This is a genomic window from Sphingobacterium sp. UBA1897, from assembly GCF_002337775.1.
Classification (GTDB): domain Bacteria; phylum Bacteroidota; class Bacteroidia; order Sphingobacteriales; family Sphingobacteriaceae; genus Sphingobacterium; species Sphingobacterium siyangense.
Genome location: NZ_DDGR01000001.1, coordinates 111,687 through 169,357 on the forward strand (window position 1 = coordinate 111,687; position 57,671 = coordinate 169,357).

Genomic DNA, 57,671 nt, shown 5'->3' on the forward strand with positions numbered 1-57,671 from the left:
CATTTCCATTGTTGACTGTGTCAACTTTGTAACCTTTGCTTTCTAAAAATAAAATGTGTGGTTTTAGAAAGTCAATTTCATCGTCAGCCCAAAGAATATGTGTTTTTTGCATCTTGTTATTATATGTCTATTAGTAGTAGAGGGGAGGATCGGATTTTCGATCTCATGCTAACATAAGCAAATATCGTGCTTCAGATTTTATTTTTAACATTTATTAACGATGAACTAACTATCTTTGTTTTAAGTTTATACTAGTGTTAACCAGGAGTTCATGATTAAAGGGCTCGGTTTCATAATTATAGTGTTGATGATCGTATTAATTTGTCTCCACATTGAACAAAAATAAAATTATTAATGATCCGGTATATGGATTTGTCGCTATTCCTACAGGATTGGTCTTTGACCTAGTGCAACATCCTTATTTCCAAAGGCTCCGCTATATTAAGCAGGTGAGCATGACACATCTCGTCTATCCCGGAGCTTTGCATACTCGTTTTCAGCACGCCATAGGAGCGATGCATTTGATGTCGATGGCATTGGAAACTTTGAGGAGTAAAGGTGTTATAATTTCAGCGGATGAAGAGGAGGCTGTTCTGTCGGCAATATTGCTGCATGATATTGGTCACGGCCCTTTTTCACATTCTTTGGAGCATAGTTTGATTGAAGGTGTTTCTCATGAGCTATTGTCTTCCCTTTTAATGGATCGAATCAACAATGATCTGGGTGGAAGACTAAGTCTTGCAATTACAATCTTTAATAATAAATACGAACGTAAATTTCTTCATCAATTGGTGTCGAGCCAATTGGATGTTGATCGAATGGACTACCTCAATAGAGATAGTTTTTTTACAGGCGTATCGGAAGGCGTCATCTCTTTTGACCGTATTATAAAAATGCTCAATGTGGTGGAGGACGAAATAGTGGTGGAGTATAAAGCGCTTTATTCTGTAGAGAAATTTCTGATTGCGCGGCGGTTGATGTATTGGCAAGTCTATTTACACAAGACCGTTATCGGTGCGGAACAGTTATTGATTAAAATTCTGCAGCGGGCAAAATATTTGACGGCTGCTGGCCATAAGCTCTTTTCTACTCCGGCGTTTCATTGGTTTTTAAGCCAGCAGGTCAACAAAACTAACTTTTTGGATGACCCGTTACATTTGGATTGGTTTACTCGTTTAGATGATACGGATATTATGTCTGCCATAAAAACATGGGAACGTCATGAGGATCCTATTTTAAGTACAATGTGCCAACGTGTTATGAAACGTAATCTATATCGATCTGTCATGAGTGATAAGCCATTCTTGCCAGAATATGTTGATTTAGTAAAGGCGAAAGTACAAGCTGAGATGGGGGTGGCTCAAGAGGATATTCATTATTATGTATTTATGCAAGAAATTCAAAACCGGGCCTATAATTCTTCCAGGGATCAAATTAAAATACTATTGAAATCGGGCGAGCTCGTCGATATAACGGAGGCTTCTGATCTAGGTAATTTGGAAGCACTGTCGAAAAATGTAGCTAAATACGCCTTATGTTATCCAAAAGAGGTGGGATATGTTGCAATTACTTCCATCAAGTAGTTATTTTTTAATAAAAAAACATAGATTTGTACCATGCAATTTACTGCTCAACAAATAGGGACATTATTAGAAGGACGGATTGAAGGAAATCCAGAAGTTACTGTAGGTAACCTTGCCAAAATTGAGGAAGGTAAAAAAGGCGATCTTTCTTTTTTGTCAAATCCAAAATATGAGCATTTTATTTATACTACTGATGCCTCGATTGTAATTGTTAATGAAGATTTACAATTGACGCAGGCAACTAAGCCAACATTGACGATCATAAGGGTTAAGAATGCATATGCTGCTTTCTCTACTATTTTGAATATGTATAATGAGTTTCGTCTTGACAAAAGCGGACGTGAGGAACCACATTTTATACATGCTGAAGCGGAGATCGGCCAAGGAGGTTATATTGGTGCATTCGTATATATTGGGCGTGGGGCTTCCATTGGAGATAACGTGAAAATCTACCCACAAGTCTATATTGGCGATAAAGTTACGATTGGCGATAATACAACACTCTACCCAGGCGTAAAGATTTATTATGATTGTAAGATTGGGAAAAATGTGGTAGTACATTCTGGTGTTGTGATTGGATCGGATGGATTTGGATTTGCTCCACAAGAAGACGGAACATATAAAAAAGTACCTCAGATTGGTTATGTGCAAGTGGAGGATAATGTCGAGATTGGCGCCAATACTGTAATTGATAGGGCAACAATGGGCGCTACAATAGTGCGTGATGGTGTTAAGTTGGATAATTTGATTCAAATTGCACATAATGTTGATATTGGAAAGAATACCGTAATCGCAGCGCAAACAGGTATTTCTGGTAGTTCAAAAATTGGAGAACATGTGGTTTTAGGAGGTCAGGTTGGTGTCGTTGGACATATTGTTGTTGCAAAGGGATCTCAAATCCAAGCCCAATCAGGAGTGAATAGATCGATTAAAGAAGAAGGTAAAAAGTGGGGCGGTACGCCAGTGATGCCTTACCAGCCGCAGTTGCGCTCCAATGTAATTTTTGCACGTCTTCCTGAGTTGGAAAAACGAATCCAAGAGTTAGAAAAGTTAGTAGAAAAAAAATTGAAATAATTATTTTTCATTGAAAATAAACTGTTCTTTAATTGTGATGAAATAATCATTCCTAGCAAGGCGATGGCGAACATCGATATAGCTTAAAGGATAAATGTTTTGTCAAAAGAAGTTTTGATTTAAAAATATGTTATTAGAAATGAATGTAAAACAGAGAACCATCAAAAACGAGGTTGAAATTTCGGGGGTAGGTCTTCATACAGGAAAAATTGTATCGATGACTATTAAACCCGCTCCGGAAAATCACTGGTTTAAGTTCAGACGTGTAGATTTAGAGGGGCAACCAGAAATTTTGGTTGATGCGGATAATGTTACGGATACCTCCAGGGGGACGACAATAACGCAGAATGGAGCAAGTGTGAGTACAATTGAACATTTGATGGCATCGTTAATTGGTTTACAAATTGATAATGTGCTGATTGATATTGATGGTCCTGAAATACCAATTCTAGACGGTAGTTCAGCTATTTTTGTGAAGTTGTTAGAGGAAGCGGGATTTGAAGAACAAGATGCTGATCGGGATTATTATGAGATTTCGAATAATATTCATTATGCAGAGCCAGATCGCAAAGTCGAAATACTGGGCATGCCAATGGATGGTTATCGTTTGACTTGTATGATCGATTTTAATTCGCCTGTGTTGGGAAGTCAACATGCAGCAATAACATCGATTGAGGATTTTAAATCTGAAATAGCCTCTTCGCGTACGTTTTGTTTTTTACACGAATTGGAAATGTTGGTTGATCATGGCCTTATTAAAGGTGGTGATTTAAGTAATGCAATCGTTATTGTGGATAAGGAGACTTCTCCTGAGGAATTGCAAAAATTAGCGCATCTTTTTCATAAAGAAACCGTTGCAGTTGCTAAGGAAGGAATATTAAACAATAATCAATTGCGTTACCAAAATGAACCTGCTCGACATAAATTGTTGGACATGGTTGGAGATTTAGCGCTAGTCGGAAGACCTTTGAAAGGGCATATTATGGCTGCAAGGCCAGGCCATGCAGCGAATGTGGCTTTTGCAAAAAAGATAAAGGAGCAGATCAAGAAAGATAAAACACGTAAAAAAATTAAAGTTTACGATCCCAATATGCCGGCATTATACGATACGGTTGAAATCATGAAGATTTTACCTCATCGTCAACCCATGCTTATGGTCGATAAAATTCTTGAGTTGACAGAAACACATGTTGTGGGTTTGAAGAATGTTACCATGAACGAAGATTTATTTATGGGACATTTTCCTGGTGCACCATTATTCCCTGGTGTTTTGCAAGTAGAGGCTATGGCACAAACAGGGGGAATTTTAGTACTGAAGACGGTTCCTGATCCAGAGAATTGGTTGACCTTATTCCTTAAAATTGAAAATGCACGTTTTAAAGCGCAGGTAACTCCAGGGGATTCTGTTATTTTTAGATGTGACTTGATGGAGCCGATCCGAAGAGGTATCGCAAAAATGAAAGGTGTGGCAATGGTAGGAGAGAAAATCGTGTGTGAAGCGGAGCTTATGGCACAGATCGTAAGAGTAAATAATAACTAAAGTAGTATAGATGATACAGCCATTAGCTTATATTCATCCGGAGGCAAAAATTGCTAAAAATGTGGTCATCGAGCCATTTGTAACCATTTATAAAGATGTCGTCATTGGTGAAGGCACTTGGATAGGATCAAATGTGACGATCATGGATGGAGCTCGAATTGGAAAAAACTGTAAAATATATCCCGGTGCAGTAATCTCTGGGGAACCTCAAGATTTAAAATTTGATGGTGAGATTACCACAGCTGAAATTGGAGACAATACAACCATTCGTGAGTGTGTAACAATCAATAGAGGAACCAAGGATAGGTATAAAACGGTCATTGGAAAAAACTGTTTGATCCAAGCTTATAGTCATGTTGCACATGATTGTGAAGTAGGTGATAATTGTGTTTTTTCGAACAACAGTACACTTGCTGGACATATTACAGTAGGTGATTATGTTGTACTTGCTGGAATGGTTGCTGTTCACCAATTTGTCAAAATTGGTTCGCATGCATTTGTTACCGGTGGTTCATTGGTGCGTAAGGATATTCCTCCTTTTGTTAAGGCCGCACGTGAACCGATTTCTTATGCTGGTATTAATTCTGTTGGATTGAGAAGAAGAGGATTTTCGGAAGAGCAAATTGCCGAGATTCAGAATCTTTATCGAATTCTTTTTGTCCAAAACAGAAACCTGGCTAAAGCAATAGAAATTATAGAAGCTGAATATCAGGCAACGGAAATCCGTGATGAAATTTTGGATTTTATTCGGAACTCCGGCCGGGGTATCATGAAAGGATTCAATAATAGAGCGATGTAGTCGCGTTGTCGATTCTAGTGAATTTGAAAATTACATTAAAAGATATTGGTAGGAGGTATAACAATGAATGGATTTTTAGGCATATAAACTATACCTTCGAGTCCGGCAAGAGTTATGCCATCCTTGGCCATAATGGTTCTGGGAAGTCCACTTTCCTAAAAGTGCTTTCAAGTAGTTTGACACCCTCATCGGGTGAATTGATCTACACGGATGGAGACCAAGTCCTAGGTGTGGAAACTATATATCAGCAGCTGTCTCTCGCAGCTCCTTATGTTGAACTGATCGAGGAGTTTACCTTAAACGAGCTGATTGATTTTCATTTTAAATTTAAAAATTATCTTCCTTCTTTTGATAAAGAAACTGTTGTAAACGTATTGGGATTGGAACATGCGCTTGACAGAGAGATCCGGTTTTTTTCATCAGGCATGCGTCAACGTGTAAAGCTAGCGCTAGCTTGTTGTTCTGCATCTGCCTTGGTTTTGTTGGATGAGCCTACAAGTAATTTGGATAGTGCGGGTGAACAATGGTATCTTCGTTTAATTGAGCGCACAAAAGTGGAATCTAGATTGTTTATCGTCTGTTCCAACCAAAAAAAAGAGTATGAATTCTGCGATGAAAGTATTTCTATCGTCGATTTCAAGTCTTAGGGGATCAACAATTGTTTCTGCCCTATTAAAAATAGGAGAAAAGTTTTTTGTCCTGTATCAAAAATGATTATTTCCCATAAACCATCAAGATTGTATAACCATTAACAGCTACGAAAGTGAACTGAAGGTTCTCTCCGGCCAATAAAAACAAACACTTTCAGAAAAAAAAGTAGCGAATGAAATTTTAATAACACAATTAGTTTTTGTACTTTTGACGACTCAATAATGAGATAACCGTTTAAAGTTCAATTCAAAGAATGGCTAAGGCATCAGAGGTAAAATCAGGAAATATCTTAAGATTTAATGGAGAATTAGTATCCGTAGAAGAATATATACACCGTACACCAGGCAATTTACGTGCGTTTTATCAAGCGAGAATGCGTAATGTTAAAACTGGTAAGTTAGTTGAATACCGTTTTAGAGTTGACGAATCTGTAGAAATTGCACGTGTAGAAACTAGCGATTATCAGTATTTGTATGAGGATGGAGATTTCTTCGTGGTAATGGATAACAATACATACGAGCAATTCAATATTCCTAAATTTTTGTTCGGTGATTCAGCTCGTTTCTTGAAAGAGGGAATGACTGTAATTATTGCTTTTGAAAGTGATGAGCCTATCATGGCAGAAGCTCCAAAAAGTGTTGAGTTAGAAATTACATATACTGAACCGGCTGTAAAAGGAGATACTTCTACAAATGCGTTGAAAAAAGCAACTGTAGAGACTGGTGTTGAAATTATGGTACCGTTGTTCATTAATCAAGGTGAGAAAGTAAGAGTCGATACGCAAACAGGTAATTATATCGAGCGCGTAAAATAATAGAAAGATTTTAGGTTTAGGTTGATTATTCGGTCTTGTTAGCGCTCGCTACAAGGCCGTTTTTTTTATGACTAGACTGCGTTTAACACCTGGTTTTTCTATTCTGAACGAGAATTTCTATTTGCTTTTGAAGCTTAAATAAAAATTGAATTGGAAGGAATGCTATTTTTGATTGATCTTGGCATAAGTGATGGAATTTAATGGGGATTTTGGTAAGAAAGGGAAATAAATTTTAGGAATAACTATTCTACAAATGAAATCGAAACAAGAATTACGACTTGAATATAAAACTAAACGATGTCAATTGTCTTTAGAGAGAGAAACTGCGCTCAATGAACGATTACTTTCGCAATTTACAAAGCTTGATCTCTCAGGGGTCGAATTTTTGCATATTTTCATTCCCATAGGGAAATACCACGAACCCAATACATATTTAATAATAAATTATATTCAAGCGTTTTTTCCGCAGATAAAGATCGTTGTTTCGCGATCTAATTTTGATGATTACTCGATGCAACATTTCATATTGGATGAACATACACGATTTGAGACGAACAACTGGGGTATTCCAGAGCCAACCTCTGGCATTAAGGTAGCTTCATCGCTTATTGATATGATTATAGTGCCGTTGTTAATTTTTGATCTTTTCGGCTATAGAGTAGGTTATGGAAAAGGGTTTTACGACCGTTTTTTCTCGTCTTGTAAAGTTGGTGTACAGCGTGTCGGACTATCTTTTTTTAATCCAATTGATGTTATTGCAGATAAAAATGAATATGATGTCCAATTAACGAAAGCTATTACACCAGATCATATTTATCATTTTTTTGATGACAAGTAATACTATTGGTCAGAAGAAGAATCGCACCGCTTTTTGTGAATAGTCACAAGGCTTTTTAAAAAGCGGCTTCTTTGTTTAATTAGCGAACAATAGTAGCGTATTATTTAATGTACTATTCTTATTTTTAATAAAAGAATGTAAGGTCTAATTACGATCTAAATCTTAACTGTGTTTGTAGTTGGTTGATTTTGTCTCATGATGATTTAATTAAAATTATTTTTTATTTTTATTGCGAAATTCAATGCCTGTGCCGATATGTTTCGATGTCTTCTATTTTTTCTTTTCCTAACAATCATACCTTGTCATGTTGTCTACGGGATGGATTTAATGGATTCCAATTCCTCGATTGAGGAGAAGAACTTTTACGAAACAATTATAAAAGAATCAGCGCAGTATCAATCCTCTAGTCTGTCGTTAAGCAAATATCTTGCACCATATTTTAGCCAAGCGGTACGAAAAAATGATAAGGCACTTTTGGCAATCTATTATTGTTTACTGGCGGATCAGTCGTTTAATGCCGAAGGCGCAAGAAATAACTTTAGTGATAAATACTATTTAAAAGCGCTGGACCTTGAAGAAGGCTATAGCTATCAAAATGTACGCATTTGGGTAAAGGTAATGTATGGCTTTTACCTATATCGATGCCTGAAAGCCTCTGAGGCATTACCTTTTATCTTGGAAGGAGAGAAAGGGCTTGAAGATATACCGAAAGAGCTTGTTTTAGACCTAACGCAAACTTACAAGAAGCTTGGCTATTTTTTTGGAACTTTAGGTGATTATACTTCTGGAATTAAATATCTGGATTTAGGGCAACGACAAGAACAAATTTCACCGAAATTGAAAGCTGAAATCTTGGACAATTTAGGTTTACTGACATTGAAAAGTGGTGGTGATACCTTGCAGGCAATGAAAATTTTTGAATTGGCTCAAACTTTAGCACTTTCAGAAAATGACTCATTACGCTACGCGAAGATCTTAGGTAATCAGGCGGCTGTGTTTGAAGGTATGAAGGATTACCATAAGGCTTTATCGCTCCTAGATAAAGATCTTGAGATTTCCAGATCTCTTGGGAATGACCGAAATACAATTTTCGCCTTAGTGATGCGTATTCGATTAAATATAGCGAATAAGGAAACGAAGGATGTTCGTCATATGATTGCGGAAGCTGAATCTCTTTTATTGGGCTCGGATGATAAGAAGACAATACTTGAACTTGAGATTCACAAGTTGAATTTGGCGATGCAAAGTAACGATATAGGTCGTGAGCTGAATGCACGAAGAAGAATAGAACGTCTCCAAGACTCATTACGTTTTTTAGATGGTGATCCAGTATTGTCCCAATTGAAGTTTATGGCCGACAAGCAAAAGTACGCCGATAAATTATCGCTGGCACAAGCTGTTATTAAGAAAAAGCAAGCTGAGAGGCGATTATGGCTAATATTAAGTTTATTGGTATTGGTATTATTCTTTTTTATTTATAATGCTATTCGATCCCGTGCTAGAAAACGGATACGTGACTATGAATATCAGCTTCTTAATTTAAAGTATACAAAAGCAGAATTAGACAGGGAACTGGTGAGTTCTAAAAGCCAAGTTGAAGAATACGTCGCTTATCTTAAGCGGAATAATGAACAGATAAATGTACTTTCTGCGATGCTTGAAGAAAAAGGGAATGTTGTTGAAAAAGATCGCGAGGAGCTAAAAATATTGTTGCAGTCACATCTCATCACTGAAGAGAAATGGCAGGAATTTAAATTATTGATTGTAAAAGAATTTCCCAATTTACTCCAGGATATACAATCTAGATTTCCCGATATAACGGAATCTAATCTGAGGGTAATTGTGCTTATGAAACTGGGGCTAAATAATAAGGAAGTAGCCAACGTATTGGGGGTTACTCCAGACGCGATAAAAAAATCTATGCAGCGCTTGAAAAAGAAGCTCGGAGATCAGGCCGGGATGCTCATGGAATATATTTCCGACAAGGAGTTTGTTTAATGTCGACCTTCAGTTGGCAGAAGGACCCTTTGGGAGCCAAGTTATGACCGTCTACGTTTTTAAGACGGTCATATAAAGTTAAGCTGGGTATAATGCTTTGCTGTAGCAGCAGAGGCTACTGTTTAATCCAATGGATTTTCCTTCAGATTTTTTTCCCATGCCCAGGCAGAAGCCATCATTTCATCAATACCAAGTGCTGCTTTCCAATGCAACTGATTGGCCGATTTAGTGACGTCCCCGTAAACTTTGATGATATCTCCGTCACGACGTGGACCAAATTCGTAATTTAATTTTTGTCCTGAAGCTTTCTCAAAAGCCTTGATCGCTTCAAGGACAGAATATCCATTTCCTGTTCCCACATTAAAGACATCGTATTTTCCGTTCGGGTTGCCTTTTTCCAATAATCTGATTGCTGCAACGTGAGCTTTTGCTAAATCAACAACGTGGATATAGTCGCGGATACAAGATCCGTCCGGTGTGTCGTAATCAGAGCCAAATACCGTCAATTTTTCTCTTTTTCCAATGGCTGTTTGTGTGATAAAAGGAAGCAGGTTCTGAGGAACACCGTTTGGTAATTCACCGATCAGTGCCGACTCATGTGCACCTACAGGGTTGAAATAACGGAGCGCAATAATATTGTAGTTGTCATATGCAGCAGCAGTTTCCTGTAGAATTTCTTCAGCAATTTGTTTTGTATTTCCATAAGGAGAGGTTGCCTTTTTCACGGGAGCACTCTCGTCTACAGGTAAGTAGTCTGGCTCACCATATACGGTACAGCTTGAAGAAAAGACAAAATTAATAGGCTTATTTTGATATGCCTCTAATAAGTTAATTAACGAGAAGAAATTGTTGTGGTAATATTTCAAAGGCTTCTGTACAGATTCACCTACAGCTTTAGAGGCCGCAAAATGGATAATTCCTGAGATATCGGTATTGTTTTTTACAAATTCATTCACGCGTTCTGTGTCACAAAGGTCAAATTGGTGAAATTCAGGTCTAACGCCGATGATCTTTTCAACCTGATCCAAAATTTTGATGTTTGAATTGGACAGATCATCCACGATGACAGGTACATATCCTGCTTGATGTAGTTCGACCACTGTGTGCGAACCGATATAACCTGTTCCTCCTGTGACTAGTATTTTTTTGTTCATTATTGTTGATTATAGTAAGTAAAGTCTTTATGTGATAAGGTATCCAAAGGGATCTTTTTGTAAAATGCTATGGTTTTTTTCAATCCTGTTTTTCGGTCTATTTGAGGTTCCCAGGCTAATTTTGATTTGGCCAAGCCAATATCGGGTTTCCGTTGTTTGGGATCATCAACCGGTAATGGTTCGTAGACGATTTTACTCGAGCTGTCTGTCAATTCGACAATTTCATGGGCCAATTGTAGCAAGCTGATTTCGTCTGGATTACCAATATTTATAGGTGTAGCACATGCCGAATGCAACAAGCGAAAGATGCCTTCGACCTGGTCGTCAATATAACAGAATGATCGTGTTTGTGAACCATCGCCAAAAATCGTGATGTCTTCGCCACGTATCGCTTGTGCGATAAAGGTGGGAATAGCTCTGCCGTCATTGAGACGCATTCTGGAACCAAAGGTGTTAAATATCCTGACAATACGGGTATCCAGACCATGTGCATTGTGATAGGCCATCGTTATTGCCTCTTGGAAGCGCTTCGCTTCATCGTATACACCACGAGGTCCCACGGGATTTACATTGCCCCAGTAGTCCTCGGATTGTGGTGAAACCAGTGGATCGCCATATACCTCAGAGGTGGAGGCTACCAAAATGCGTGCTTGTTTAGCACGCGCTAGGCCCAAGAGATTATGTGTGCCCAAAGATCCTACCTTCAATGTTTGTATGGGAATTTTAAGGTAATCAACGGGACTGGCTGGCGAAGCGAAATGCAGGATATAATCCAAGTGCCCGGGAACGTGCACAAATTTTGAGACATCGTGATGATAGAAGTCAAAATTTTCCAACTTAAATAGATGTGCTATATTCTGTAGATCTCCGGTAATCAGGTTGTCCATTCCAATTACATCGTAATCTTCCGCAATAAAGCGATCGCAAAGGTGAGAACCGAGGAAGCCAGCTGCTCCTGTTATCAAAATCCGTTTGCGATGTTTATTTTCCACTCAATGGTTCCGTTTAATGAAATGGGTTTAATATCTTTGACTAAGATAAACATTATTTTAAAAACATGCGTTTGCTTTATTCAATTGGAATCTTTCTTTATGGACTCTTACTGCGTATTTTGGCTCCTTTTCATGCCAAAGCCAAGCTCATGGTAGAGGGACGAAAAGACTGGTATTCGAGGATGAAACAAACGGTTGATTCTTCCCAAAAACATATTTGGTTTCACTTTGCTTCATTGGGGGAATTTGAGCAAGGAAGACCTGTCCTGGAAGCAGTGAAAAATAATTATTTGGATCATAAAATAATTGTAACATTTTATTCTCCCTCTGGCTATGAAATCAGAAAAAACACTGCTTTGGCCGATTATGTTTTTTATCTCCCCTACGATACTGCTCAGCACGCACGGCTTTTTCTCGACTTGATCAATCCAAGTTTCGCTGTGTTTACGAAATATGAATATTGGTATTATTTTTTTGAAGGCCTGCATAGACGGGGCATTCCCTTGTTTTTGATCTCAGCAATATTTAGACCCGATCAGATTTTCTTTCAGGCCTATGGTACTTTTTTTCTGAAAATTTTAAGTTATGTGACTTACTTCTTTGTGCAAAATGAAGAAAGTGTACGTCTTTTGAAAGAATTTGGGATACGGAATGCCGGGTTAGCCGGAGATACACGTTTTGATCGTGTGGTAGACATTCCTAAAAGCAGAAAAATGATTCCTGAGATCAGCCAATTTATTGGGGAAAATCCGGCGCTGGTTGCAGGAAGTACCTGGCCCGAGGATGAGCTGGCTCTACAGGAATTGCTTTTGGATTATTCAGACTATAAGCTGATCTTGGCTCCGCATGAAATCAATGAATCACATCTGGCGAGCATTTTTAACCTTTGGCCGAAGGCACTCCGCTTTTCGGACATGGCTACCTACGATGCCGCAACAATAGCCAATTCAAAGGTACTGGTTATCGATAACATTGGTATGCTTTCGTCTTTGTATGGGTATGGCCAACTGGCCTATATTGGTGGTGGTTTTGGCGTTGGAATACATAACACTCTAGAGGCAGCAACATATGGCATACCGGTTCTATTTGGACCAAATTTCAAGAAATTTCAGGAAGCGAAAGATCTCGTACAAAATGGATCGGGTTTCGCCATTGCCAGTGCTAAAGAATTAAAGAAAGTTTTTGCTGTTTTACAAGATCAGACTGTCCGTCAAGAGGCCGGAAAATTGGCCCGTGAATATGTTCTGCAGAAAGCAGGAGCAACACCGATAATTATGAAATACCTCAAAAGCAATCCTGTAAAAATATAAACGGTAATTGCACAACGAACTACCGCTTATATTTTTAAAGTTTGATGCTAATAATATGTATACCTTCTTACGCCAGTAATATGACGAGATAAGCGCATTACCTGATGAGAATATCCGTATTCATTGTCGTACCAGACATATAGGATGACATTCCTACCATCTGACGAGACTATCGTCGCTGGAGCATCTATGATCGCAGCAGCAGTGGAGCCGATGATATCTGAAGAAACGAGTTCACTGTCTTTAGAAAATTTAATCTGTTCGACAAGGTCACCCTGTAGTGATGCCTCTTTTAAAAGTGCATTGATTTCTTCGACGGTAGTTTTAGATTTAATTTCGAGATTTAAAATTGCCAATGATCCATTTGGCACGGGAACGCGAATTGCATTGGAGGTCAGTTTGCCCTTCAATGAAGGCAATACTTTTGAAACGGCAGTCCCCGCTCCAGTTTCTGTGATCACCATATTGAGCGCTGCGGCACGCCCTCTTCTGGACTTCTTGTGCATATTGTCGACAAGGTTCTGATCGTTGGTATAGGAATGTATGGTTTCGATATGCCCTTTTTCAATACCTATTCTATTTTCAAGGACCGCCAAAATAGGAGAGATTGCGTTGGTCGTACAGGAAGCGGCGGAAAATATCGCATGCTGTTCCACGTCAATATCATTTTCGTTGACAGCATATACGATATTTGGAACACCTTTTCCGGGTGCTGTCAATAAAACTTGGGCGGCACCTCTGGATTTCAGGTGGCGACTCAGTTCTTGCTCATCTCGAAAAGCACCCGTATTGTCGACGACTAAAGCATGCTGTATTCCATAATAAGTATAATCAATATCCTCTGGCTGTTTGGCAGAGATAAGGTGGACAGTGATGCCATTGATAATAAGAGCCTGATTTGGAATGTCGACCTGTACGTCGCCTTCGAACGCACCATGTATGGAATCTGTTTTTAATAGTGTCGCTCTTTTCAATATGGACTTGCTATCATTGGCGTCCCGTGTTACAATGGCACGAAGGCGAAGCTGCTGTCCAGCACCGGCTTTATGCATAAGCTCTCGGGCGAGTAAACGGCCGATACGGCCAAATCCATAAAGCACAACATCGCGTGGTTTTAATTCCGCTTGTTGATTGATATCTTTTAATTCATTTGTAATAAAACTAGGTAGATCGTTGTTTTCAATAGTCTGTTTCTTGACCTGTAAGGTAAGTTTTCCGATATCGATACGCGCAGGTGATAGGGTTAGTTTTTCCAATACCTGTGCCACGTGGAGGGTGTCAAAAATATTGAATGGCTCGTCGGTAAGGAGGACGCTTTCCTTGATCAGGTTGAGAATTGAACTCGATTTTACATCAATGAGTTGATTTCTAAAAAATACAAGTTCAATAGCGTGGTTATACCACAGGTTACTGACAATTTGAATTAAGCTTACGGCAGCGTTTTGTTGCTCTCTGTAACTTTTGATCTCTAAATCAAAAGATGGCTTGTGTGACATCATAATTTTATAATAGATTATGTTGCAAACATAGTACAAACCGCCTAAAAAATAGATTTATATTTTTATTTTCGTAATTTTTTAAATGTAAATACTTGTAATATTATTATTTTAATAAAATATTAGCGATTTATTTGTTAATCCTCTATTATAAATAATTCGGACATGATATGATCAGCCATTAATTTACCCGGATCTGTCAAGCGTAATTTGTTTTCTTCCAAAACGAGATTTTTCTCTCCTAGAAATGGTTCAGCATCCTTTAGGACTCGGTTTTTGACAGATTGCCCGAATTTGCTTTCCAGCGCAATCAAATCCAGTCCCCACATGGTTCTCAGCGAAGTCATGATACTTTCGTTGATCTGGTCCAGCGTAGAAAGCTCCTCAATTTCCAGGGGAAGTTGGTTTGAATTGATTGAGGTCATATATTTCGCGTTGTTGGAAACATTCCAGGATCTGGAAGTTCCATTGAACGAATGCGCTGAAGGGCCTATACCAAGATAATGTTTACCTTTCCAATAATTTGTGTTGTGACGTGCATAAAGGCCATTTTTTGCAAAATTGGAAATTTCATATTGTTCATATCCCGCGGCTTTCAATGTATGGATAAGAAGACTCATCTGATCCGCTGCCTGATCTGAATCTATAGCTGGACTTAAGCCTTTTTTAATAAAGTGATCCAATGCTGTCTTATTTTCTACGGTCATGGAATACGAAGAAATATGGGGAATTTCAAAGTCAATCAGCTGTTGCATATTGTGGCGCCATTTCTCATCAGTCAACAGTGGGTAGCCATAAATAAGATCACAGGTAATATTTTCAAAGCCCGCATCTTGCACCCGCATGATAGAAGCCAGTGCTTCCTGCTGATTATGTGCTCTGTTCATCCATTTAAGATCCTCTTCAAAGAAAGACTGTATGCCTATGCTGAATCGATTGATTGCTGTATTCCGCAGACTGTTTACTTTGGCCGCATTTAGATCGTCGGGGTTTGCTTCCAGCGTAATTTCAGCCTGATTTACGATGTCAAAATGCATTGCTATCGTATCGATGATCCGTGCGATCTCTTCAGCTTCCAATAAGGATGGCGTGCCACCACCAAAATAGATCGATTCGACCTTTTTGTCTTCCATATAGGCTGCTCTGAGCTCGATTTCCCGTCGTATGGCATTGATCATCTCACTTTTGTATTGTAGTGAAGTGCTAAAATGGAAGTCACAGTAATGACAAGCCTGTTTACAAAAGGGGATATGGACATAAATCATGGGGACAAATATACCAAGACCTGACCAACTTCGCTTCTTATTCGTATTATTTCTTCTTTCTCGACGATGTATCCAGAAATATTCGTCGGACTCTTCTGTCTGCACACGAAGTGATTTAAAAAGAAAGTGCAATAGGATGGAAGAATCATCTAAAAGATGGTTGACAGCAAGCTAGTTATTCTTTATCTTGTCGTCAATATTTGTTAGTAGAAAGCACCAATATAGCACCTAATGTCAGATGAAGGAGGAGTGAATTCAAAGGTTTCCTTCTAGAAATAAAAAAGCTATCGGTACCAGCCGCGTTTAAATTATTTCATGGGAGCCTATCAAATAGATTAAAGAACGAATTATTTTCTTCTAATAAATGTAAAACGTATGAAAACCTCTCGTCGAGACTTTCTAAAAAATGTAGCCGGTGTTTCTGGCTTCTTCCTATTTTCAAACCATGGATATGCTTTGGGGGACAGTCTTGAAGACTCCTTTATAGATAAGTTATTACCGGCGCCAAAAGGAGGAGGATTTGCGATGAAAGATTATTGGATTTGGGATCCATCGGTCATAAAAGGAGAAGATGGACGATATCATATGTTTGCTTCGCGTTGGAGCAAACAATATGGCTTTGGTAATTGGGTGACAAATTCCGAAGTCGTCAGGGCTATTTCAGATACCGCTGAAGGGCCATACGAATTTGTTGAAGTTGTACTGCCTGCTCGGGGGAAGCAATATTTTGATGGCTGTACGACACACAATCCTCGAATTGTAAAAAATGGTGACTATTATGTGCTTTATTACTTTGGCAATAACTATGACGAACCAAATCCCTCTTTTACAGAAAATGTATGGGAGTCGGGCTTAGGCCAGAAAGCCTGGATGCATAAACGTATTGGGATGGCCTATTCCAAGTCAATTGCAGGGCCATGGAAGAGAGTTGATCAACCGATTCTGAATCCCCGTAAAGGGGAATGGGATGCCTCCATTACATCAAATCCTTCGCCAGTTGTCTTACCGAACGGAAAGGTTTATTTAGTTTATAAATCTTCCCCAGTAAATTATAATCCACCACTTTTATTGGGAGCCGCGCAAGCGGATTCTTTCCTCGGACCTTATCGCCGTTTATCGGACAAGCCTATTTTTTCATTTCATACAGACCAAAACCATGAAAACGATGTAGAAGATCCATTTGTCTGGTATAACGGTCAGCAGTTTGAACTTATTATGAAGGACCGTTACGGAAAGATCTGCGGTGAAGAGGGGGGCGGGATACATGCTTATTCCAAAGATGGCATAGATTGGCATCTTTCGAAGTCTGTAAAAGCTTATTCTAAAACAATTCAATGGGATGATGGCACGACGAGTCATCAGGCCAATTTTGAACGACCGTTTTTACTATTTGAAAATGGGAAGCCTACTCATTTGTTTGCGGCAACCGGGGATGGTTCAGAGCCCTATCAATTTGAACGTACATGGAATATGGTTATTCCTCTTAAGAGTATATAAGCCACGGAATTAAAAAACAGCTTCCAAACCGCGTCGTATATATTGGGGTTGGAAGCTGTCTTGATTTTCCCATCTGTTCGGATAATGGGAAATATATTTAGTTACTTACTAAAACTGTTGTTTGCCGATTCTACATCCGCTAATCGCAATGAAGGATCAATTGTTACCGTTTTTGGTGTTTTCGATACATGGATAGTATAGTCGGGTTTGGTCCAGAACCAATCCTCAAGCACGGTTCTTTTAACACCTTTGTAAATGTCAAAATGCTCTTCCGGTTTTTCTCCACGCATTTCACGCAAAGGGATATAAAATAATTCTTTGCTTCCATCGGTGTATTCTACCAGAACATCCAGTGGCATGGCAAAATTGGACTTATTGGCCAATAGGATTTCTGTATCTGTTACTTTTTCAATGGCGTAATCGATTTGACGTGTTGTATTGATAAACAGATTGAAATACCATTTTAAGTTGATACCGGAAACATCTTCAGCAACGCGTTTGAAATCATTTGGTGTCGGATGTTTAAACTTCCAGATGTCATAGAATTTCAAGAAGGTTTTTTCTAAATTTTCCTGACCAATAATATAACCCAACTGTTCTGCAAGCACGGCACCTTTGTTGTACGCTTCGTTGCTGTAGCCATAGTTGGTGTTATAATAATCTGCCAGTAAACTCATCGGTTCTTCTTTCCCTGAAAGGGCCAATTTATAATATCCACGGTAGGCTGCAATTTGCGGGTTAGATGCTATGGCACCTCTTTTTTCAAAGATATGCTGCATAGCCAACTCCTCGACATAGGATGTGAAGCCTTCATCAAACCATTCATCGACGGTTTCGTTGATTCCAAACAATTGTTGGTACCAAGAGTGTGCCGATTCATGGAATATTACACCGACAAGGCTTTTTAGATTGCGGCCACCTGTGATAAGCGTAGCTGTACCATATTCCATTCCGCCATCTCCACCTTGAATGATGGTATAAGTTGGCCATGGATATTTACCAAACTTCGTACTACAGAAATCAAAGAATTCGGTAGAAAGGCCTATTGCTGTTTTCCAATTCGAGATCACTTCTTTGTCTGTTGGCAAGAACACGGTATACACTCTTATGCCATTTTTACTTGAAGCGGAATCAACGACAAACTTGGGGTCTGCAGCCCATACAAAATCGTGGATATTTTGGGCCTTATAGTGCCATGTTGCTTTATTGTCGACGGCTTTTACTTTCGCTTTCTGTTGATAACCTTTGACATCTGATGGATTTTGAAGAACACCTGAGGCACCAACGACATAATTTTTATTGAGGTGTATGGTAACGTCAAAGTTGCCAAAAGGGGCAATAAATTCACGGCCCGTATATTCATCCAAATGCCAGCCGAATTCATCGAATTGAGCCATCTTCGGATACCATTGCGCCATAGATAGTGCTACACCTTCGGCTGAATTTCGGCCAGTTCTTCTGATTTGTTCCGGAACTTGTGCAGTCCATTCCATATCAAAACGTGCTGTTTCCCCATCTTGGATTGCAACTGGTAAAGTTACCTCCAAAATAGTTCCATCAATTTTAAATGTTGTGTTGGTACCATTGACTGTTAGGGTTTTAATTTTCTGATAACCAGTTTGATTGGCTTTCAGTTCTCCAATACGGCTTTGATATACCGGTTTTTCTTTTGTACCCAAGTTAGTGACCATTCGCTTGTCGGGGTCACTTATGTTTTTTAATCGATAGTCCATCATCGATCCTGGTTGAAACGCATTGAAATATAAATGGAAATATACCTTTTTTAGTGACTGCCCTGAATTATTACTGTACTTCAAGGTCATTTTTCCATCGTACTGATATGCTTTTTCATCCACGTTGACATCCATGTTGTAGTCAACCTTCTGTTGCCAGAATCCTTTTCTTTGGGCCTTCGCTACTGCCCCCCAAATATTTAATACACATGCAAGTGTAAAAAAGGATATTATTTTGATTTTCATGCCCCAAACTTACAAAATTGTCTCAATAAATGGCACTTAAACGAATGTAACGAAGTTAATGTCATCAAATCTTGACGAAAATTGACTGGTCTTTGGAGAATTGGCTTGGTTTTGGTTAGGGGATTTATCTGTTAAGTTAAAAATCAATTTTACTGTTTTTATGGAAAATCTATATTATAAGCCCTCGGGAAAGGCTCCTGCTTTGGCATTTATTGGATCTCTTGTGCTAGGTACGGTGGGTGCCGTTGTCCTGGCAATTGTTTACATCGCTTTGCAGTGGTTTATTCCTATTATTTATTTTAATGTATTTATTACATTGGGATTTGGTGCTGGAATATTCTATGTTCTCAACTTCTGTTTCAAACAATGGAAATTAAGAAATAAGGGCATTGCAATATTGATTACTTTGCTGATTGCAATTTTAGGCTTTTATGCTCAATGGGCTCTTTTTGTGTCGCTGATGTACAATGCGGAGGGGACAATGGGCGGAGATACCTGGGTAAAATCGTCTTTTAATCTGGAGGGATTCAAGGCATTTTTCTTACACCCTTCATTTATTTGGGAAGCGATGCAGGGTTTAAATGAAGTCGGCACTTTTACCTTGAAAAAGAGTCCGGTTTCGGGCGGTATGTTGTGGGCCGTGTGGGCGATTGAAATGGGTATTATTTTGATTACCCCAATTATTATGGCATTCAGGGGTATTACTATTTATCCTTTTTCTGAAAAAGACGAAGCATGGATGAATAAGCGGATATTGCCGGGAAGGTTAAAATTCGTGGCGGATAAAGATGCTGTAGTAAGCTCCTTGGGTAATCATGATTTTGCCTATGTGTATGACCATCTTTCGGATGAAGAAGAGCATTTCTCTTTTGCCACTGCCGAATTATATGAATCTGAAACGGACGACCATCAGTACCTGACCATCTATAATCACCAATTTACGGAAAAGAAAGGCAAGATGGAAGAGAAGAAGGACGAGGTTATCGAATTCTTGCGGATCAATAGAAATAGTCTATAAACGAAATATACTGACGAGTTGAATTGCTCTTTATTATATGCAATGGCAGCTCAAATTCGATCGTATAGCTTGGTTTTTTACAAAGAGATCCCAGGAATATTTCCCCTGGGATCTCTTTGTATATGTTATTGTACCAATGTTCCACCTTTTAATTTCCATTCATTGATGGAAGGACTATAAATTTTGACGTCCTTAATACCATTTTTCGCCAATATGGATGCCGCTATGGTTGCTCGGTCTCCGGACTGACAATGCAGGTATAGCTGTTTATTTCGGTCAATTTGGTTAAGATTGTCTGCAATTGTACCAACAAAGATATGAGTCGCATGCGGTAGATGGCCCTCTGAAAACTCACTGGCATTGCGCACATCAAGTATTTGGATATCGGATTTGCCCAATACACTATTCATCTCTTCGAAACCGATGAGTTGCTGATGTTCCAATGGAATCCCCAAATGAGGAATCGTATCAGGCGTAACATATCCAGCGACATGATCCAATCCAATGCGCATAAGCTTGCGGGCAATGTCGTCCAATTGGCTTTCCTCTACAATGAGTATAAAAGGATCCGTGTAATTAAGGATCCAGCCAGCCCAGGTATTAAACGTTTTGTTATGCTGAATATTGATGCTATTTGGGAGATATCCTTTGGCAAACTCAAACTTATGGCGTGTATCAATGACAGTTGTTCCTTTGTGGTATAAATCCAGAAAAGTTTCGTTCGTTAACTTGTTGTACTGAGGAACTGCTGTTTGCAACGGCCGTGCTATTTTGTTGAGTTTTTTCATCATGGCAAAATAGCGTGGCGGTTCGGGCTGTCCTGATAATAGCTCTTCCACGAAGGCTGTTTCGTTGTTTTGGTATTGAAGCGCCCAGTTTCGTATTTTTTCATAACCAACTGTTGAACTCGGAACGGCGCCTAGCGCCTTTCCACAAGCGGATCCGGCGCCATGTGCGGGCCATACTTGAATATGATCAGGTAGAGCCAAGAAATGTTGCAACGATCGGTACATTTGGTGGGCTCCAATTTCCTTGGTTCCGATCATTCCTGCTGCATTTTCTAACAGATCTGGGCGTCCGATATCTCCAACAAATACAAAATCACCTGTAAATATCATGACTGGCTCCATGGTTGCAGGCGTATCAATCAATACAAAACTGATACTCTCGGGCGTATGTCCAGGGGTATGGATAACTTGGAAAATCAGATTTCCAACTTGAAATTGATCTCCATGTTTTAATCCAATATGTGGAAATTCATATTGCCAATCTTCTCCACCTTCATCGGATAGATAAGGTTGGGCGCCTGTCAATGCGGCTAATTCTAGCGTACCTGAAAGGTAGTCGGCATGTATATGCGTTTCCGCAATATGGGTTATGGTCAGATTATTCTTTTGTGCAATCTCAAGATAGCTGTCTACATCTCTTTTAGGGTCAATGACTAGCGCTACACCCTTGGCTTGACAACCAATGATATAACTCGAATGTGCTAAAGATGACTCAAAAATGTGTTGAAAAAACATAACGTGTGATTTTAATGATTTACAAATTGAATGAATTCGAAAGCGAAGATTAGGATGCCGATACTAATTAAAAAGTATCCAAAAATACCTTTCAATTTTGCTGCATCTAATTTGTCTTTCCATTTGGAACCAATCTGGAGGCCTATTAAAGTGATTAACGTAAAGGTAACCAATATAAACCAATTCATATGTTCCAGGAACTGATAATTCGCGATCAAACCGAATGAGGCGTTTAAACCGATGATAAACAATGAAGTGGCAATGGCCTGCTTAAGTGGAATTCCTAAGAGTAATACGAGGGCCGGTACAATGATAAAGCCTCCTCCTGCACCCACCAGGCCGGTCATGATACCGACAAGCAATCCGACGAGGACAACGTTGAAAATCTGGCCAATTCCACCCCTGAATCGATCGTGCTGAACCTGTTTACGTCTTCGTACCATTGCTGTCGCAGAAATCAAAATCACAATCGAGAAAAGCAGCATAATGATATGGTTTCTAGAGATCGCTATCTCGCCAAGGTGGAATGACTCTGGTATGGCTACAAGGAGATAACGCTTGGTCAAATAGACCGAAATTAGCGATGGAAAGAGAAAAACGGCCGTAGTTTTCAGGTCAATTTCTCTTTTTTTCAACGGAGAAATTGATCCGACCAAGGCTAATATTCCTATAGAAAACAACGAATAGTCCAATGCATATTGAGGTTCTATATGAAAAATATAAACAAATATTGGCAATGTTAGAATACTTCCGCCGCTCCCCATCAAACCCATTGACAGGCCGACCAGAACAGCTAATATAAAACCAGCTATAAATATTAATTCCATTTTCTCTTTCTAAAATTTTAACTAGTGGTACAGGCCTCAGATTGCGCGTATATGAGGTAATTTGGTCTAAAGTAGTTTGTTAAAACTAGTGCGGCAACTTATTGCGCAAGACTCCATAAAGCCAAGTACCCAACAAAGCAAAAAGCAAGAGGATTCCTATAGTCCAATAACCAGCACCGATTAGGGCAAACATTGGTCCCGGACAAGCGCCTGTCAATGCCCAGCCTAAGCCAAAGATTGTTCCCCCGAGCAGGTATCGTGTAATACTTTTGTCTTTATCATGGAATGCTATTTGCATCCCGTTACTATCTTTGATTTGCTTTCTCTTGATGATTTGTACGATTATAATTGCTGTGGTCAGTGCTGTACCGATAATCCCATACATATGAAAGGAACGAAATTGAAACATTTCGTAGATTCTATACCATGATGCGGCCTCTGATTTGTATAAGATGATTCCAAACAATATACCGATGGAAATAAATTTTAGTGCTTTCATTTATGCGAAAATTAGCGGGAATAAAAAATGAACCATGATGATCCCACCTAGGAAGAAACCTATAACGGCGATCAAAGAAGGAAGCTGAAAATTGCTAAGTCCAGAAATAGCATGGCCGGATGAACATCCACCAGCATAGCGGGTTCCAAACCCAATCAATACACCGCCAATACTTAAAAGTAGAAACTGAAACAAAGATCCGTCGAAAATGAAAATGGATTCAGGAAGGTAGCCTTGTAAATGGTCGATAATACCTAGCTCTTTTAAGTCGGCAACACTTTTGGAATTAATATGGCTTGCAGTGCCATCGCTCAGAAAATTATGTGCAATAAAACCGCCAATAGCTGTCCCGAGTACTACCAATAAATTCCATGACTGGGTCTTCCAATCGAATCTGAAAAAAGAGGAAGTTTTTCCGGCCCCTAATACAGTACACATGGTGCGCAGATTATTGGACATGCCAAAATCCTTTCCCTGTTTGAGCAGCAGGTACATGACCAGTGCAATTAAAGGTCCTGAAATATACCAGGGCCATGGTTGTTTGATGTATTCCAATAGCATAACATTGTTCTTAAGTGATGTTACAAAGGTACATACTGCCTTTGCAAAAGCCTGTAACAAATGTTACCGAAGGAAGAAAGAATTTATAGGTCGTAATATTCAATGTCGGCGTCCTTTAGGGCTTCCGTTAGCAGGGGAAGATCATCTTCCTTTTGAAATAATTTGTTGCGCCAGGTACGGAAGGCTGGCCCTTTGTTTTGGTTGATAATGATCAGGTTGCCGCCGGAACGTTTGAGATTCCTGATATGAGAAATATTATTCAAAGGGAAAACGATTGTCTTTTTAGCGTTGCTTATCTGAAGTGTATTTTCATCCAAGACCCAAGTCGATGACAAAGTCGAAGACTTTATGGCCAGATACAGTGCTAAAGGAATCATTAAAAGAGCAATAATAATCTTGAGAATTTCCTGTATGGGAACTTTAGACATTCCCATTCCGATCAAAAAGATTGAAATTAGCAAGATTAACATGTATTTTCCACGATGCAATGTCGACAAGTGGAATGTCTGTGGATTACTCTTCATATTTCTTGATAAACTTCCCTTTTGCGTCAATATAATAAAAATTCTCTAGATCCTCCGTTACAAGCGCCAGCCCGTTTTCAAAAGCTTGGGCATTTTGTAATTTAAATGGAACAACGACTTTTCCTGTGTAATCAATGTACCCATATTTATTGTCATTAAATGCCAGTAGAAGTCTTTCACCCGCAAAAGATAGAAACTCATAATCCGTTTTAAGTTGATTATGCCCCGTTTTATTAATAAGCTGGTAAGATTGGTTGACTAGAATTAACGCGAGATTATCGCGATAATCCGAAATGGTTTCATATTTGGCAGGAAGTAAAACAGCGCCTTTTTGATCCATGATACCCGTATTTTCTCCTTCCGTAAAAAGTGCATATTCTGGGCTAGGAACTGAAATAAAGTCATATTTGGCCTGCAGCAATATTTTACCGTTTGTATCCAACAGCCCATACTTAAGATCTCTCATATAAACTACTGGACCGCCTTCGGTTTCTAAACTGAGCGATTCATATTGACATGGAATAACTTCTTTGCCGTGTATGTCTATTAAGCCAAACATTTGTGCTGCATCATTCACGATGGCATAGTCTCCTACATAGCTATATATTGCCGTATACTTTGCTGGTGTTAATTTGTTTCCTAAGCTGTCCTGTACACCAAAATATGCTGTATTGGAATCTTGATACCAAGATAGCTGATCGTTTAGCGTGGAATCTATAGCTTCCTCAATAGGTTCACCTTCTTCATAATCCGCTGGAATTTCAAAGAGTGATTTGTCGAATGTTATTTCTTCCACCTTGGTCGCTTGAATTCCGAGCCCGGCCGATCCGATATAGAGCGCTGCCCCGGGCACTTTTTCGAGATAATCGTAAGTGCCCCAGTATAACTTTGGCAATTTTGGTGCATACCAAACGGTAATTTCCGTTTGTGGATCTTGGCTACCTGTTAGATTGAATGTTGCTTTTTCGCAGGTTATTCCTGCAATTATCTTCTTTTGATTGGGAACTAAGCTGATCTCAAAATCTCCCGAATAGGCATAATTATCACCCTCGTTTACGGCAGTCTCAATGAGTTTGCCGGTGGCCAGCTCTGTTGCAGTATAGGTTTTATTTATTTCATCCAGTAGAAAAGAGCTGCCTTCGTGGATATTGCTGATCTGTATCGATTTTCCGAATAATAAACTTTCAATTCGCATCTGGTCTTTGGTGATGAAGGCCTGCATTAATGCTTCATTATTTCCAGCCAATATTTTGATGAATTCTGAAGATGCGGTATCGGTTCCCGTTTCAGGATCAGCAAATTGATATGAAATTTTATATAGCTTTTGCTGAGCGTGTCCTTGTCCGATAAGGAGAAAAAACGCCAGCTGTAAACAAAGGATAAATTGTTTCATTGTGTGATTTTAAGCTGCAAAAATATTGAAATTCGATTGATTTTTGAAATAATCTTTCGTTGTTTGTGGAAATTCTTTCAAAAATAGATATTATTGTATTTGGTTGTTTAAAACCGATTTTTGGTCTGTACTTAGGGGTCAGGTGCTAGCGTCTTATTTTTTGAGTATAGATCTTGCGTTGTGGACTATTTTTATGCCAAGTGAAATAAATGGTTGTAAGGACGGCGGTTAAGATAGCGGTCTTGCGGGAGTGTATGTGTTTTTTACTTGTTTTATAGGTTATTATCATATAATCGTCAAGAAAAAGCAAAAATAATTAAGGAATGTAGCTTTTTGGAAAAAGGTGAAATGTTAATTTTGTATTTTACAAACCTCGAATTTTTTACTGTTTAAAAAAGATACCTGTGGAACTATTACTAATAGAGGATGAACCATCCGTCATATCATTGATCGAAAGAGGCTTAAAAGAAGAAGGCTATCATATTAGTATTGCTATGGATGGTTATACTGGTCTAAAAATGGCGGGATTGAACCGTTATGACTTGATCCTATTGGATGTGATGTTGCCGGGTATGAATGGCTTAGATGTGTGCAAAAACATTCGGATGTCTAACAACGAAGTCCCAATTATTATCTTAACAGCATTAAATCAAACGGAGGACATTGTCGAGGCCTTTGATAGGGATGCGGATGATTACTTGACGAAGCCGTTTCGTTTAGAGGAATTAAAAGCTCGAATCAGTCGCTACAGCCGTAAATCCAAAACAGTTACCGAGCAGAAAAATATATTGGTATTTGACGATCTTCAATTGGATAGAGACAGTAAATCGGTTCAACGTGCCAATTCTCCTATTATTCTCACAGCTACTGAATTTCGTTTACTTGAATTTTTAATGCTCAACCGAAATAAGGTATTGAGCCGGATCGATATTCTGGAAGAAGTATGGGGTATGGATGTCGACTTAAGCACCAATGTTGTCGACGTGTATGTGAATTACCTGAGGAAAAAGATCGATAAACAATTTTCACGTAAACTTATCCATACGGTGATCGGTATGGGCTATGTAATCCGTCATGAAAATTAGGACCAAAATAGTTCTCCTATTTTCTATCATCAGCACCCTGCTGCTTGTTGTTTTTGCCATTTATGTGTCTTATTTCACGTACGACAGTCTACAGACCAAATTTTTTCATCGGCTTGAAGAGAATGCCGTTATTGTTGGAGATCATATCGTCCATCAGAAGGATGAAAATAGGGCACTCTATATTCAGGTAAAACGTAAATACCTGAAACAATTATCTGAAGGAACAGACCATCTCATTCGTGTTGTTAAGGGAAGTGATCGTGTTCAATTGCGGCCCGAACTTCCTATGCCGAAAACATTTTATACAGAGGTGATTCGTGACGGGAAAGGAAGATATATGCATGGCGATACTGCATTTGTAGCCGTTTTTTTTCAGGATCATCTTCACCACGAAAATTTGATTGTTGTATCGGAAGGGATTGATGATTACGGCCATGATGAACAGCGTCAATTGGATCGTACCCTGATCACCGGTGGGATTTTGGCGATTTTTTTAATTGTACTGATGTCTTTTTATTTTGCTGACCGATTATTGAAACCCATTAAGGATATCAACAATGATTTAGACAAAGTTGATATCGCACATTTAGACCATCGTCTGTTTAGTAAATTTAGCAATAGCAAAGATGAATTGGGTGTTTTGATTGCGAACTTAAATTCAATGCTTAGCCGATTGGATATCTCGGTTCAGTCGCAACAGAGTTTTATCGGAAATGCCTCTCATTCGCTAAAGACCCCACTTACAATTATCGGAGGAGAAGCCGAATTGGCACAACAGCTCCTGTCGAAAGAGCATGAAGCTTATTATTCACTGGAGACGATCGCAAAATATGCGGATAAAATGGAGTTGATTATCAATAATCTTTTGCAACTATCCCGCATGGGCTTCAAGGGGGAAGTGGACAATAAAGAAATTATTCGAATTGACGAATTACTCTATGAAATTTATAAAGCCGAAAAAAGTATTCATAAGGACCTCAAGCTTTCTTTTGATCTAACAGAAATTCCAGAAGATAGTGATGAGCTTACGGTTTTGGCTAACCCGGATCTGTTTTTTATTGCCTTTAGCAATATTATTTCAAATGCATTTAAGTACGGCAATGGAACGCAGGTTGGCGTAGCCATAAGTAGCGATAGCAAAAATATTACGATAAAAGTGTTTGACCAAGGGATAGGTATTCCTAAAAAAGACCAGCCACATATTTTTACCTCTTTTTACCGCGCTTCTAATGTCGGTGATATCTATGGCAATGGTTTGGGGCTTGTTTTAGCCAAAAATATCTTTGACCTTCATGGTGCTGAATTGTTCCTCAATTCAACGGAAGGTCAAGGCACTCTGGTCGTTGTTACAATCCCAAAAACTCCTTTCTAATTTCATTTTAATCTCATCCTTATTCCATTTTTAGGTGGCTGTGATATACTTGTACCAGAGATAAGTATAACTCATGGATCTATCTTGTTGTTTCGAATCGGATTATGTTTTGAAACCGCGGGATTGCTTCGTTACCATAAAGGAACAAAATATAAGGATGAAAAAAACACTTTCACTTTTTACAACACTGGGGATTAGTATAGCATCATTGCATGCGCAAGAGCAGATCCAAACGGACTCTGTTCAGGCGCAAAGAAGCAGCTTGTTACTGAAAGAACCCGCGCGAGCAAAATCATTTCAATTGGATGTCCTGTTAAGAGCAGGTCTGCAAACGGACAATGGGGAGGGGGAGTCTCAAGCAAAAGCAAACCTTGATGATGCCCGTATTTTGATGAGCGGCGTATACAATGATAGACTGTCGTATAAAGTGCGTTTTCGTTTGAATAGGTCATTTGCTCCAACGAGTCAGGATAATGGCTCGCGTGCATTGGACATGGCATTGATCAAGTACAAGTTTGGCAAGGATCTCAAATGGTCCGTTACGGCCGGTAAGCAAAGTGCGATGGTCGGGAGTTATGAATTTGAAAATAACCCAATTTACGAATATAAGTTCACAGACTATGTCGACCGCATATTGAATCTCTTTGTTGTCGGTGGAATGTTATCCTATGAAGTCAATCCGAATCATTCGTTACATGCCCAAGTTTACAACACGACCAATGATAGTTTTATGGAGCTTCATGCAAAAAATGGTTTTGCTGTAGGTGATTTGGAACGCTCTAGTGTACCAATGGGAGCCTATTTCACTTGGGTGGGGGCATTTATGGATAAGCGTTTTAATACGAAATGGTCTTACAACATCTCTCAGTTTGCAAAGGGACATACTAATCATGCCGTTTCATTAGCGAATAAATTCAAAACAGCAAAACAGATGCTATATCTTGATTTACAGTACTCTTATCTTGCTGTCGATCATGCGATGATTGCATCTTCGGCGATCAACGAATTTTATGGTAGAACTGGCGAGAAGCGAGTATTGGCCAAAGATGTAAACTACAGCTCTGCCATACTGCGCTATGATCAATTTTTGAGTAAAAAATGGGAAGTGGCTTTGAAAGGTGGGTATGAGGTCGCGGGATCGAGAGATGATAACCAACTCGGTAAGAATTTTCGCCAAAACTGGACTTATTTTGCGGCTTTGCAACATAAGCCGTTTCATAACCAGGATCTTCGGTTTTATTTAGGTTACGTTGGTAACACCGTAAACTATAAGGGCTATATGGATATAGCCAAGAGTCAGTACAACCGCTTAGCCTTTGGGGCATATTTTACCATTCCAGTTTTATAATAATTCCTTTAACAAATTAACAAATAATTATTTTTTTATGCGTTTAACACCGAGAGAAACAGAAAAGCTGTTGTTGCATTTGGCCGGCGAATTGGCGGCTAAGCGATTGAAACGCGGGGTAAAATTAAATTATCCTGAGTGTATCGCTTACATCAGTGCCCAGATTATGGAGGAGGCTAGGGACGGAAGGTCTGTGGCGGACTTAATGTCTTATGGTACTACCTTATTGAAAAGGAGCCAAGTCATGGAAGGAGTCCCTGAAATGATCCATGATGTACAGATCGAAGTTACTTTTCCGGACGGAACTAAATTGGTGACTGTCCATGATCCTATTCGTTAATAAATATTGAATGATATGATTCCAGGAGAATACATTTTAAAAAAAGAGGAAATCAAAGCTAATGTTGGGCACAGAACCACAAGCATTGTTGTGAAAAATGAAGGTGATCGACCGATTCAGGTAGGTTCACATTATCATTTCTTTGAAGCGAACAAGTTGCTTTCCTTCGACAGGGAGAAAGCGTTTGGGATGCGCTTGAATATTCCAGCCAGCACCGCTGTTCGTTTTGAACCAGGGGAACAAAAATCGGTTGTTCTGGTTGAATTTGGCGGAAGTAAGGAAATCCATGGTTTTAATGGATTGACAAATGGGAAGTATACAGATCAATCGGTGAAAACCAAAGCCATTGATAAAATGAAAAAATTGAAATTCAGACAATCTAAGTAAATATGGGAGGATGGAATAGACGCGAATGGATTAAAGTCGTAGGGCTCACCACTTTGGGTTCTACTGTTGGTCTACATGCGCTTGGTTTAGATAAACTAGGTTTAGATAAATCATCTGTAAAATATGTTGATGGGGAACTTTATATCCCGAGAGACAAATATGCGGCTCTTTTTGGACCGACCACTGGAGATAAGGTTCGTCTGGCAGATACAGAGCTTTTCATTGAAATTGAAAAAGATTTCAATGTTTACGGAGAAGAGAACAAATTTGGTGGCGGTAAAACTATTCGCGATGGTATGGGGCAATCGGCTCGTGCCTTGCGTGATGAGGGGGTGTTGGATTTTTGCATCACTAATGTCATTATCATTGACCACTGGGGTATTGTAAAAGGCGATATTGGTATTAAGGATGGTAAAATTGTAGGTATTGGTAAAGCTGGAAACCCAGATGTACAGGATGGTGTAACCGAGGGCATGATCATCGGTGCTTCTACGGAAGTGCATGGGGGAGCGGGCTATATCCTAACTGCAGGCGGTATTGATACGCACATTCACTTTATCTCGCCGCAACAGATTGAAACAGCGCTATATTCTGGTGTAACTACTTTTATTGGTGGCGGTGCGGGACCAGCAGATGGAACACTGGCAACGACAGTGACTTCAGGAAAGTGGTATATCGAGCGTATGTTTGAAGCGTTTGAAAACCTTCCTATCAATGTTGGTTTTTTCGGAAAAGGTAACGTGTCGACCACTAAACCTATCGAAGAACAAATTGAAGCTGGTGCACTGGGCGTGAAAATCCATGAAGATTGGGGAGCGACTCCGGCAACAATTGATGCGGCATTGAAAGTTGCTGATAAATACGATGTACAAGTTGCGATCCATACCGACACACTGAATGAGGCCGGTTTCTTGGAAGATACTGTTGCTGCGATAGATGGTCGTGTAATCCATACTTTCCACACGGAAGGAGCTGGCGGTGGACACGCTCCGGATATTATTAAGATCGCCATGTATCCCAATATCCTCCCTGCATCTACCAATCCAACAAAACCTTTTACGGTAAATACTGCTGAAGAACATTTGGACATGCTGATGGTCTGCCATCACTTGGATAAAAATGTGAAAGAAGATGTGGCATTTGCTGATTCACGTATCCGTCCACAGACAATTGCTGCCGAGGATATTTTGCAAGATATGGGCGTATTTTCAATTATGAGTTCGGATAGCCAAGCGATGGGACGTGTGGGAGAGGTCATTTCCCGTACATTCCAAACCGCCCATAAGATGAAAATCCAACGCGGCCCTTTAGCTGAAGATCAAGGTAAAGAAAATGATAACTTCCGTGTCAAACGTTATGTGTCTAAATTTACAATCAACCCTGCTAAAGCACATGGTATTGACCAATATATTGGTTCGATTGAAAAAGGAAAGTATGCAGATTTGATCCTTTGGAAACCAGAATTATTTGGTGTAAAACCCGAGTTGATCATCAAAGGCGGTATGATTTTGGGTGCTAAAATGGGAGATGCCAATGCGTCAATTCCGACACCACAGCCAATCATTTATAGGCCAATGTTTGGAAATTATGGTAAAGCAGTTTCAAAACTATGCTTCAATTTCGTTTCGAAAATTTCTTTGGAGAACGGAAATATTCAAAAATTGAATTTGTCGCGTAAATGTCTGCCTGTGGAGGGATGTCGTACGGTGATGAAAAAAGATATGGTCCATAATCATGCAACACCAAATATCGTCGTTAATCCAGAAACCTATGAAGTAACAGTCGATGGTGTGTTGGCGACCTGTGAACCATTGAAGGAACTTCCAATGGCTCAACGGTACTTCTTATTCTAATTGGTTATTTATGTTGTTAGCAAGAGACATTAAGGGGAATATTTGGGCCGATAGCACAGATCAGAACAGTGTTGAACTTGATTTTTTGGAACTCGAATGGTTTGATACGGAAAGACGTATTATCCGAGGGTTCACTGTTGAAGGTCGAGAAATAGGCTTTAAAAATTTAGGAACGGAATCCTTGTTTGACGGTGATATTTTGTTCGAAACAACGGAACTGCGCATTGCTGTTCGAATATTGCCCTGTCCTTGCCTTGTTGTACGTCCTAAAAACCTCTTGGATATGGCTCGGATATGTCTCGAAATTGGCAACAAACATATCCCTGTTTTCATCAACGCTGCACATGAAATTATTGCAGCCTATGAAAATCCCCTTTGGGAAACCTTAGAAAGGGCGGGTTTTACACCGACGAAAGAGTTACGGGTGATAGAAAGAACACATACGTTACGCATACATCAGTATGCCGTAGTCCAGCACAAAATTACCTTGGCCAAGGGGCTCTAATACTTAATTAATAACGATTACATATGAATCCATTGTTGACATTAATGCAGATTAACGACTCTGTATTCCCGATTGGAGGCTTCACACATTCCTATGGTTTGGAAACTTATATCAATAAAGAGATTGTACATGATGCTAAAACTGCAAAAGAATATGCACAGACTTTATTGGAGCATAGTTTCTATTACAACGATGCCGCTTTTTTTCATAAAGCTTGGCAATTATGTGAATCAAGAGCAACCAGGAAAAAGATCGCTGAACTGGATGCATTGATAACCGCTTTCAAAGCTCCTTATGAGATTCGGGATGCCAGTAAGAAATTGGGAATACGGTTTTTAAAATTGACAGAAAAATTAAAACCGGTCAAGCGTTGTTCGGCTTATCTAAAGGCGATAAATGCGCAAGAACAGCATGGTCACTATGCAATGGCATTTGCCATGTTTGCCCATGCGCAGGAAATTAGTTATTCAGACGCACTGAGTGCTTTTTATTATAATTCTTTGAATGGTATTATGACGAATTGTGCCAAACTGGTTCCAATTAGCCAAATGGATGCACAGCAGATTTTGTTTAAACTACAGCCCTTGATTAATAAATTGGTCGGATTACAGCCCGAACTGGATGATGATCTGATCGGAAATTGTTGTATCGCTCAGGATATTCGATGCATGCAACATGAAAAATTATACACGAGAATTTACATTTCGTAAAAATAACTGAAATAAAAGATGTCTAAGAGAAATTACGTGAAAATTGGTGTTGCTGGTCCTGTGGGCTCTGGCAAGACGGCACTTATTGAACGGTTGACACGTTCGATGTCGGCAGATTATAGTATCTGTGTTGTAACAAATGATATTTATACGCGTGAGGACGCTATGTATCTACAACAGAATTCGGCTCTGCCCGCTGAACGTATTATTGGTGTTGAAACAGGGGGCTGTCCGCATACGGCAATCCGTGAAGATGCTTCGATGAATATTGAAGCTGTAGAAGAATTAGCGAATCGTTTTGAGGATGTGGAACTGATTTTTGTTGAAAGTGGAGGTGATAACCTGACGGCGACTTTTAGTCCGGATCTAGCCGATTTGACCATATTTGTTCTCGATGTTGCTGAAGGCGAGAAAATGCCACGTAAAGGTGGGCCAGGTATTACGCGCTCGGATTTGTTGTTGATCAATAAAATAGACCTTGCCCCTTATGTAAATGCCGACTTGGAAGTTATGCGCCAGGATACAATCCGCATGCGCGGTGAAAGACCATTTATTTTTACAAACTTAATGACTTTAGAAGGTTTGGAAGATGTGAAATCATGGATCAAAAAGTATGCTTTGTTGGAGCCCGTAGGTTAAAATTTATCGTATATGGATAGCAAAATCGTATTAAATGTTGCCAAAGAGGACGGCAGAAGTAGATTGAAGGAGAGTTATCATAATGCACCTTATAAACTAACGCATTATGGCGCGGCAGGATTGACCAATCATTTGGAAATGATCATCATGAGTGCATCGCCTGGTATTATGGATACGGATTATTTGCACATTGATGTTCATGTGAAAAAAGATGCACAATTGAAACTTTTTACACAGTCCTTCAATAAGCTTCATCCTATGAAAACTGGCGCAAGACAACATACGGACGTGCATGTTGGGGCCGGTGGCTTGTTTCATTACATTCCACACCCAGTAACGCCGTTTAAGGATTCTATTTTTAAGGCAAGCAATCATATTCACTTGGCTGAAGATGCAGTTTTGATGTGGGGTGACATTATTAGTGTTGGAAGAATTCACATGAAAGAAGCATTTGAGTTTGATAGTCTCCATACGCAAACCAAGATTTTTAGACAAGGTAAACTGTCCTTTATTGACAATCAGCTTTTGCGTCCCAAAAGTCAACCGATACAGAAGATGTTATTTTTTGAGGGATATACCCATCAGGCAACTTTTGTGTTCTCGGCTCTTTTTGCGCAAGAATTAAAATATGAATTGGATGAAATCTTAACTGTTGAATACAATGATATCTCTTATGGCTTTACGCAGGCTTCAAAAGATGTGGTTATCCTACGTGCTTTGGGGACTGATGGAGAGTTGCTTTACGACTTTTTACATATGTTGGGGCAATTGTGTTGGGATTTTACACAACATAAGTTTTCTGAAAGGAAGGAAGATACAGCCGTCGAAGCGATAACGGAAGATGAGAAATCGAAGACGGGGGAAATCACCGTCATTGAACACAGAAAACCTCGTCGAAAAAGTAAGCGGGAGTTGGTGGATGCTGTAGTGGTGGAAGGAACTAACTATGCATAAGGGGAGCCAGCATGACGAGATATGGATTGATGTTATCCCTGATTTTGACAAATTGAAGCTGGGCCGCGATTCAGATATTTTGGATCTTTCCTATTATGAAGTAAATAAGCGCGTTATCCAGCGGAAAACAAGAAAGGGTAATCTGGTGCGTATACAGCGTGATGATGGCAGCGCACTGCGTTCAGGACAGTGTATTTATCATCGTGGTGATTTATTCATCCAGGTCAACATTTTACCTTGTCTTTGTGTATTGTTGGATAGTCAGAATCTATCTGTTGTGGGCGAGTTCTGCTTCGACGTGGGCAATCGACACTTGCCGGTTTATCTCAAGGCAGATGGGCGATTTGCTGTTTCTTATGATGGACGTCTCTATCAGGCGCTAAAAGAAAAATACAAAGGCTTTATCACATTGGAAAATACGATTTTAGAACCTGATGAACAGATTACCTACATTCGTAGACCTATCCTCGAATGATGGAATGCTGGTATTAGCGAAAAATTGCGCATTTTTGTCGCTATGAAATTTGGCGAGGAATTGCAAGCATGGTATCGACAGCATAAGCGAGATCTACCATGGCGAGAAACAAAAGATGCCTACAAAATATGGCTTTCTGAAATTATTCTGCAACAGACTCGTGTCGAACAAGGCTTGCCCTATTATGTACGTTTTGTCGAGCGATTTAAGAATGTTGTGGAATTTGCGAATGCAGAAGAAGATGATATTCTTCATCTTTGGCAAGGTCTGGGTTACTATTCTAGAGGACGGAATATGCATAAGGCCGCGCGAATAGTTCGCGATCAGTATCAGGGTGTTTTTCCGGTAGATTATCAAACATTAATAACGCTTCCTGGAATAGGAGAGTATACTGCTGCGGCGATATCCTCTTTTGCGAACGATGAAGCCCAGGCGGTATTGGATGGAAATGTGTTTCGTGTACTGGCGCGATACTATGGCATAGAAACACCTATCAATTCTACGGAAGGAAAGAAGATTTTTACAGCTATAGCCAAAGAAAATCTTGATCATAAACACCCGGCATTGTATAATCAGGCTATTATGGATTTTGGTGCCACCCATTGTAAGCCCAAGCTGCCTTTATGTGAATTCTGTATGTTTCGTCCTTCCTGTTATGCGTTATCTAAAGGCCAGGTAGATCAATTGCCTGTAAAGCTTAAAGCCAAGGCAAGCAAAGATCGATACTTTAATTATTTTATCTCGAAGGATAACGATCAGATACTGATGTCTAAACGTGGTGAAGGTGACGTTTGGCAGAATCTATATGAGTTTCCACTTTTGGAGTCTAATTACAGCTTGTCAATTCCGGATGTTCTTAGCGATGAGTGGTTTATTTCCTGTTTCGGTTCCGATGCTGAGCTACATGTTTTACAACAGCAGACAAAACATATCTTGAGTCATCAAAATATTTATGCGACATTTTTTGAGGTGCGGTTAAAAGGCGATCTAATTCAAAAAAAATCCAATTGGGATTATGTATTTCTAAAAGATTTAGATAAATTAGCTAAACACAAGTTGATCTTTACCTTTTTGGAAAGATCAAATTTTTAACCATTTATGCTTTTAAATTATGTCAGGAGTTAACAAAGTCATTTTAGTGGGACATCTTGGAAAAGATCCCGAAATTCGCTATTTAGAAGGCAATGTCTCTGTTGCCAGTTTTCCATTGGCAACATCAGAAACGTATAACAAAGACGGAAAAAGAGTAGAACAAACCGAATGGCACAATATTGTTATGTGGCGAGGTCTGGCTGACGTGGCTGTAAAATATCTAACAAAGGGGAAGTTAGTTTATATTGAAGGTCGACTGCGGACTCGTACTTATGAGGATAAGGAAGGTATTAGACGATATGCTACTGAGGTTGTCGCTGAAACCTTTACGCTTTTAGGTCGTAAATCGGATTTTGAGCCGAATGCGGGTGTAAGTGCTGGTAATACAGCAAACACGCAGGCGCAAAAAGTCGAAGATAAGGAAGTGGAGGTCGATTTTACGGAGAATGATCAGGAGGATAATCCATTACCATTTTAAGCTGAAGAATTTGAGATTATGTAAAAACTTTACATGTATAGTAAATATAGTAAAATCATCAAAAAACAAAAGAGCAGGCAACTAGGCCTGCTCTTTTGTTTTATTAGCGTTTTGGGTGTGGAATTCTGATTACCTTCTCCCAAGCGAGTAGGCTGTTTCTGCTATGTGTTCTTTTATGATGCTCAGTCGAAGTTCAAAATTTCTTTTTAGCGGAAATTTTGGCTATGTTTGCTCTAATTATGTTGCAAGATAGAATTACGCAGTATACTGAAGAGATTAAGGCATTTGCGCCAGCTTCTTCAGCCGATGTAGAAAATTTCAGATTGAAGTTTTTGGTTTCCAAAGGGATTGTGAAAAATCTTTTTGATGAATTCAAAACAGTTACGCCTGAAGAGAAACGTACTTTGGGAAAAGTGTTGAATGAATTTAAGCAGTTCGCAGAAAATACATTCAAAGAAGCACAAGAAAAGTTCGGGTCTGGTGAGAAGCAAAAATCACAGGAATTTGCGAGTGATTTAACATTGCCTGGTCAAGGTTTTCAGCTGGGGTCTAGACATCCAATCTCTTTAGTTCGTAAAGAAATTGTTGAAATTTTCAAGAAATTAGGTTTTATTGTGTCAGAAGGGCCGGAAATTGAAGATGACTGGCATAATTTTTCTGCGTTGAATTTTCCACCGGAACATCCTGCGCGTGATATGCAAGATACTTTCTTTATCAAAAAACAGGAAGGTAATGACATTACATTGAGAACGCATACATCTTCGGTTCAGGTGCGTTTAATGGAAGCCGGTAAACCACCGTTTCGTGCGATAATGCCTGGACGTGTTTATAGAAATGAAGCTATATCAGCCCGTGCACACTGTTTCTTTCACCAAGTAGAAGGTTTATATGTAGATGAGAATGTTTCTTTTGCCGATTTGAAACAAACTTTATATCATTTTGTTCAAGAGATGTATGGCGAAGGTACCAAAGTACGTTTCCGCCCATCCTATTTTCCTTTCACTGAACCTTCGGCAGAAATGGATATCTCCTGTACAATCTGTAAAGGGGCAGGGTGTAACTTGTGTAAGTACTCTGGCTGGGTAGAAATTTTAGGTTGCGGTATGGTAGATCCTAATGTGCTTGATAACTGTGGTATTGATAGTAAAAAATACTCAGGTTTTGCATTTGGTATGGGAATAGAACGTATCACAAACCTTAAATATGTGATTAAAGACCTACGTCTTTTCTCAGAAAATGACACGCGTTTCTTGTCTCAATTTGAGACCGAATTAATATAAATTAATCATTGTAAAGATTGTGGCATCACATTATTCTCTACGATAATTAGGCAAGAGAATAATGTGATGCTTTTTGGTCTTTAAGCTTTGTAGATGACTTTCAACATTCGTACGATCTAACGTATATGGAACCAGATTATATTATTGAATCCATAAAAAGAACAGCACGTGAGCTCTTTCGTCAAAATGGCTACCATAAAACCAGTGTGAACACATTGGCAAAAAAAGCTAAGATTGCGAAGGCGACGGTGTACAAGTATTTTGATAGTAAAGAGATGATCTTGCATGCCATTCTCATGGATTATCTTCGTGCGAGTCTGCAGGATATTTTGAAAACAACCAAATATGAGGATGATATGGCTTCGTTTTTGGCTTCAACAATTTTGCGGGTAAGCCGACTGACCTATACGGCTTGCAATGAATTGATCGGTTGGGAGTTTATCCGGGAATCTGCGAACGCACAAGAATATCTAAAGACGCTTTCTGAAGATTTGGAGTTTCTGCTCCTAAGCACATTCATTCAGAATGAAAAAATAAATGAAGCGATTAGTGAAGAAAAGCTGACCTTTTTGATCAAGTCTAGTAAGAGTATTGTGTTTTCTTTTGCTTTTACGGCCGTCTCAGATGCCGATGTGCGAAAAAACTTTATTTCGTTTCAGAAAGAGATCCTTCCTTATCTTGTTCAGGCAACAGTTCAGTAACATTATTATAACGCGCTCATCCCTTTCTAATTCACGACGTTATCTTTTTTTGCATGTTCACTTTTTTATGATGCTCAGCAACGTTAATGGTATTGTCGGGTTGTCTTCGTATTATGTTCGTACCACCTTCGGAGATGAACAGTCTTGCAACTATTATTGACCAGACCCTGAACAGATAATTCCTGTTCAGCGTTTGGTCGGAATCTGATCAGCAACGGTACACGATCTGTATCGCATCCGAACAAGGTACGAACAATGTCCGAATCTGATCCCGGTATTCTATTCGTTCGAAACTTATCATACCTGTCAGGTACTCGTTTATGCCAGTGATAATCAATGGCTATAAATCATTTATGCAGATGAAAAATCGGTATAAATTTGTATTTTTGCACCCTATGAGTAGAAGAATTCCGCAAGAGAAAAAGTTCTTGAAAGATATTGCCATCATTGATATTGCCGAAGAGGGTAGAGGTGTTGGAAAAACCGAAGATTTGGTTTTGTTTGTAGAAAAAGCTGTTCCTGGTGATGTTGTTGACGTGGAGCTTATGCGCAAGAAAAAGAATTTTGCGGAGGCTCGGGTGACCAGTTTAAAAGAGGCTTCATCTTATCGTGTAGATCCGTTTTGTGAACATTTCGGAGTGTGTGGCGGATGTAAGTGGCAGCATATGACCTATGATGCTCAGCTAAAATTTAAGCAACAATCTGTCGATAATGCCCTTTCGCGTATTGGGAAAGTAGATACTTCGGCGATGGAAAGTATTTTAGGCTCTGCGCAAACAGAATATTACAGAAATAAATTAGAATATACTTTTTCAAACAAAAAATGGTTGACTTCTGTTGATGAAGATTCGTCCCAATTAGAAATGAATGCACTGGGTTTTCACGTGCCTGGACGTTTTGATAAGATTTTAGATATCGATCATTGTTTTTTGCAAGAAGATCCTTCAAATGAAGTTCGTAATAGTATCCGTGATTTTGCTCTTAGTCAAGATATGACGTTCTACGATTTGCGTGAACACACAGGTGTATTGCGTAATTTGATTATCCGTATTTCTTCAACCGGGGAGATGATGGTGATCGTTGTGTTTGCATATCCGGAAGAAGGACAGGTTGAGTTGTTGATGGAATTTGTTAAAGAAAAGTTTCCTCAAGTCGCTTCCCTGTTATATATTGTAAACCAGAAACGCAATGATACAATCTTCGATCAGGATATTCATGTATATGCCGGTCGTGATTTTATCTATGAGGAGATGGAGGGCTTGCGTTACAAGGTTGGGCCTAAGTCGTTCTATCAAACAAACTCTGCACAAGCGTATGAGCTGTATAAAATCACACGTGACTTTGCCGATTTAAAGGGGGATGAGTTGGTGTATGACTTGTATACAGGAGCGGGTACAATTGCAAACTTTGTCGCTAAGAGGGCGAGAGAAGTTGTTGGTGTAGAGTATGTTCCTACTGCCATTGAGGACGCTAAAGTCAATTCGTCGATCAATGATATTACGAATACAAAGTTCTACGCTGGAGATATGAAAGATGTGTTGACCCCTTCCTTCATAGCTGAACACGGAAAACCAGATGTGGTGATTACAGATCCACCACGTGCAGGAATGCACGCTGACGTTGTAGCTCGTTTGTTAGAAATGGAATCACCGCGTATTGTATATGTCAGTTGTAATGCTGCTACACAGGCACGCGATTTGGTGTTGTTGGGCGAAAAATATGAGGTGAAGCGGATCAAGCCAGTAGATATGTTTCCGCATACCCAACACGTTGAGAATGTGGTTTTATTGGAATTAAAGAAGTAATAGCATACAGTATGGAAGTAGAAGATTTATTTGCAGGATCTGCAAGAGAAGAAAATACACCGTCTACAGAGCAAAGTCCATTAAAAAGTCTGCAGGTAGATCTCGATTTTTATAGTGAATCAATCCGCGAAGTAGCGCTGGAGATTGTTGAAGAAGGTTATTCTGACTACCCAATTTTTGTCGCACATCAGCATGAAGTTTCCGTTGGCGAAGTGATATTAGATCGTAAGGAACTGGAGACGAAATGGAGCATAAACGCCTCGACACTGGAAGAGTTTGTAGAAATGGATATTATTCAAGAAGATCGTAAAGCGTCTTTTATTCAGAACTATAAGCCTGCGAAAGACTATATGTGCTTGTTTGTTGTAGTTGCTGAAGGGGCTAATTTTGTTTTTTATCCATACAAATGATAAACAAAGAATATTTAAACTTTTTTAACAGTACAAGTGTCAAACTATTATTACTTTTAACAAAGTAGGTTAGGTGTAGCTGGGAATTAATAAGATTGAAATAAATTATAAGCTGTTCCTTACGGAAATGAATGTTTGACCCAATGAAATTGTTGATTTACAATCGCACTGAAACCAATTGGGGTAATTGAAGAGAGATAATAGGATGAAAATAATACATATACATATATTAGGGCTTTTTTTGCTGTTATTCACCTATTTTGGAGCTACTGCGCAACAACAGCAGAAGGTTTCGGGAATGGTGCTGCAAAAGGGGAACGGTAATCGCATTGGAGATGCTGTGGTGCTTAATATGCGCACGCACAGATCAACGTTGAGTAACTCTTTTGGTGTTTTTACGATTGATGCATCGGTAGGAGACTCCCTGTCTTTTACCAAAGTCGGGTATTCACCTGTTAAAACCGTGCTGACCAACCTGAATGAGTTTTATGTGGAATTGCAAGAAGGGATACGATTGGAGACCGTCATCGTTGAGCGAAAAACGAAAGAGGCCGAATTAAATGATGCCATGAATAATTACGCTAAAAAGGGTGTTTATAATGGGGGTAAAAATAAGTTCGGAACCTATCTGGGTAGTCCTGCAACCGCCCTTTATAATCTTTTTGGAAGGGAAGCCAAGAATGCAAAACGCTTTGGGCGATTTATGGACAAAGAGAAGGATGAATTACAAGTTGATCGTATTTTCTCTCGTGAAGCTGTTAAAAATCTGACGAAGCTGGATAGTACAGAATTAGATGCTTTTATGATACGTTACCGTCCATCTTTTGATTTGGCTGAGCATTGGGGACAGTATGATTTAATGCATTACGTACAACAATCTATGGACGACTTTAATGCAAAGGGAAGGCCTAAAGGAGCTCTTTTACCTGATATTGAAGTAAAGACTCAAGAAAAATAAAAACATTTTGCTTTTGTTACTGTTAGCTGTTTGTACGAGTAGGAAAAGGTGATTTAAAATTATGTAGCGTATCGACGTCATTTTTGGAAGTTTTAACGGCCTTTTTCAGTGTTTTGTAACAAAAAAGTTGATAAAAATGTCTTTTGGCACTTTGTTTGATTTTAGTAGAACGGTATTTAATTTGAATATTAAAAGTCTTAGATAGCATACATATGAAAATGAATAGAAAATTGGCTGTATTAGGTTTGACAGTTGCAACCTCAGCTATGTTATTTGGAAGTTGTTCTACCATCCAAAATACAAATAATACGACTAAAGGTGGTGTAATCGGTGGTGTTGCTGGAGGTGCTTTAGGTGCATTGATCGGTGGCAAAGCCGGTAATACGGCTATCGGTACATTAGCGGGTGCTGCCATTGGTGGAGCTGCCGGTGTATTGATTGGTAAAAAAATGGATAAGCAAGCTGCTGAGATTTCTAAAACTGTTGAAGGTGCTGAAGTTACGCAATCTGCAGAAGGTATCGTGGTTAAGTTTGATTCAGGTATTTTATTTGACTTCAATAAATCAGATTTAAAAGCGTCAGCTAAAGATAATATCGCAAATTTGGTAACAACCTTGAACAAAGAACAAGGTACTGAAATCCTGGTTATCGGACATACAGATAATGTAGGTACGTTGGCTGCGAATGAAAAAGTGTCTTTGGACCGCGCAAATTCTGTACGTGCATTTGCGGTATCTAAAGGCTTAGCGTCTTCGCGTATTAGAACTGAAGGTAGAAACTTCTCTGAGCCAATTGCAAGTAACGATACGGAAGCAGGACGAGCTCAAAACCGTCGTGTTGAAATCGTTATTGTAGCAGGTGATCAAATGAAAAAAGAAGCAAAACAACAAGCAGGTCAGTAAGCATTTTTAGGAATATTCTCCTGAAACAAATTTATTGATCTTGAATCATAAGAAAGCGTTGATTTAATCAACGCTTTTTTTGTGAAATACAGCGTGTCAGAATTTTTATATGGTCCATTTGCTCCTAAAATTTGACAAAGGATAAACCATATTTCTGTCTGACAAACTGTCATTATATGGATTTAAATTTCTAACTTTGTAGTCTTTGAAATAACTAAGGGCATAAAATCAGATCAGCAAAAGATCGGTCATTGCATTGGTTACGCCATCGAAAATAATAAAAATTATATTCTATTGAATATCGAGCTATGCTAGATTTAACACATACCACTAAGGAACACGACGAATCTCGTCAGGGTGAGGCATTATTATTAGAACAGGATCCGATTTTAAGTAATGGACGCAAACTGTATATTGAAAGTTACGGTTGCCAGATGAATTTTTCGGATAGTGAGATTGTTGCTTCTATTTTGTTGGATAAGGGATTTGAAACAACCAAGAATTATCAGGAAGCTGATGTGGTTTTTATTAATACCTGTTCAATCCGCGAAAATGCAGAACAGCGAGTGCGCAATCGTCTAAAGGAATTTGAAGCTGCTAAAGCAAAAAATCCTGGAATGATCGTTGGAGTGCTGGGGTGTATGGCCGAGCGTTTGAAATCGAAATTCTTAGAGGAAGAAAAGTTGGTTGATGTCGTTGTAGGGCCAGATGCTTATCGCGATCTGCCAAATTTGATTGATAAGGTTGACGATGGAGCTAAAGCTGTAAACGTCTTGTTATCTAGAGAGGAAACGTATGCCGATATTAATCCTGTTCGTTTGAATTCAAACGGTGTAACAGCTTTTATTTCGATTATGCGTGGCTGCGACAACATGTGTTCTTTCTGTGTTGTTCCTTTTACACGTGGACGTGAACGTAGCCGTGATCCGCAATCTATCGTCAAGGAGGCCCAAGATCTCTTTAATGCAGGCTATAAGGAGGTTACGTTGTTGGGACAAAATGTGGATTCCTACAAATATACTGCTCCAGTAGCTGAAGGGGAGGAACCGGGTGAAACTATAACATTTGCTAGCTTGCTTACGATGGTTGCTGAAATCAGCCCGCTTTTACGTATTCGCTTCTCTACTTCCCATCCAAAAGATATTACAGATGAAGTTTTATATGCAATAGCTTCGCATGAAAACATCTGTAATTATATTCACTTGCCAGTTCAATCTGGAAATTCCCGTGTATTGGAATTGATGAATCGTACATATGACCGTGAATGGTATATGGAACGTGTGGATGCCATTCGTCGTATTATTCCTGAATGTGCTATTTCTACAGATGTTATTACAGGTTTCTGTACTGAAACGGAAGAGGAGCATCAGGAAACATTATCTATGATGGATTATGTCAAATACGATTTCGCCTATATGTTTGCTTACTCGGAAAGGCCAGGTACTTTGGCTGCAAAAAGATACGCAGATGATATTCCAGAGGATGTAAAAAAACGTCGTTTAACAGAAGTTATCAATAAACAGCGCGATCATAGCTTATATCGTTATCAACATTTTGTTGGCAAAGTATGTAAAGTGCTTGTTGAGGGATTTTCAAAAAGGTCTGAGTTCGATTTTTGCGGTCGTAATGATCAAAATGCATTGGTGGTATTTCCAATCGATCCTCGATTTAAACAAGGTGATTATGTGAATGTACTTATCGAGTCATGTACTTCTGCGACATTATTAGGAAAGATTGTTGATTAAGAAAACTTAGATTGTTTTATTTCCAACTGGAAATTTATGGATAACCAAGATATAAAGAATAGATTTGGAATTATCGGTAATTCGCCTTTGTTGAACCGTGCTATCGATATTGCACGACAAGTGGCTCCAACTGATATCTCCGTATTAATACAGGGTGAAAGTGGGAGTGGTAAAGAAGTTTTTTCGCATATTATCCATCAATTGAGCTCCCGTAAGCATGGCCCTTTTATTGCGGTCAATTGTGGAGCTATACCAGAGGGGACCATTGACTCCGAGTTGTTTGGTCACGAAAAAGGTTCTTTTACGGGTGCCCATGAAGCCAGGAAGGGATATTTTGAAGTCGTTGATGGTGGAACAATCTTTCTAGATGAAGTAGGTGAGTTGCCTTTGGGTACACAAGCAAGATTATTACGGGTATTGGAGTCCGGTGAGTATATACGGGTAGGGTCATCCAAGGTACAGAAGACAAATGTGCGGGTGGTTGCTGCGACAAATGTGAATGTGTTTGAAGCCGTACAAAAAGGTAAATTTCGCGAAGATCTTTATTATCGCTTAAATACTGTACCATTGCGCGTACCGTCTTTACGTGAAAGACCTGAAGATATCAACTTATTATTTCGCAAGTTTATTGTGGACTTTTCTGAGAAATACCGTACACCTGGGGTTCAACTGACAGAAGATGCACAGAATATGCTACGCAACTATAGCTGGCCTGGAAACGTGCGTCAACTGAAAAATGTTGCGGAACAAATCGCTGTTTTGGAAAAAGAACGCATTGTTGATGCATATACACTTCAAAATTATCTGCCCAATGAATCCAGAACGAGTTTGCCAGCGGTCGTTCCTTCAAATAATGGTGGAAAAGAGGATTTTTCAGAAAGAGACTTGCTGTATAAAGTCTTATTTGATATGAAGAAGGATATGGTTGATCTGAAGAAACTGGTGGTTGAATTAATTCAGAAAGGTGTCGATTCTAGCACATTTGATCAAAATTCTCCCTACATTAATCAATTGTACCAAGAGATTGAACCACAATTGAAAGCGGATCCAGAAAATTATAATACAACCCCAACGCTAACGATACATTCTCCGGCAAATACGACAAATGTATTAAAAAGTCCTGTTGCACAGGATGAATATCTGCAGGATGCTCAAGAAGTTGAAGAATCTTTATCGCTTGTTGATAAGGAGTCTGATCTGATCAAGAAAGCACTGAAAAAGCACCGCGGTAAACGTAAAGCTGCTGCGCAAGAGTTGGGAATTTCTGAAAGAACTTTGTACAGAAAAATTAAAGACTTAAATTTAGATTAAGGTTTACAGATGTTGTCAAGAAAAATTTTATATGCTTTTCTCACCACAACCTTTTTGTTTGTAATGAATAGTTGTGGGGTAAAATATGGATTTACTGGTGGATCCATTCCTGAGGGAATGAAAACAGTCAATATTCAATATTTCGAAAATATAGCTCCTTTGGTTTATCCGACCTTAAGTCAGAATTTTACGGAGGCACTGAAAGAGCGTATCCGTAACCAATCTCGATTGAGTCAGGTGAATCAAGACGGTGATGCTACCTTTGAAGGATTTATTACAGAGTATTCGATAAGTCCGGCAGCTGTTGAAGCTGGGACAGATCGTGCAGCTATGAATAGATTGACTATTACAATCAAGGTTACCTATCATAATAAAATTAATCCGAAGGATGATTTTGAGCAACCTTTTACGCGATTTAAAGAATTTGCAGGAAACCTTCAGAGCGCGCAAGAAGAGACCTTGGGTAAAGAAATTATTCAAATGTTAACTGAGGATATATACAATAAAGCGTTTGCTAATTGGTAATTCTATTTCCAAGATGAATCTTAATATATCATTATCCAATAACGAGCTTTTTTTTCAAGCAATCAATCATCCGGACACCGTGGCCGAAGATGTTGTTTTAGCATTGATTGAAAAATACCCGTATGCCCAAAGCCTGCGATTTGTCTATGAGCGTAAAGTTTTTGGCAAGCATAGTTCAGTTCAGAATTTATCGTCTACTTTGCTCTATGCATCTTCTCCGAGTTGGTTGTATGAATTTATGCATTGTAAATCAGCGGCAGAGCCTGATACAATAATGCCTTCAGATGAATTTCTAGTGGATGGAGCAATTCGCGACGATGATGGGATTGTCGAAATTGAAACTGAGAGCGAAATTGTTGCTGAACCAGTTTTATCCAAGGTGGAGGTTGATGAATTGGATCGTTTGATTCAAGCGGGGGTTGCAAAAGATTATTTTCGGTCAAGCGATCAGCAGCAAGAAATTATTGCCGATTCAGAGGAGTCGGCACTAGTAACACCTGTTCTATCGGAATCTGTTGCCGAAATAATGGATGATGGTCAAGAGCGTGTTTCGGTCTATGATGATGATACCATGCCATACAGTTTCTTATGGTGGTTGCATAAGACGAGATTAGAATATGCTGATACCTATCAGCCCTATGTTAAATCTCCATTAGGCCCGATGACGCCCTCCAATGACGATATTGCTAAAATTCATGAGAAACTGGATAGTCAGCTACTCGATCAACAGATCCGGGAGAATATCTTTCACTTACAATCGCCTGAAGCAAAGTTGAGTGATGAGGTTAAAACGACCATATCTTTTCAAATACCACGTAAAACTGATGAGGTGATCGAGAAGTTTATTCGTGAGGAGCCTATGATTCAGCCTCTGCAAGCGGAAAAATTAGACTTGGAGAATAAAGCTAGGAAAAGTTCGGAAGATCAACATTCACTTGTTACCGAAACGCTTGCAAAGATCTATATGGAGCAAGGCTTATATCCAAAAGCAATAGAGGTTTACAAAAAATTAGTTTTGAAATATCCAGAAAAAAATGCTTACTTTGCGGCACGCATAACAGAATTAGAAAAGAAATTAAATTAATAACATAAAGAGATGCAAGGATTATTAATCGGTCTAATCATATTAGCTAGTATTATTTTAGCGTTTTTGGTTTTAATCCAAAATCCAAAAGGAGGTGGTTTGTCATCTGGTTTTTCAGGTGGAACGAATCTTATGGGAGTAAAACGTACAGGTGACTTTTTGGAAAAAGGTACCTGGATCATGGTTATTGCCATTATGGTATTTAGCTTAGGTGTAAATGTTATTGGTACGTCTCCAAGTACATCTAAAGGTGGATTGGGAGGTCAAATTGAAGCGCCTAAACAACAAGGTCCATTGAATTTGGGTACTGGACAACAACCTGCTGGTGCTCCTGCGGGACAAGAGCAAGCTGCTCCGTCTCAATCGCAAGAAAAGGCCCCAGTGACTACACCGGCAACAAAACCAGCAGAAGAAGCTAAGAAATAGTTGTCATTAAAGAATTATGAGCCCCGTTTGTTTTCACAGACGGGGCTTTTTTATGTTGGGTATTTTGTCTAAGGCAGACCTGTACCGTTAATTTTATTGGGATGGCGGTCGACGGAAGTAAGACTGGCAGGCCGGGAATGACAGTGTGACAGCAAAATGAATTTTTGTCGATGGAGATATTAACTTTTCTGTGAAAAATTGTCTTATAAGCTGTCTTATTTACAATTGGCATAAAAGATGATGTGTTTATAACGATTATAACATTAAAATAAATTCAATAACAGATAAAAAGTAAATTAATTATGGCATTAAGTATCCAACCTATCGGAGATAGAGTAGTAGTAGAGGCTGCTCCTGCAGAAGAAAAAACAGCTTCAGGGTTATATATTCCCGATACAGCGAAAGAAAAACCATCTCAAGGTACAGTAGTTGCTGTAGGTACAGGTAAAGTTGACGAGCCGTTAACTGTTAAAGTTGGTGATAAAGTATTGTATGGAAAATACGCAGGTACTGAAATCACTTATGAAGGAAAAGAGTACTTAATTATGCGTGAGTCTGATATTTACGCTGTTATCTAATTAATACGAACAGGTTATTTAAAAATGAGCTTGCTGGCTCAAATAAGAATTCAATAGATTATTTTAGTGAAGCTTTAAAATTAGACGTATTAAAAGATAAAATTGGTTTACGGTTCTATTTCAACGCCTAATTATGCTTCTTAGAAATACTAAATACTCATATAACAATGGCAAAACAAGTAAAATATAACGTTGAGGCTCGCGAGGCCCTTAAAAAAGGTGTAGATACTTTAGCTAATGCAGTTAAAGTAACATTGGGTCCTAAAGGACGTAACGTAATTATTGAGAAAAAATTTGGTGCTCCAGTAATTACTAAAGATGGTGTTTCGGTAGCGAAAGAAATCGAATTGAAAGACGCTTTAGAAAATATGGGTGCACAAATGGTAAAAGAAGTAGCTTCCAAAACAGCTGATCAAGCTGGTGACGGTACTACAACTGCTACTGTATTAGCGCAAGCAATCGTTGCTCCAGGTATCAAATCTGTTGCGGCTGGAGCTAATCCAATGGATCTAAAACGTGGTATTGACAAAGCTGTTGCAACTGTTGTTGCTAACTTGAAATCTCAATCTCAAGAAGTTGGTCAAGACAATAATAAAATTAAACAAGTTGCTACTATTTCAGCGAACAATGACGAAGTAATTGGTGCTTTGATCGCTCAAGCAATGGAAAAAGTAGGTAACGACGGTGTTATCACTGTTGAAGAGGCAAAAGGTACTGAAACAGAAGTAAAAACTGTGGAAGGTATGCAATTTGACCGTGGTTATTTATCGCCATATTTTGTGACAAATTCTGACAAAATGGAAGCGGAACTAGATAACCCATACATCTTGATCTACGACAAGAAAATCAGTAACATGAAAGAATTGTTGCCTATCTTGGAGAAACAAGTTCAAACTGGTAAACCATTATTGATCATTGCTGAAGACTTAGATGGTGAGGCACTTGCAACATTAGTTGTTAATAAAATCCGTGGTTCATTGAAAGTTGCAGCTGTTAAAGCTCCAGGTTTCGGTGACCGTCGTAAAGCAATGTTAGAAGATATCGCTATCTTAACTGGTGGTACTGTTATCTCTGAAGAAAGAGGTTTCAAATTAGAGAATGCTGAGTTATCTTACTTGGGTCAAGCTGAAAAAGTTCAAGTTGACAAAGATAACACAACTATTATCAATGGTTCTGGTAATGTAGAGGATATCAAAGCACGCGTTGCTCAAATCCGTTCACAAATCGAAACAACAACTTCTGATTACGATCGCGAAAAACTACAAGAACGTCTGGCAAAATTGTCAGGTGGTGTAGCTGTGTTATATGTAGGTGCGACTACTGAGGTTGAAATGAAAGAGAAAAAAGACCGTGTTGATGATGCTTTACATGCAACTCGTGCAGCTGTTGAAGAAGGTATTATCGCTGGTGGTGGTGTTGCATTCATTCGCTCAACTGAAGCCTTGGTAAACCTTAAAGGTGACAACGAAGATGAGCAAATCGGTATTGACATCATTAAACGCGCTATCGAAGAGCCATTACGTCAGATCTGTAATAACGCTGGTATTGAAGGTGCAGTAATCGTTCAAAAAGTGAAAGAAGGAACTGCAGATTTCGGTTACAACGCACGTACAGACCGTTACGAGAACTTAATCGCTGCTGGTGTAATTGATCCAACTAAAGTATCTCGTGTAGCATTGGAAAATGCAGCTTCAGTTGCTTCAATGTTATTGACTACCGAGTGTGTCTTAGCTGACGAAGCTGAAGAAAACCCTGTAGGTGCTGGTGCTCCTCCAATGGGTGGCGGTATGGGTGGAATGATGTAAGATTCATCCTTATAAAAAAAACCTGTTATCTTAGATAACAGGTTTTTTTATGCCTTGTACTTAATGACGCCTTCTGTATTTCTCGTAATAATGATCGTATTCTCGAGGTGAATAATTACGTTTAGTACCCCATTCCTGCAGCTCGTCATTAAAAAAATGTAACCAATATTGACGAAATCCTGAGGCTGAATCTACTGGATTTTCAAGTTGAGGAGTATTATATTCGTATATTTCTAAGATGCCTTCCTGATACTTCTTAGCAGCCACAATAGCGTCTGGTTTTCCAAGTTTTTGAATAACTTGTGCTTTGGTCATACCAACTTGTATCTTTGTAAGATCAGGCCCTTGAAGTATTTTGCAGTTTGAAAATAAAATCAGCGTAAATATGGTCGCTAATGTTGCTCTGAAAATCCTGTTGTAGTTCCTTTGAATCATAATATGTTATTTCTTGTAAGATAGGGATTGCATCAAATAGTTTAATCATTATTTAATCTAATAACCTTTCGCTGTATCGTCTCCACGTGGGTCGGCTCCTGTCTGTAATTTACCATTTGGTAATACAAGTATATTCTCCACACGGCCGATTGCCCCTCTCGGATTTATCGTATAGCCATCTTTTGTCAATTGGCCACGTAAATTGGAATTGATAGCGTTATTTTCGACATCAATGCGATCAGGAAGCCATTGATGATGAAATCTTGGCAGGCTCACAGCAGATTGTGCATTTTGTCGGAAGTCAATAACGTTGAGGATAGTCTGAAAAACAGAGGTAATGATGGTTGATCCCCCCGGGGTTCCCACAACCATGAATAGTTTGCCATCTTTTTCTACAATAGTGGGTGTCATTGAGCTGAGCATTCTTTTGCCGGGCTGAATCTCGTTCGCTTTTTCCCCTGTAAGCCCATACATGTTTGGGACACCGGTCTTCACAGAGAAATCATCCATTTCATTGTTTAGGAGAAAACCTGCGCCGGCCACAAATACTCCCGAGCCATAAGAATCATTGAGTGTTGTTGTAATGGATACTGCATTCCCTTGCTCGTCTACGATATTGAAATGTGTCGTTTGTTCACTTTCATAGCCAGGAATGACATCTGCATTGACATCTTTGCTTAATGTCGCTTTACGGAAATTGAATGAATTGAGTTTATGTGCATTTGAGCTGGAGTCAATAAGCTGTTGGACGGGTACCCTAATAAAATCAGGATCTCCTAAATATTTGGCCCGATTGGCATATACATAGCGTTCAGCTTCGACCATGACACGAATGGTTGAATCGGTTTGAAAGCCCCAGCGTTGAAGTGGAAACTGTTCGACTGATTTGAGCAAGGCCAAAAGAGATGTTCCCCCACTCGAAGGCGGCGGCATGGAAATAACTTTGTGCCCCCTGTAATTTGTGGAAATTGGGGTACGCCAAATTGCCTGATAATCCAGTAAATCTTGATGATTGATAATGCCTTTCCCTTTGTCCATTTCGGCAACAATTAAGTCGGCCGTTTTACCTTTATAGAAGCCGTCTCGCCCTTCTATTGCGATTCTTTCCAGCGTTTTCGCGAGTTCCTCCTGGATAAATGGGTCAGCTGTTTTCCAAGCTGTGGTTTTGATAATTGCAGCACCAGAGGGATTCAGCTTGACAAAACGATCTTTATGGCTTTCAAACTCATTGGCTTGTCGTTGACTGATTTTAAAACCTGTTCTGGCGAGCTGTATTGCTGGGAGTACGAGATCTTTCCATTGCAACTTGCCATACTTTCTGTGTGCTTCCCACATACCGGCAACAGACCCAGGGATGCCTGAGGCCAATTGACTGTAAAGACTCAACTCAGGAATAACATTACCTTGGGCATCGAGATACATATCCCGGGATGCTTTTTGAGGAGCTTTCTCACGAAAATCTAGGGCATCTAAATTACCCCGATGATCGCGATAGAGCATAAAGCCGCCGCCGCCAATATTTCCTGCATTTGGATAAACAACTGCCAAAGCAAATTGCACGGCAACTGCAGCATCTATTGCATTTCCACCTTGTTTTAAAATCTTTACGCCGACTTCTGAAGCCAAAGGATGCGCTGTGACTACGGCAGCCTTATTAAAAGTACTGGCCTGCTCGACCTTAGAATTTAGCTGTTGTTTTGTCGCACAAGAGGCAAGGCATATGCTCGCTATGAGCGAATAGGTTATGAATTTATACATCGTATTCGATTTAAAACTTTAAATATTATCTCAAAGAGTTGTACAAACAATACGATCTCCAATTATTTAAGTTTTTCGTTGTTTTTATGGCGGTCGGCATCCCGAATTGATTTCTTTTGAAGATTTTGTTGCAGAGCTTCTGTTAGATCAATTCCCGTTTGATTGGCAAGACACATCAAAACGAATAATACATCGGCCATTTCATCTGCTAAATTGACTTCTTTGTCTGATTTTTTGAAAGATTGCTCTCCGTATTGCCGAGCCATTATTCGGGCAACCTCACCGACTTCTTCCATGAGTATAGCGGTGTTTGTCAGTTCGTTGAAATAACGTACTCCGGTACTATTGATCCATTTGTCAATAATGTCTTGTGCTTCTTTAATTGTCATCTTTTTCAATAAAAAATTAAAAGTTGTCCTTATCTTTTGTATCCATGACGATGGTAACTGGACCATCATTCAGTAGGTCGATTTTCATATCTGCTCCGAATATGCCCAGTTGAACCTCTTTTTGGAGCAATTGACTTAACAATAAAGCCATCTCTTCATACATTGGTTTGGCTTTATCCGGTTTTGCTGCTCTGATAAAAGAAGGTCTGTTTCCTTTTTTTGTTTGAGCAAAGAGGGTGAATTGTGAGATGAGTAAGATATTTCCGTCTATATCCTGTATCGATTTATTCATCAAGCCCTGTTCATCCTCGAAGATGCGTAAGTTGATGAATTTCTGTCCTAACCATTTAAGATCTTCTGTTGTGTCTGCTTCTTCAACTCCTAATAAAATCATTAAACCCTTCTGGATCTGGCCTGTAATCTGATTATCTACCGTACAAGAGGCGTTTTTCACTCGTTGTATAACTGCGCGCATAATGAAAAGTATAAAACCAAAGGTAAAAATTCCGATTGTTAAACACGATGTAATGTGCAATTTATCCACCATATTAAATAAAAAACGTCTCTTGCTTCCTCAGGAAAAAAGAGACGTTTTTTTATTTAAATAAATTGTTTCTAAAATTTGAAATTCAGGCCCAATAGGAAATTTGTTGGTGCTTGTGGGAAATAGAAATTATAATATTTTCGGGTATCACCTTCCATCCAACCGAAGGTGTAGCCATTGGCTTCGTACTTTTCGTTTAAGATGTTGTTGACCTGTAAAGTTGCACTGATGTTTTTGATACCTAATGCTGTAAAGCTATAATTTGCTAACAGATTGTTGACAAAATAAGAGGAAATGCTCCTCTCTTTCGCAGATGAATTATCTAGATATTGTCTTCCTACAAATTTGGATAGTAGAGAGAATGTCAGTGATGTTATCGGACTATAAGAAAAATTACTTGACAAAATCGTTCCCGGAGATAAAGCAATGTCTGTTTTCGAATAAAATATCCTTGTATTACCGATTACCTCTTCAAAGTCTTTAATTTTATTTTGGCTGAAACTAGCTGTTGCTTTCCAGTTGAACTGTTTGCTGATGTTCCATGATCCATCGAATTCAAGTCCCATTCTATAGCTATCTTTGACATTTTGTCGAATTGGAGAGCCAGTATCACTGATTTCACCTGTTGGGATCAACTGATCCTTGTAAAACATGCCATACCCATTCAATCCGATGTTGAATTTTTCATTTGTAAAGCGATAGCCAAATTCGATGTCCTGCATTTTCTCTGGGGTAGGGTCTGGTAAGGCGCTATTTTTCTCTATAAAATCCTTGCGAACAGGTTCTTTTTGTGCAAAGGCATAGGAAGCGTATACATTTGAATGGTCATTTAGCAAATAAGTTGCACCAGCTTTAGGGTTTAAGAAATTAAACTTAGGATGATAATTATAATTTTTCACCTTATCATCATCACCATACATGTGGTAATCTACATTCCGATATTGAATATCGGCCATTAATATCCACTTATCTAGTTTATAATCGACCTTTAAGAAATTACTGAAATCATTTTTTTGTGATTTCCCGAAGTAATATTTATCGTCAAGAAAACCTGTTGATGCATATTGTGCCCAAATCACCTGGCCATAATGTTTTCCTTTGTATTGATTATAAGCTCCACCCCAAGTAATTTCAAGCTGATCATTCGGTCTGTAATTTAGGGCATAGGTCATGCCATAAAAATAATTATCAAGCCATCTCCTGCGGACGAGATCTGTTTTTTGTATGGTATCTTTACCAATGATGACGTTAGGCAAGCCGTATTTACTTAGTTTATCTCCGGGTCTCATTTCTTCATAGTAACCATAACCTCTTGTATAGTGTAGGGCTGTATTGAGCGTCAATTTGTCGTTCAGGATATTGGTATAATGAAGTTGATGATGTTTCTGCGTATAATTATCTGTTTGATTTTGATACGTATATAGATTATAATTCCGGCCGGCGTTCATGAAACGATCTTTCTCTGCGCCCGAGATTTCGAGTGCATTATCTGCATAGTCATCCATGCGTGATCGATCGCCAGTAATCAATGGTTCGGGAACGCCATTCCAGGCTTGATATGTCTTTTCTTTTCCCCAGAATACAATTCCTTTTAAAATATGTTTCTTGCCATAATAACCTCCGTCCACATAAAAAGACTGTAAGTCTGAACTACCTCTTTCGATATAACCATCGCTACTGATTCGAGATAATCTGGCATTGAAGGCAAATTTGTCGTTAATTAGCCCGGTACCTACCTTGACTGTATTTTTCCAGGTATTGTAGGAGCCAAATGAATTGTTGAGCTCTGCGTAAGGGGTTTCGACTAACGTATTGGACTGAATATTTAATGAGGCTCCAAATGATCCGGCACCATTCGTCGAAGTCCCAATACCACGCTGAACTTGGATGCTCTCGGTAGAAGAGGCAAAGTCGGGAAGGTTTACAAAAAATGAACCCATGCTCTCGGCATCATTTAAAGGGATTCCATTTAATGTTACGTTGATTCGTTGATTATCTGATCCCCTGATTGTCATTCCGGTATAACCTATGCCTGCCCCGGCATCGGAATTGACCTGCACGGATGGAGTCTGATTTAAAAGGAATGGGATATCCTGGCCGAGGTTGTTACGTGTTATTTCTTCTTTGGAGATGTTTTTAAAGGTTGTAGGAGCATTTCTTTTGGCACGGGTAGATTGAACAAGCACCTCTTCCATTTGAATTGTACTAGGTTCTAACGCTACCGTAAGCTCCAAATTGTCTTTAACATCCACATTTTGGCTCCATGTTTTATATCCAAGAGAAGATACCTGGATCTGGTGCTTACCTGTATTGATACGATATAGTTTAATCAGCCCATTTTTGTCCGATTGGCCAGCAAAGGATGCTTGTCCATCTATAGATATGGAAACATACTGTAAGGGGGTCTGATTGGTATTGTCTACAGCTTTAATTGTCAGATTTTGTTGCGCAATGGCAATTTGGCTTGAAATAGTAGCTAAGGAGCTACAAATCAAAAATTTGATCATGGTAATGTATTTTGTTTGAGTTAAACAAATCATAGCAAGGGGTTACTACGACCGCACTATTTAACTAACCTCTCCCTACGCCAGCATTATCTGGATCAGGTGTACAGAATTTAATCTGTTGGGTATAATCTCAGCCTTTATTTGTGTTCCTGACAAAACAAGGCACCCCTATTCGATGCTGCGAATATATAAATTTAAAATTGAAATGAAGTATAAAGAAGTAATTTATGACAAATGAAAAAGAGCGGATTTGCGGTATTATTTCTTTTTGGTTAAAAATTTGTGCAAATTGTTGTTTTTGGTATTTATTGTTCTTTTTAGGTACCTTGGCATGAATTTTTCTACTAAAGGTATGTATTCATACAGGTCAAAAAATTTTAGTTACTAAATTGATAGTGAGGAGATAAAATGTTAAAATATTTAAGCGCTAATTATATTCTGCCGATTACTTCAATGCCAATAAAAGACGGTATTGTTTCGGTAGATGAGGAGGGGGTAATTCAAGGTATCTATGACCCAACTTCATTTACACCTTCAGATAAAACGAAGGTTGAGAGATATGAAGGAGTGATAATTCCAGGTTTTATCAATGCACATTGCCACATTGAATTGTCGCATATGAAAGGTATTGTTCCTAAAGGTACGGGGCTTCCGAGCTTTCTCAGTAAGGTGATGACAACGCGGTCGGCATCGATGAAAAAAATAGATGACGCTATGGCCAAAGCCGATCGAGATATGTACGAAAATGGTATTGTCGCAGTCGGAGATCACGCCAACACTGATAATTCTTCAAAATTGAAGGAAGATTCACAGATATTATATCACACATTTGTGGAGGTGCTCGGAATTGAACCTGAAGAAGCTGACTTTAAGTTAAAGGAGGCTAAATCGTTGACCCAAGAGTTTAGGAATGGGCATGTATCCATTACTCCGCACGCTCCCTATTCTTGTTCGAAGGTCCTTTTTAAAAAATTCAAGAAGATGGTTCCGGAAACAAATATTATCAGTATTCACAATCAAGAAAGTGAAGAGGAGAATAAACTGTTCCGTTATAAAATGGGTGAGTTCTTGGACTTTTATAAAAGTATAGGAAAAAATGCTGATGCGATTAAGGCGCAGGCAAGAAATTCGATTCAGTCTTATCTTCCTTATTTGCCTTATCCAAATAAATTATTGTTGGTTCATAATACCTATACCTCTCTTAAAGATTTGGATTTTGTAGAGCGTATGGATCGTGATGTGATGTGGTGTCTCTGTCCAAAGGCCAACCTTTATATTGAGGGAACATTACCAAAGGTTCAGAATTTTATGAATGCCGGACAGCGTTTGGTAATTGGAACGGACAGTTTAGCTTCAAACGACACATTGTCCATTTTGGAGGAGCTAAAGGTATTGCATGCGCACTTTGAGGATCTGGATTTCTTGCAGACTATTCAATGGGCTACAATCAATGGTGCTATCGCGTTGAACATTGAGAATGAATTTGGCTCACTTGAAGTGGGTAAAAAACCTGGGATTGTGTTGTTGCAAGGTATGGAACACATGCGCCTAAATGAAGATGTTAAGGTAAAACGTTTAGCGTAGTATTTAATTCCCCAAAACTTCTGTACTTTTGCTCTTATTGAACCGTCCATGACTATAATAACGAAACTATAGTCATGGTAAGTTCCATCTGACCGATGGAAGAAAAAATAAGTTACAGATGAAACATTTGAATATTTCAATAAGAGGTAAAGTACAGGGTGTCTTTTTTAGATTGACAGCCAAGGCGGTTGCAGATCAAGTCGGTGTTAGAGGCTTTGTTGTCAATTTAAAAGATGGTTCTGTTTATATCGAGGGCGAGGGTGATGATTTTGCACTAGATTCACTGTTGGACTTCTGCCAAGAAGGACCGGAGGGTGCAATTGTTGAAAGTGTTGAGGTAAAGGAAGGCGA

The 57,671-nt window shown here is 39.1% G+C and carries 56 protein-coding genes (2 of these 56 cut by a window edge); 39 read left to right on the forward strand and 17 right to left on the reverse strand.

The genetic code is table 11. The annotated features are described in order from the left end of the window. Positions 1–112: the beginning of a bifunctional response regulator/alkaline phosphatase family protein gene (locus B4N43_RS00365; protein WP_075990785.1), read on the reverse strand. 1,442 nt of this gene lie to the left of the window's left edge; 112 of the gene's 1,554 nt are visible here — the first part of the coding sequence; the start codon lies at positions 110–112; the stop codon falls past the left edge of the window. A gap of 220 nt (positions 113–332) precedes the next feature. Between B4N43_RS00365 and B4N43_RS00370 the strand changes: the two genes are divergently transcribed. From B4N43_RS00370 to B4N43_RS00405, 8 genes are all read left to right on the forward strand, one after another. Further along, positions 333–1,583, forward strand: a complete 1,251-nt coding sequence (locus B4N43_RS00370; RefSeq protein ID WP_286732259.1) for an HD domain-containing protein — start codon at positions 333–335, stop codon at positions 1,581–1,583. 33 nt (positions 1,584–1,616) lie between these two features. Further along, positions 1,617–2,657 (forward strand): UDP-3-O-(3-hydroxymyristoyl)glucosamine N-acyltransferase, encoded by a 1,041-nt coding sequence (lpxD, locus tag B4N43_RS00375; protein WP_286732261.1) that lies wholly within the window; start codon positions 1,617–1,619, stop codon positions 2,655–2,657. A 139-nt stretch (positions 2,658–2,796) separates the two neighbouring features. Continuing rightward, a complete protein-coding gene (locus tag B4N43_RS00380; RefSeq protein WP_172840641.1) occupies positions 2,797–4,197 on the forward strand; it encodes a bifunctional UDP-3-O-[3-hydroxymyristoyl] N-acetylglucosamine deacetylase/3-hydroxyacyl-ACP dehydratase in 1,401 nt (466 codons plus the stop codon). Between the two features lie 10 nt (positions 4,198–4,207). After that, the gene (gene lpxA / locus B4N43_RS00385; protein WP_075990789.1) at positions 4,208–4,996 is read left to right on the forward strand and encodes an acyl-ACP--UDP-N-acetylglucosamine O-acyltransferase; all 789 of its coding nucleotides are present in this window, start codon (positions 4,208–4,210) and stop codon (positions 4,994–4,996) included. A gap of 17 nt (positions 4,997–5,013) precedes the next feature. Continuing rightward, the gene (locus B4N43_RS00390) at positions 5,014–5,643 is read left to right on the forward strand and encodes an ABC transporter ATP-binding protein (RefSeq protein ID WP_312208582.1); all 630 of its coding nucleotides are present in this window, start codon (positions 5,014–5,016) and stop codon (positions 5,641–5,643) included. 257 nt (positions 5,644–5,900) lie between these two features. Continuing rightward, the gene (gene efp, locus B4N43_RS00395) at positions 5,901–6,461 is read left to right on the forward strand and encodes an elongation factor P (RefSeq protein WP_046674772.1); all 561 of its coding nucleotides are present in this window, start codon (positions 5,901–5,903) and stop codon (positions 6,459–6,461) included. Positions 6,462–6,714: 253 nt separating this feature from the next. Next, positions 6,715–7,299 (forward strand): 5-formyltetrahydrofolate cyclo-ligase, encoded by a 585-nt coding sequence (locus tag B4N43_RS00400; protein ID WP_286732268.1) that lies wholly within the window; start codon positions 6,715–6,717, stop codon positions 7,297–7,299. A gap of 318 nt (positions 7,300–7,617) precedes the next feature. Then, entirely contained in the window at positions 7,618–9,297 is a 1,680-nt protein-coding gene (locus B4N43_RS00405) for a helix-turn-helix transcriptional regulator (RefSeq protein WP_145327249.1), read from the forward strand. A 122-nt stretch (positions 9,298–9,419) separates the two neighbouring features. On the opposite strand, the gene galE is transcribed toward B4N43_RS00405, so the two are convergent. Together galE and B4N43_RS00415 are read right to left on the reverse strand one after the other, a co-directional pair. Next, positions 9,420–10,451 (reverse strand): UDP-glucose 4-epimerase GalE, encoded by a 1,032-nt coding sequence (gene galE / locus B4N43_RS00410; RefSeq protein WP_088160000.1) that lies wholly within the window; start codon positions 10,449–10,451, stop codon positions 9,420–9,422. Further along, on the reverse strand, positions 10,451–11,443 hold the full coding sequence (locus B4N43_RS00415) for a UDP-glucuronic acid decarboxylase family protein (RefSeq protein ID WP_088160001.1): 993 nt from the start codon (positions 11,441–11,443) through the stop codon (positions 10,451–10,453). The genes galE and B4N43_RS00415 overlap by 1 nt, the downstream gene beginning before the upstream one ends. Before the next feature lie 65 nt (positions 11,444–11,508). Between B4N43_RS00415 and B4N43_RS00420 the strand changes: the two genes are divergently transcribed. Then, positions 11,509–12,753: a 3-deoxy-D-manno-octulosonic acid transferase gene (locus B4N43_RS00420; RefSeq protein WP_145327245.1), complete on the forward strand. Its 1,245-nt coding sequence runs from the start codon at positions 11,509–11,511 to the stop codon at positions 12,751–12,753. A 47-nt stretch (positions 12,754–12,800) separates the two neighbouring features. Here B4N43_RS00420 and B4N43_RS00425 read toward each other — a convergent pair whose 3' ends face one another. Further along, positions 12,801–14,252, reverse strand: a complete 1,452-nt coding sequence (locus B4N43_RS00425; protein WP_286732274.1) for a glyceraldehyde-3-phosphate dehydrogenase — start codon at positions 14,250–14,252, stop codon at positions 12,801–12,803. Between the two features lie 134 nt (positions 14,253–14,386). Beyond that, positions 14,387–15,619 (reverse strand): radical SAM family heme chaperone HemW, encoded by a 1,233-nt coding sequence (gene hemW, locus B4N43_RS00430; protein WP_286732275.1) that lies wholly within the window; start codon positions 15,617–15,619, stop codon positions 14,387–14,389. A gap of 270 nt (positions 15,620–15,889) precedes the next feature. Here hemW and B4N43_RS00435 point away from each other — a divergent pair, with 270 nt between their 5' ends. Beyond that, positions 15,890–17,011: a glycoside hydrolase family protein gene (locus tag B4N43_RS00435; RefSeq protein ID WP_208734111.1), complete on the forward strand. Its 1,122-nt coding sequence runs from the start codon at positions 15,890–15,892 to the stop codon at positions 17,009–17,011. A gap of 101 nt (positions 17,012–17,112) precedes the next feature. Here the strand turns inward: B4N43_RS00435 and B4N43_RS00440 are convergent, their stop codons facing one another. Beyond that, positions 17,113–18,990, reverse strand: coding sequence for a M1 family metallopeptidase (locus B4N43_RS00440; protein ID WP_088160005.1), 1,878 nt, complete (start codon positions 18,988–18,990; stop codon positions 17,113–17,115). A 160-nt stretch (positions 18,991–19,150) separates the two neighbouring features. Between B4N43_RS00440 and B4N43_RS00445 the strand changes: the two genes are divergently transcribed. Further along, positions 19,151–20,008, forward strand: coding sequence for a hypothetical protein (locus B4N43_RS00445; RefSeq protein WP_286732277.1), 858 nt, complete (start codon positions 19,151–19,153; stop codon positions 20,006–20,008). A 125-nt stretch (positions 20,009–20,133) separates the two neighbouring features. On the opposite strand, the gene B4N43_RS00450 is transcribed toward B4N43_RS00445, so the two are convergent. The 6 genes from B4N43_RS00450 to B4N43_RS00475 all read right to left on the reverse strand — a co-directional run bounded on the left by B4N43_RS00450 (position 20,134) and on the right by B4N43_RS00475 (position 25,335). After that, complete coding sequence (locus tag B4N43_RS00450; protein ID WP_286732279.1) at positions 20,134–21,531, reverse strand: MBL fold metallo-hydrolase; 1,398 nt, start codon at positions 21,529–21,531, stop codon at positions 20,134–20,136. A gap of 11 nt (positions 21,532–21,542) precedes the next feature. After that, positions 21,543–22,358 carry a sulfite exporter TauE/SafE family protein gene (locus B4N43_RS00455; RefSeq protein WP_286732280.1) on the reverse strand — a complete coding sequence of 272 codons (816 nt, stop codon included), beginning with the start codon at positions 22,356–22,358 and terminating at the stop codon, positions 21,543–21,545. Between the two features lie 85 nt (positions 22,359–22,443). Beyond that, positions 22,444–22,857 carry a DUF6691 family protein gene (locus tag B4N43_RS00460; RefSeq protein WP_286732281.1) on the reverse strand — a complete coding sequence of 138 codons (414 nt, stop codon included), beginning with the start codon at positions 22,855–22,857 and terminating at the stop codon, positions 22,444–22,446. Then, on the reverse strand, positions 22,858–23,418 hold the full coding sequence (locus B4N43_RS00465; RefSeq protein ID WP_286732282.1) for a YeeE/YedE family protein: 561 nt from the start codon (positions 23,416–23,418) through the stop codon (positions 22,858–22,860). It lies immediately after the preceding gene. Positions 23,419–23,501: 83 nt separating this feature from the next. Next, complete coding sequence (locus B4N43_RS00470; RefSeq protein WP_083663466.1) at positions 23,502–23,942, reverse strand: hypothetical protein; 441 nt, start codon at positions 23,940–23,942, stop codon at positions 23,502–23,504. Further along, positions 23,932–25,335, reverse strand: coding sequence for a WG repeat-containing protein (locus B4N43_RS00475; RefSeq protein ID WP_286732284.1), 1,404 nt, complete (start codon positions 25,333–25,335; stop codon positions 23,932–23,934). The genes B4N43_RS00470 and B4N43_RS00475 overlap by 11 nt, the downstream gene beginning before the upstream one ends. A gap of 404 nt (positions 25,336–25,739) precedes the next feature. Here B4N43_RS00475 and B4N43_RS00480 point away from each other — a divergent pair, with 404 nt between their 5' ends. The 26 genes from B4N43_RS00480 (at position 25,740) to groL (ending at position 50,103) form a co-directional block, all read left to right on the forward strand. Further along, complete coding sequence (locus tag B4N43_RS00480) at positions 25,740–26,420, forward strand: response regulator transcription factor (protein WP_075990802.1); 681 nt, start codon at positions 25,740–25,742, stop codon at positions 26,418–26,420. Further along, complete coding sequence (locus B4N43_RS00485; RefSeq protein ID WP_286732286.1) at positions 26,410–27,792, forward strand: sensor histidine kinase; 1,383 nt, start codon at positions 26,410–26,412, stop codon at positions 27,790–27,792. Before B4N43_RS00480 ends, B4N43_RS00485 begins: the two co-directional genes overlap by 11 nt. Before the next feature lie 157 nt (positions 27,793–27,949). After that, positions 27,950–29,140 carry a porin gene (locus tag B4N43_RS00490; RefSeq protein ID WP_286732287.1) on the forward strand — a complete coding sequence of 397 codons (1,191 nt, stop codon included), beginning with the start codon at positions 27,950–27,952 and terminating at the stop codon, positions 29,138–29,140. Between the two features lie 37 nt (positions 29,141–29,177). Continuing rightward, on the forward strand, positions 29,178–29,480 hold the full coding sequence (gene ureA / locus B4N43_RS00495; RefSeq protein WP_046674789.1) for an urease subunit gamma: 303 nt from the start codon (positions 29,178–29,180) through the stop codon (positions 29,478–29,480). A 15-nt stretch (positions 29,481–29,495) separates the two neighbouring features. Continuing rightward, positions 29,496–29,867, forward strand: a complete 372-nt coding sequence (gene ureB, locus B4N43_RS00500) for an urease subunit beta (protein WP_075990804.1) — start codon at positions 29,496–29,498, stop codon at positions 29,865–29,867. A gap of 2 nt (positions 29,868–29,869) precedes the next feature. Next, complete coding sequence (gene ureC, locus B4N43_RS00505; RefSeq protein WP_145327233.1) at positions 29,870–31,720, forward strand: urease subunit alpha; 1,851 nt, start codon at positions 29,870–29,872, stop codon at positions 31,718–31,720. Between the two features lie 10 nt (positions 31,721–31,730). Next, positions 31,731–32,225: an urease accessory protein UreE gene (locus B4N43_RS00510; RefSeq protein WP_145327231.1), complete on the forward strand. Its 495-nt coding sequence runs from the start codon at positions 31,731–31,733 to the stop codon at positions 32,223–32,225. A 23-nt stretch (positions 32,226–32,248) separates the two neighbouring features. Further along, complete coding sequence (locus B4N43_RS00515; protein ID WP_145327228.1) at positions 32,249–32,935, forward strand: urease accessory protein UreF; 687 nt, start codon at positions 32,249–32,251, stop codon at positions 32,933–32,935. Positions 32,936–32,953: 18 nt separating this feature from the next. Beyond that, positions 32,954–33,574 (forward strand): urease accessory protein UreG, encoded by a 621-nt coding sequence (ureG, locus tag B4N43_RS00520; protein WP_088160017.1) that lies wholly within the window; start codon positions 32,954–32,956, stop codon positions 33,572–33,574. 12 nt (positions 33,575–33,586) lie between these two features. Then, positions 33,587–34,528, forward strand: a complete 942-nt coding sequence (locus B4N43_RS00525) for an urease accessory protein UreD (RefSeq protein ID WP_145327227.1) — start codon at positions 33,587–33,589, stop codon at positions 34,526–34,528. Then, positions 34,521–35,003 (forward strand): urease accessory protein UreE, encoded by a 483-nt coding sequence (locus B4N43_RS00530; protein WP_120333064.1) that lies wholly within the window; start codon positions 34,521–34,523, stop codon positions 35,001–35,003. Before B4N43_RS00525 ends, B4N43_RS00530 begins: the two co-directional genes overlap by 8 nt. Before the next feature lie 42 nt (positions 35,004–35,045). Further along, positions 35,046–36,095, forward strand: a complete 1,050-nt coding sequence (gene mutY, locus B4N43_RS00535; RefSeq protein ID WP_145327225.1) for an A/G-specific adenine glycosylase — start codon at positions 35,046–35,048, stop codon at positions 36,093–36,095. A gap of 19 nt (positions 36,096–36,114) precedes the next feature. Beyond that, complete coding sequence (locus B4N43_RS00540) at positions 36,115–36,573, forward strand: single-stranded DNA-binding protein (RefSeq protein WP_046674796.1); 459 nt, start codon at positions 36,115–36,117, stop codon at positions 36,571–36,573. Positions 36,574–36,812: 239 nt separating this feature from the next. After that, complete coding sequence (gene pheS / locus B4N43_RS00545) at positions 36,813–37,853, forward strand: phenylalanine--tRNA ligase subunit alpha (RefSeq protein WP_145327223.1); 1,041 nt, start codon at positions 36,813–36,815, stop codon at positions 37,851–37,853. Between the two features lie 125 nt (positions 37,854–37,978). Next, positions 37,979–38,554: a TetR/AcrR family transcriptional regulator gene (locus B4N43_RS00550; protein ID WP_046674798.1), complete on the forward strand. Its 576-nt coding sequence runs from the start codon at positions 37,979–37,981 to the stop codon at positions 38,552–38,554. A gap of 395 nt (positions 38,555–38,949) precedes the next feature. Further along, entirely contained in the window at positions 38,950–40,359 is a 1,410-nt protein-coding gene (gene rlmD, locus B4N43_RS00555; protein ID WP_145327221.1) for a 23S rRNA (uracil(1939)-C(5))-methyltransferase RlmD, read from the forward strand. 11 nt (positions 40,360–40,370) lie between these two features. Continuing rightward, the gene (locus B4N43_RS00560) at positions 40,371–40,769 is read left to right on the forward strand and encodes a hypothetical protein (protein ID WP_088160022.1); all 399 of its coding nucleotides are present in this window, start codon (positions 40,371–40,373) and stop codon (positions 40,767–40,769) included. Positions 40,770–40,974: 205 nt separating this feature from the next. After that, positions 40,975–41,727 (forward strand): hypothetical protein, encoded by a 753-nt coding sequence (locus B4N43_RS00565; protein WP_088160023.1) that lies wholly within the window; start codon positions 40,975–40,977, stop codon positions 41,725–41,727. A gap of 212 nt (positions 41,728–41,939) precedes the next feature. After that, positions 41,940–42,629, forward strand: a complete 690-nt coding sequence (locus B4N43_RS00570; protein WP_172462318.1) for an OmpA family protein — start codon at positions 41,940–41,942, stop codon at positions 42,627–42,629. A 308-nt stretch (positions 42,630–42,937) separates the two neighbouring features. Then, positions 42,938–44,374 carry a tRNA (N6-isopentenyl adenosine(37)-C2)-methylthiotransferase MiaB gene (miaB, locus tag B4N43_RS00575; protein WP_088160025.1) on the forward strand — a complete coding sequence of 479 codons (1,437 nt, stop codon included), beginning with the start codon at positions 42,938–42,940 and terminating at the stop codon, positions 44,372–44,374. A gap of 36 nt (positions 44,375–44,410) precedes the next feature. Further along, a complete protein-coding gene (locus tag B4N43_RS00580) occupies positions 44,411–45,685 on the forward strand; it encodes a sigma-54 interaction domain-containing protein (protein ID WP_145327217.1) in 1,275 nt (424 codons plus the stop codon). A 9-nt stretch (positions 45,686–45,694) separates the two neighbouring features. Next, a complete protein-coding gene (locus B4N43_RS00585; protein ID WP_088160027.1) occupies positions 45,695–46,210 on the forward strand; it encodes an LptE family protein in 516 nt (171 codons plus the stop codon). A 13-nt stretch (positions 46,211–46,223) separates the two neighbouring features. Continuing rightward, on the forward strand, positions 46,224–47,294 hold the full coding sequence (locus B4N43_RS00590) for a hypothetical protein (protein ID WP_088160028.1): 1,071 nt from the start codon (positions 46,224–46,226) through the stop codon (positions 47,292–47,294). Between the two features lie 12 nt (positions 47,295–47,306). Further along, positions 47,307–47,720, forward strand: a complete 414-nt coding sequence (gene secG, locus B4N43_RS00595; protein ID WP_088160029.1) for a preprotein translocase subunit SecG — start codon at positions 47,307–47,309, stop codon at positions 47,718–47,720. Between the two features lie 302 nt (positions 47,721–48,022). Continuing rightward, positions 48,023–48,298: a co-chaperone GroES gene (locus B4N43_RS00600; protein ID WP_088160030.1), complete on the forward strand. Its 276-nt coding sequence runs from the start codon at positions 48,023–48,025 to the stop codon at positions 48,296–48,298. A gap of 167 nt (positions 48,299–48,465) precedes the next feature. Beyond that, a complete protein-coding gene (gene groL, locus B4N43_RS00605; protein ID WP_070561631.1) occupies positions 48,466–50,103 on the forward strand; it encodes a chaperonin GroEL in 1,638 nt (545 codons plus the stop codon). A 60-nt stretch (positions 50,104–50,163) separates the two neighbouring features. Here the strand turns inward: groL and B4N43_RS00610 are convergent, their stop codons facing one another. From B4N43_RS00610 to B4N43_RS00630, 5 genes are all read right to left on the reverse strand, one after another. Further along, positions 50,164–50,538 carry a hypothetical protein gene (locus tag B4N43_RS00610; RefSeq protein WP_075990822.1) on the reverse strand — a complete coding sequence of 125 codons (375 nt, stop codon included), beginning with the start codon at positions 50,536–50,538 and terminating at the stop codon, positions 50,164–50,166. A 57-nt stretch (positions 50,539–50,595) separates the two neighbouring features. Then, complete coding sequence (gene ggt / locus B4N43_RS00615; protein ID WP_145327213.1) at positions 50,596–52,296, reverse strand: gamma-glutamyltransferase; 1,701 nt, start codon at positions 52,294–52,296, stop codon at positions 50,596–50,598. Between the two features lie 62 nt (positions 52,297–52,358). Further along, the gene (locus B4N43_RS00620) at positions 52,359–52,685 is read right to left on the reverse strand and encodes a nucleotide pyrophosphohydrolase (protein WP_286732292.1); all 327 of its coding nucleotides are present in this window, start codon (positions 52,683–52,685) and stop codon (positions 52,359–52,361) included. A gap of 16 nt (positions 52,686–52,701) precedes the next feature. Beyond that, entirely contained in the window at positions 52,702–53,160 is a 459-nt protein-coding gene (dtd, locus tag B4N43_RS00625) for a D-aminoacyl-tRNA deacylase (RefSeq protein ID WP_120333195.1), read from the reverse strand. 140 nt (positions 53,161–53,300) lie between these two features. Then, entirely contained in the window at positions 53,301–55,736 is a 2,436-nt protein-coding gene (locus tag B4N43_RS00630; RefSeq protein WP_145327209.1) for a TonB-dependent receptor, read from the reverse strand. Positions 55,737–56,144: 408 nt separating this feature from the next. On the opposite strand from B4N43_RS00630, the gene B4N43_RS00635 reads away from it, so the two are divergent. Then, the gene (locus tag B4N43_RS00635; protein ID WP_088160035.1) at positions 56,145–57,320 is read left to right on the forward strand and encodes an amidohydrolase family protein; all 1,176 of its coding nucleotides are present in this window, start codon (positions 56,145–56,147) and stop codon (positions 57,318–57,320) included. Between the two features lie 118 nt (positions 57,321–57,438). Next, positions 57,439–57,671, forward strand: the 5' portion of a protein-coding gene (locus B4N43_RS00640) for an acylphosphatase (protein ID WP_286732295.1). It continues 49 nt past the right edge of the window; the window shows 233 of its 282 coding nt (coding positions 1–233); the start codon lies at positions 57,439–57,441; the stop codon falls past the right edge of the window.

What these genes read in the sequence shown, in the direction of transcription:
- lpxD (WP_286732261.1), top strand. Translation starts at nt 1,617, where the DNA reads ATGCAATTTACTGCTCAACAAATAGGGACATTATTAGAAGGACGGATT.
- B4N43_RS00380 (WP_172840641.1), top strand. Translation starts at nt 2,797, where the DNA reads ATGAATGTAAAACAGAGAACCATCAAAAACGAGGTTGAAATTTCGGGG.
- lpxA (WP_075990789.1), top strand. Translation starts at nt 4,208, where the DNA reads ATGATACAGCCATTAGCTTATATTCATCCGGAGGCAAAAATTGCTAAA.
- efp (WP_046674772.1), top strand. Translation starts at nt 5,901, where the DNA reads ATGGCTAAGGCATCAGAGGTAAAATCAGGAAATATCTTAAGATTTAAT.
- B4N43_RS00400 (WP_286732268.1), top strand. Translation starts at nt 6,715, where the DNA reads ATGAAATCGAAACAAGAATTACGACTTGAATATAAAACTAAACGATGT.
- B4N43_RS00405 (WP_145327249.1), top strand. Translation starts at nt 7,618, where the DNA reads ATGGATTTAATGGATTCCAATTCCTCGATTGAGGAGAAGAACTTTTAC.
- galE (WP_088160000.1), bottom strand. Translation starts at nt 10,451, where the DNA reads ATGAACAAAAAAATACTAGTCACAGGAGGAACAGGTTATATCGGTTCG.
- B4N43_RS00420 (WP_145327245.1), top strand. Translation starts at nt 11,509, where the DNA reads ATGCGTTTGCTTTATTCAATTGGAATCTTTCTTTATGGACTCTTACTG.
- B4N43_RS00425 (WP_286732274.1), bottom strand. Translation starts at nt 14,252, where the DNA reads ATGATGTCACACAAGCCATCTTTTGATTTAGAGATCAAAAGTTACAGA.
- B4N43_RS00435 (WP_208734111.1), top strand. Translation starts at nt 15,890, where the DNA reads ATGAAAACCTCTCGTCGAGACTTTCTAAAAAATGTAGCCGGTGTTTCT.
- B4N43_RS00440 (WP_088160005.1), bottom strand. Translation starts at nt 18,990, where the DNA reads ATGAAAATCAAAATAATATCCTTTTTTACACTTGCATGTGTATTAAAT.
- B4N43_RS00445 (WP_286732277.1), top strand. Translation starts at nt 19,151, where the DNA reads ATGGAAAATCTATATTATAAGCCCTCGGGAAAGGCTCCTGCTTTGGCA.
- B4N43_RS00450 (WP_286732279.1), bottom strand. Translation starts at nt 21,531, where the DNA reads ATGTTTTTTCAACACATTTTTGAGTCATCTTTAGCACATTCGAGTTAT.
- B4N43_RS00455 (WP_286732280.1), bottom strand. Translation starts at nt 22,358, where the DNA reads ATGGAATTAATATTTATAGCTGGTTTTATATTAGCTGTTCTGGTCGGC.
- B4N43_RS00460 (WP_286732281.1), bottom strand. Translation starts at nt 22,857, where the DNA reads ATGAAAGCACTAAAATTTATTTCCATCGGTATATTGTTTGGAATCATC.
- B4N43_RS00465 (WP_286732282.1), bottom strand. Translation starts at nt 23,418, where the DNA reads ATGCTATTGGAATACATCAAACAACCATGGCCCTGGTATATTTCAGGA.
- B4N43_RS00470 (WP_083663466.1), bottom strand. Translation starts at nt 23,942, where the DNA reads ATGAAGAGTAATCCACAGACATTCCACTTGTCGACATTGCATCGTGGA.
- B4N43_RS00475 (WP_286732284.1), bottom strand. Translation starts at nt 25,335, where the DNA reads ATGAAACAATTTATCCTTTGTTTACAGCTGGCGTTTTTTCTCCTTATC.
- B4N43_RS00485 (WP_286732286.1), top strand. Translation starts at nt 26,410, where the DNA reads ATGAAAATTAGGACCAAAATAGTTCTCCTATTTTCTATCATCAGCACC.
- B4N43_RS00490 (WP_286732287.1), top strand. Translation starts at nt 27,950, where the DNA reads ATGAAAAAAACACTTTCACTTTTTACAACACTGGGGATTAGTATAGCA.
- ureA (WP_046674789.1), top strand. Translation starts at nt 29,178, where the DNA reads ATGCGTTTAACACCGAGAGAAACAGAAAAGCTGTTGTTGCATTTGGCC.
- ureB (WP_075990804.1), top strand. Translation starts at nt 29,496, where the DNA reads ATGATTCCAGGAGAATACATTTTAAAAAAAGAGGAAATCAAAGCTAAT.
- ureC (WP_145327233.1), top strand. Translation starts at nt 29,870, where the DNA reads ATGGGAGGATGGAATAGACGCGAATGGATTAAAGTCGTAGGGCTCACC.
- B4N43_RS00510 (WP_145327231.1), top strand. Translation starts at nt 31,731, where the DNA reads ATGTTGTTAGCAAGAGACATTAAGGGGAATATTTGGGCCGATAGCACA.
- B4N43_RS00515 (WP_145327228.1), top strand. Translation starts at nt 32,249, where the DNA reads ATGAATCCATTGTTGACATTAATGCAGATTAACGACTCTGTATTCCCG.
- ureG (WP_088160017.1), top strand. Translation starts at nt 32,954, where the DNA reads ATGTCTAAGAGAAATTACGTGAAAATTGGTGTTGCTGGTCCTGTGGGC.
- B4N43_RS00525 (WP_145327227.1), top strand. Translation starts at nt 33,587, where the DNA reads ATGGATAGCAAAATCGTATTAAATGTTGCCAAAGAGGACGGCAGAAGT.
- B4N43_RS00530 (WP_120333064.1), top strand. Translation starts at nt 34,521, where the DNA reads ATGCATAAGGGGAGCCAGCATGACGAGATATGGATTGATGTTATCCCT.
- mutY (WP_145327225.1), top strand. Translation starts at nt 35,046, where the DNA reads ATGAAATTTGGCGAGGAATTGCAAGCATGGTATCGACAGCATAAGCGA.
- B4N43_RS00540 (WP_046674796.1), top strand. Translation starts at nt 36,115, where the DNA reads ATGTCAGGAGTTAACAAAGTCATTTTAGTGGGACATCTTGGAAAAGAT.
- pheS (WP_145327223.1), top strand. Translation starts at nt 36,813, where the DNA reads ATGTTGCAAGATAGAATTACGCAGTATACTGAAGAGATTAAGGCATTT.
- B4N43_RS00550 (WP_046674798.1), top strand. Translation starts at nt 37,979, where the DNA reads ATGGAACCAGATTATATTATTGAATCCATAAAAAGAACAGCACGTGAG.
- rlmD (WP_145327221.1), top strand. Translation starts at nt 38,950, where the DNA reads ATGAGTAGAAGAATTCCGCAAGAGAAAAAGTTCTTGAAAGATATTGCC.
- B4N43_RS00560 (WP_088160022.1), top strand. Translation starts at nt 40,371, where the DNA reads ATGGAAGTAGAAGATTTATTTGCAGGATCTGCAAGAGAAGAAAATACA.
- B4N43_RS00565 (WP_088160023.1), top strand. Translation starts at nt 40,975, where the DNA reads ATGAAAATAATACATATACATATATTAGGGCTTTTTTTGCTGTTATTC.
- B4N43_RS00570 (WP_172462318.1), top strand. Translation starts at nt 41,940, where the DNA reads ATGAAAATGAATAGAAAATTGGCTGTATTAGGTTTGACAGTTGCAACC.
- miaB (WP_088160025.1), top strand. Translation starts at nt 42,938, where the DNA reads ATGCTAGATTTAACACATACCACTAAGGAACACGACGAATCTCGTCAG.
- B4N43_RS00580 (WP_145327217.1), top strand. Translation starts at nt 44,411, where the DNA reads ATGGATAACCAAGATATAAAGAATAGATTTGGAATTATCGGTAATTCG.
- B4N43_RS00585 (WP_088160027.1), top strand. Translation starts at nt 45,695, where the DNA reads ATGTTGTCAAGAAAAATTTTATATGCTTTTCTCACCACAACCTTTTTG.
- B4N43_RS00590 (WP_088160028.1), top strand. Translation starts at nt 46,224, where the DNA reads ATGAATCTTAATATATCATTATCCAATAACGAGCTTTTTTTTCAAGCA.
- secG (WP_088160029.1), top strand. Translation starts at nt 47,307, where the DNA reads ATGCAAGGATTATTAATCGGTCTAATCATATTAGCTAGTATTATTTTA.
- B4N43_RS00600 (WP_088160030.1), top strand. Translation starts at nt 48,023, where the DNA reads ATGGCATTAAGTATCCAACCTATCGGAGATAGAGTAGTAGTAGAGGCT.
- groL (WP_070561631.1), top strand. Translation starts at nt 48,466, where the DNA reads ATGGCAAAACAAGTAAAATATAACGTTGAGGCTCGCGAGGCCCTTAAA.
- B4N43_RS00610 (WP_075990822.1), bottom strand. Translation starts at nt 50,538, where the DNA reads ATGATTCAAAGGAACTACAACAGGATTTTCAGAGCAACATTAGCGACC.
- ggt (WP_145327213.1), bottom strand. Translation starts at nt 52,296, where the DNA reads ATGTATAAATTCATAACCTATTCGCTCATAGCGAGCATATGCCTTGCC.
- B4N43_RS00620 (WP_286732292.1), bottom strand. Translation starts at nt 52,685, where the DNA reads ATGACAATTAAAGAAGCACAAGACATTATTGACAAATGGATCAATAGT.
- dtd (WP_120333195.1), bottom strand. Translation starts at nt 53,160, where the DNA reads ATGCGCGCAGTTATACAACGAGTGAAAAACGCCTCTTGTACGGTAGAT.
- B4N43_RS00630 (WP_145327209.1), bottom strand. Translation starts at nt 55,736, where the DNA reads ATGATCAAATTTTTGATTTGTAGCTCCTTAGCTACTATTTCAAGCCAA.
- B4N43_RS00635 (WP_088160035.1), top strand. Translation starts at nt 56,145, where the DNA reads ATGTTAAAATATTTAAGCGCTAATTATATTCTGCCGATTACTTCAATG.